A 57,671-nucleotide genomic window follows, 5' to 3' on the forward strand; every position below is an offset into this window, starting at 1 on the left:
GACGGGTTGTTCAGAATGGCCTGCATGGGCACGGTGACCGTACGGCCACCGCGCAGCAAGGTGATGAACGTTTCGTGCACGGGCGCGCGAATGCCGCCGGCCGAGGAGAGCACGTCGAGCAGCCGGTCGCCGCGGACCGTGAGCGGGATGCGGGCGCCTTGGGTGACCTCGCCGGTGACGGTGGCGGTGTTGCTGATGTTGCGCGAAATGGTGACCAGCGCTTGAGGCTCGATGGCCTTTCCGGTGAGCTGGGCGACGATCTGCTCCTCGATCTGCGGCGGCGTAAGCCCCAGCACGCGCACGCGGCCGGCATAGGGGACGGTGATGGAGCCGTCCTGTGCCACCGTCTGGTCAGGGATGTTGACCGAACGCGAGCCGGTGCTGGCGCGGTCCACGATGGGCGAGGAGAAGAGGCCGCCGGCGGCGGCTTCCCAGATGGTGACGGCAATACCGTCGCCGACGCCGACGCGCTGCAGGGGGGCCGGGCGACCATCGCCGAAGCGGCCGCGGAAGCTGTCGCCGCGGCGCTGTTGCACCAGCTGGGCGATGCGTTCATCGACGTCGACGATCAGGAAGCGGGACAGCTCGTCGCGTGAGACCTGCGAGACGACATCGGATGCCAGGGGACCTTGGGTCGGCAGGGTGCCGCAGGCCGCCAGGCTGAGAGAAAGGCCGGCCGCGGCCAGAACCGTCGCTACGCGCTGCATCTTGAACTCGTTTTTGTTCCCCAAGGGCGGCGCAATGTACTGAGGCGACAGGGGGATTGACAAGGAAGGGGGCTGCACCGCCGGCAGTAAAAAGCTGGGACAAATCCTCAGGGGCATGCGGTCGGTCGCCTCTTGACACTGACGGGGCCGGGTGGTGCATCTCTCGCTGCGTCGAGCGCCGAGGGCAGTATGGCAAGAGGCATTGATCCATGAATTTTGCAGTAGAGCGACTGAAAATCGAAGATCTTCTGCTGATCCGCACGAAGCGCTTCGAGGATCCGCGCGGTTACTTCATGGAGACATGGTCGCAGGACGCTTTCGAGCAGCTGGGTATCAAGGCGACCTTCGTGCAGGATAACCAGTCGCTCTCGGCAAAGCCGGGCACCGTGCGCGGGCTCCATTTCCAGACGCCGCCTTATGCTCAAGCCAAGCTCGTCAGGGTGTTGCAGGGATCAATATTCGACGTGGCGGTGGATGTGCGGCTGGGCTCACCGACGTTCGGCGAGTGGTGCGGCCTGACACTGACGGCCGACAGGCCGGAGCAGTTCTATATCCCGGCAGGGTTCGCGCACGGCTTTGTCACCCTGGCGCCAGATACAATCGTGTCCTACCGGGTGGATGCGCCTTATGCGCCCGCATGCGATGGCGGCATCCAGTGGAACGATCCGGCGCTCAAGATCGAATGGCCATTCAACGTGGCGGACGCGGTGTTGTCGGCCAAAGACGCCGCCCTGCCGCGACTGGCCATATTTAAGAGCCCATTTCGGTGGCAGAAGGTCGCTGACGCGAAGGCAGCGGCACTGGCCTGACGGCCGGTAGGGGTTCGGGAGCAATGACTCTTCTAGTGTTTGGCGCCAGCGGCCAGCTAGGCCATGAAATCGGTGGCGCTGTCGCCAGCCGCAATCTGGCGGCCGTGCTGTTGTCCCGGGCGGATGCCGACATTGCCGATCGGGCGGCCGTCGTGTCGGCTGTGGAAGAGGCTCGGCCCAGCGTGGTGATCAACGCGGCGGCGTACACCAAGGTCGACAAGGCGGAGGATGAGTCCGAGCAGGCTTACCGGGAGAACCGCGACGGGCCAGCGTTGCTGGCCGAGGTCTGCGCCACCCGTGGCTTGCCGTTGATTCATGTCTCGACCGACTACGTCTTCGACGGCAGCAAGCCGACGCCTTACATCGAGACGGACCCCGTCGCGCCGCTGGGCGTTTACGGGACGTCGAAAGAAGCGGGCGAGCGCGCGATCCGGGAGCGGCTGGAGCGCCATGTCATCCTGCGCACAGCCTGGGTCTACGGCGTTCACGGCAACAATTTCCTGAAGACCATGCTCAATCTGGCGCGCACCAAGGAGAGCTGGGGCGTGGTGGCAGACCAGCGCGGCAACCCGACCGCGACCGCGGATCTGGCTGACGCGATCCTGATAGCGGCGGTGCGCGCTGATGGGCGATCCAACGGTGTTTGGGGTACGTACCATTTCGCCGGCTCGGGTGCTGCGACGTGGCATGATTTCGCCAGCGAGATCGTATCCGCCCAGGCGGCCGTCACAGGCCGGCAGCCAGAGGTGCGTGCGATCACCACGGCCGACTATCCGACCAGGGCACGGCGGCCGGCGAATTCTTGTCTCGACAGCACGCGCTTCGAGACGGTTTTTGGTATGAAAGCCAGGCCATGGGCCGAGCGAACCCGCGAGGTGGTGGCGGCGCTGTTGTCGACATCGACCAGGTGAGATGGGGCGGCGAAGGACACACTGTATGAAAGGCATCATTCTGGCCGGCGGTTCGGGAACAAGATTGGCCCCGATCACGACGGTGCTCTCCAAGCAGCTGTTGCCCGTCTATGACAAGCCGATGATCTACTATCCGCTGTCGACCTTGATGCTGGCAGGGATCACGGAGATCCTGATCATTACTACGCCACGCGATCAGGCGCTGTTCCGGGAGTTGCTGGGGGACGGCTCCCGGATTGGGCTGTCGCTCTCTTACGCGGTGCAGGCCGAACCACGGGGATTGGCGGACGCCTTTATTGTTGGGCGCACGTTCGTCGGCAACGAAAGCGTCGCGCTGATTCTCGGTGACAACCTCTTCTACGGTGAAGGTCTGACCGACCTGATGCGAGGAGCCGCAATCAGACCCGCGGGCGCGACGGTGTTCGCCTATCGGGTAGCCGACCCCGAGCGCTATGGCGTGGTCGAACTGGGCCAGGACGGGCGCGCGCTTTCCATCGAGGAGAAGCCGACGCGGCCGAAGTCGAACTATGCCGTGACGGGTCTGTATTTCTATGACAACCGCGTGCTCGAGATCGCAGCGTCGCTGAAACCCTCGCCACGCGGCGAGATCGAAATCACCGATGTGAATCGGGCGTACATCGAGGCAGGGGCTCTCTACGTTGAGATGATGGGCCGCGGCTTCGCCTGGCTGGACACCGGGACTTGTGATTCGTTGCTCGATGCAGCGCAATTCGTGCAACTGTTCGAGCGCCGACAAGGCATGCGTATCGGCTGCATCGAGGAGGTGGCGTTCCGATGTGGGCTGATCGGCGCTGAGCAGCTGCGCGTGCTGGCGCACGGTTGCGGGAAGTCCGGCTATGGACAGTATCTCCTCGGCGTTGCCGACGGCATGGCGTGAGCGCGGCGGGCAACGACGATGTTGTTCAACATGGAGGCGGATCACGGGCATGTGGTGACGGGCTATTTTGTCTCGGACAGGTTCACCGGCACGTCCGTGATCAGGATCGTGGGCAGCGGCATCGAACCGATTACGTTCGAATGTAATGAAACGCGGCCCCAGTTGGTCACTGCCGGTCGCCACGAGACCGGTTGGTGCGGATTCAGCTTCGACCAGAACCTGATCCCGGGCCTGGCCGACATGCAGGACCTTGAGCTCCACGACCCCGAGACCGGGCTCGTTCTTTACCGCCGGCGGCCGGCCGAATCTGTCATCAAGCAGAAGCTTCTTCGGCTGGAGACACACCTCGTACCGCTATCGCAGCTGGACGATGCGCTCGATGGTTCCTTCAGGTTCTTCTACAAGGGGATGGAGCAGTTCGGCCGCGAGACGACGGCCCAGATCATTCTGTTGGACTACGCCGACTCGATCTACGCCAGTGGACGGATACTCTACAAGCAGTACGAGTATTTCCTCGAAGATCGTGGATTCCGCGCCATCTGCCTGCTGCACGACCCGTATGACGAACTCGCAGAGCGCCTTCTCATGTTGACTGACGCTGCGCACGGCGACATGGGGGCGCTCGATGAGCGGGACAGCATGTCTTTCGAGGCAGCGATCGAGTTCGCTGCCTCGCTTGATCTTTCCGACGAAAGACAGCTGCGACGCGCTTTCCGCAACATATCCGCCGAGGACGCCTTCACCTTCGCCGACCCTGCCGTGCGCAGCCTGGGTGCGCGCACGCCCGACGAAACGCCGCAGGATTCGACCATGGCCGCGGCGCTGGAGGTGCTGTCCAACTGCGCCGTGGTCGGTCTGCGCGAGTACCCTGACTTGTTCCTGGAGGGATTGGGCGCGCAGCTCGGCATCGATCCGGCGGCTCTACCGCCCATTCCCCGGTCGAGCGCCGTGACTGCTTTGGGGCGGGTTCTCCGCGAGATCAAGGCCGTCAAGAATCTGATCGAGCGCGACCTGGAATTGTATGGTCACGTCAAAGCTGCAGTGGAAAAAACGTTGTGATTCCAATAGGTTTCACGCTAGTTAGCTGGAAGCGGTAACCCGGGAACGGATGGCGATGGACGGTGACATCGGACAACAGCCGCGCGCCCGGCGACGGCAGGAGCGCCTCGTCACCGACGTGACTCCGGCGTCGGGAATCGTGGCGCGAGCCTACCGGAGCATGCGCAGCCTGATGCCGCTGCGCCAGCGTCAGCTCGAGATCGACGCGGAATCGGGCCTGGCGCCGTTTCCCACGACACGGGGGCGTTTTCCGCTGGTGCTGGTCAGCTTCATCGCCTGCGTTGTCCTGCCGGCCTTGGCCGCTCAGATCTATTTCATCTTCATCGCGTCGGATCAGTACGTCGCCGAGGCGCACGCCGTGGTGCGGTCGGCCGAGCAGGAATCGGCCGTCCAATCCGCCATGGCAAAGTCGGGATCGTCGGGAGCAGGGGCCAATTCCACGTCGGCGCTCTCGATGTCGACGCTCGGTCCCAACGCCTATGTCGTCACCAACTACATTCGCAGTCGCGCCGTAGTGGACGATCTTGCCAAGACGATGGATCTCCGCGCGATCTTCCGACGGCCGGAGGCCGATTTCTGGGCGCGATTGAAGAGCGACGCCAAGGTCGAGGATCTGGTCGATTATTGGAAGGACATGGTCACGACATATGTCGATGGTCCCTCCGGCATCGTCACGGTGAAGATCCGCGCCTTTCGGCCTGATGATGCGCTGGCGCTGACGCGGGCCGTCCTCCAACTCAGCGAGCAGCTCGTCAACGAAATGTCGGATCGGGCGCGGCAAGACGCCATGCGCTTTGCCGAGCGCGAGGTGGAACGTGCGGATGGCCGGGTTCGTACGGCGCTGACGGACCTGCGCCGCTATCGGGATGACGAAGGCCTGATTGACCCGATCAAGACCGCCGATGAGACCGGGAAGCTGTTGTTGCAGCTTCTGGCGGAAAAGATACGGCTGGAAAGCGATCTCTTCGTCGCCTCACGATCATTGACCAGGAACGCTCCGTCGATCCAGAACATGACAGCTCGCCTCGAGATCACCGACGTGCAGATCGCGCAGCTGAAAGAGAAGATGACGGGGCAGAGCTCCGAGATCCGAAACATCGCGGCCAAACTGTCGAAGTTCGAGGAACTCGAGGTCCAGCGGCAGTTCTCGGAGCGGCTGTTCACCATGGCGCAGGATGGACTCGAACGGGCGCGCATGTCAGCCGAGCGACAAGCCGTCTATCTCACCGTTTTCGTGCCACCGTCACTGCCGGAAGATTCGCTCTATCCCCGCCGTGTCGCTTTCTCGATCCTGGCGCCGCTGGCGCTATTCGTTGTGTGGAGCATCGTCGCGCTGATCTGGGCCTCGGTGGAGGATCATCGGGTGTGAGAAATTGGCGAGTGGAATGTCCACGCAAGTTAAAGCCATGAAACTCCCGTCCACCCTATCTTCGCTGCGACGGATCGGGCAGCGCATCAAGCTGTCGCAAGAGCAACGGCTGATTGACGGGAGTGGCCTGTTCGACCGGACGTTCTACCGCGCGTCATATCCTGATGTAGCGCAGTCCGATCTCGATCCGGTACTTCACTACGCACTGCACGGTCATGAGGAGGGACGCAACCCATCCGCCGCATTCAATACGAAACAGTACAGACGACGGCACCGGTTGGCGGAGACCCAAAATCCGTTGATCCACTACATCAAGACCCGCCGTCGACGGAGAATCTCCAAGGCGCCATCCAGTCTGGAAGACATTGCGGCGTGGCAACTCGAGTCGGACGAGATCGAGCTCGCGACGCTTCCGCCGCCGGGTGAAATCGGCGTTTTCATTCACTTGTTCTACGATGATCTCGCCAAGGAAATACTCGCGCTTCTCGACAACATTCCGTATCCATATCGAGTCTATATTTCGACGGACACGACAGCGAAACAGCGCAGCATAGAAGTGGTCCTGGCTGAGCTTTCGTTAACCGAGAAAGCAGTCATCAAGGTTTTGCCCAATCGAGGATGGGACATTGGTCCTTTCCTTGTCGGTTTCGCCAGCGAGATCGCAAGCCATGACATTTGCCTCAGGCTGCAGGGCAAGAAGTCGACTTCCGAAGATCCGAAGTATGGCATCGAGTGGAGACGGCATATTTTCTCCGAACTCGTGGGGCATCCCATCCTCGTTCGCCGGATCGTATCGCTGTTGATGAGCTACGCCGACCTCGGCATCGTCATGCCGAGCCACTGGGACGGCATTTCGAGATGGCTGAGCGTCGGGAGCAATGTTGATGCCATGCAATCCGTGCTCAGGCGACTGTCGGTGGACGTTCGGCTGCGCCGGGACCAGAAGGTCGAGTTTGCGAGCGGCTCGATGTACTGGTTCCGATCACGGGCGCTTGGCCCGTTGCTCGACCTCAAGCTTGGCTGGGATGATTTTTCGCCGCCCGATGAAGGCGTGCGTGATGCAACGTTTGCGCACGGGATAGAGCGATCGCTGCTGTTCTGTGTCGCGAAAGGTGGCCTCCGCTGGTCGTTTTCGCCTGTGAAGCGGCTGTTGTCCGAGATGACAGAGCAGGTGTGCCAACAGATTATCGAGCAGAGTGGCGCCTTCGACAAAGGCTACTACCTGGAGAAATACCGTGACGTCGCTCGCAATCAGTGGGATCCCGTCAAGCATTACGTCCACGAAGGTTGGAAAGATAACAGAAATCCTGCGCCTGATTTCAATGGGAGATACTACAAAGACCTGATCGAAAAGGCCGGCTATGTTGATGTCAATCCTTTGGTCCACTTTTTGATGGTGGGTCGCGCGCGCGGCCTTAGTGCACAGCGCAGGCTCGTGGGCCAGGCGACGATCGTCGTCGACGATCTGTACGGCGCCTACAGGCGTGCGGAGGATGCACCGACATACGTGCAGGAAACGACTCCCTCGATTCACCCCAGTGCTGTCAAGGCGATCGCCTTTTACCTGCCTCAGTTTCATCCCTTCGAGGAGAACAACCGCTTCTGGGGACGCGGATTTACCGAGTGGACCAATACGACCAAGGCGCAACCGATGTTCGAAGGGCATTACCAGCCGAGGTTGCCCGGTGAGCTTGGGTTCTATGATACGCGCATCAAGGACGTCATCAAACGGCAGATGGAATTGGCGCGACAGTACGGTATCCACGGCTTCTGCCTTCACCACTATTTCCTGGAGGGCAGGCCCGTCATGCGCGTGCCCTACAATCACATCCTCGCGGACAAAAGCCTTGATCTGCCGTTTTGTTTACATTGGGCCAACGAGCCGTGGACGGCGCAATGGGACGGTGAAGCGCGGCAGCAGGGGACGCTTCTGACACAGCGTCATACGCCGGAAGACGATCTGGCCTTCTTCAAAGACATTGAGCCGGCGATCACCGATTCGAGATACATCACCGTGGACGGCAGACCGTTGCTGCTGATCTACCGGCCCAGCCTGTTTCCGAACATTAGGGCGACGGTCGAGCGATGGCAGGCATGTTGTCGGGCCATCGGTCTGCCGCCTCTATTCCTTGCCGCCATGCAGACGATATTCGACGGCGATGTGGATCCGCGGGCGTTCGGCTTCGATGCGGCTGTGGAGTTTCCACCGCACAACCTGCCAATCCCGAATGTTTCCGGATCAGTCAGTCTCTACGATCCAGGTTTCGAGGGAGCGATCTTCGATTATCGGGCGGCCGTCGAAAAGGCTTTGGCCCGGCAGGCACCTTCGTACCCCTGTTTCCGGGGCATCGTGCCGGACTGGGATTGCACGCCGCGGCGTTCGACCCCCGCCATGTTCATCAACAGTCACCCCGCGGTGTACAGGGAATGGTTGGAAAAGATCTGCGTGCAGACACATGACCGGCTTCCGGTTGACCGACAGTTCGTTTTCATCAACGCGTGGAACGAGTGGGCAGAGGGCGCATATCTTGAGCCCGACCGGAAGTACGGATATGCCTATCTACAAGCGACTGCTGATGCGTTGAACGGAGCGTCAAGGGCACCGCCGCGCATCGGCGCCGGGCGTGATCGGCCCGGCGTCGTACTGTCTGCTCAAGCTGGGGAGTAGTCCGCGATGCTGACTGCGCCCTCGCATCGGAGCAAGCGATGACGGCAGTACTGAGTCACCTGCTTGCGCCGTTCCGCAGACCCGACGTCGTAGACAATCCGCTCCTCGACAATGCCATTGGCCGGCCACTCGCCAGCGCCCTGCATCGGCTCGCCAGCAGATACTGGTTGCGGCAGCAACGCCATTTGCTGTCACGTACGACTGCGCCGCTTCGTTTTGATGCCGAATGGTACTTGGCGCGCTATCGCGACGTACAGATGGCACGCGTTGATCCGCTCGTTCACTATCTTGAGCACGGCGTATCGGAAGGCCGCGATCCTCATCCGCTGTTTCATGCTCCTTGGTATCTCTTTCAGACGGAGGCATCCGAGGAAATCAAGGCTAATCCGCTGGGACACTATTTGAAGGAAGGTGCAGCTCAGGGGCTTTCTCCCCATCCGCTCTTCGATCGCGAATACTATCGAAAGTCAAATCCGGACGTGGCCGCGAGCGGCATGGATCCGTTGACTCACTTTCTGCTTCATGGCGACAAGGAGAGGCGCTCGCCTCATCCGCTGTTCAATGCTGAATTCTACTTGAGAACCAATCCGGATATACGCGCGGAATCCGGTGCATTGCGTCACTACCTGACCAGTGGCGGTGCAGAAGGACGCTGGCCTCATCCAGTATTTGATGCACAGTACTATTTTCGGCTGTATCCGGAACTCGAGCGGGCGGCGAATCCGCTTGTTCACTATCTGATGCAATCGCTGGAGTTGCGGCGCCTACCGCATCCGCTCTTCGATGGGGGATATTTTCGGATGCTGTCTGCTCTCTCTCCGAGAGCGGCAATAGATCCGTTGGTGGACTACGTCGAGTGGCTTTCAAATGTTGATCCTGCTCTTGCCCGGGGCGGAATGACCTACAGCCTGCCCCCGATGCGAGAGTCGGTTCGTGACGATTCGCGATCCCCGCTCCAGAAGCAGCCACTCGTCTCCATCCTGATACCAACCTACAACTCAGACCGAGAGCTGCTGACGGTGGCAGTGGACAGCGTGCGCGCGCAGACCTATCGGAACTGGGAGTTGGTCATCGTGGACGATGGTTCCCCGGCGGCGCACATGGGGCCGTTGCTGGAGATGCTCGCGGCCCGCGATCCGCGCATCAGGACAGCCAGGTTGTCACGCAACAGCGGCATCTCGGAGGCGACGAATGAGGCCCTCCGCCTGGCGAAGGGGGACTACATAGCCCTGGTTGATCACGATGACTTGCTGGTGCCGGAGGCGATCGAGGAGGTGCTGTACGCAATGGATGGCCAAGGTGCCGATGTGGCGTACAGCGATCAGGCGTATAGCTCAGCCGAAGGAACCTTCGAGTCACCGTTCTATAAGCCAGACTGGTCTCCAACGCTGTTTGCCGGCGTCATGTATGTCGGGCATCTCCTTGTTGTGCGTCGCGCGTTGGCCGTGGCAGTCGGCGGCTTCGACAAGGCTTATGATCGCGTGCAGGACTTCGAGTTCATGTTACGGGTCAGCGAGCGCGCCGACGAGATCGTCCATGTGCCAAGAATGCTGTATCACTGGCGACGCGCGCCGGGCAGCGTCGCCGCCGACGCCAACGCCAAGGGCAAGGTTGAGCCGGTACAGTGCAAGGCGGTCAATGCCCATTTCATGCGGACTGGCTTTCCCGCAGAGGCGACACCGCATCCGGACCTGCCACATCGCCTCACGATCAAGCCGAACAGTCGCCTGTCGTACCCGGACATAGAGGCCCTCGTTTGTGGCTGGAAGCGCCCATCAAACGCTGTTGCCGCGTGCGTCGCTCGACTCGAAGACAAGAGATCGCGGCTGGCAAATGTCCGCGTGATTTCCCCTCGGTCCGCTAGGGGGGCGCTGGAAAGTGGCGGCAGCCTGAACGCGCCGCTGGCCGATGCGCTGGCTGAAGCTCTCGACACTATGTCGTCTCGCTACCTCCTTTGGATCGATCCGCTCGTTCAGATCGATAATCCGCGTTGGCTGGACTATCTACTGCTGTATGCGGAACAGCCGGACGTCGCGTTCGTCGGTCCTCATTTGTATCACCGCGATGGTCGGGTCGGTGCCGCCGGGCTTGTGCTCGACAAAGCCGGGCTCTTGCCTGCCATGCCGGGTTTTCGGCTAGGTGACGACGGCTACGCGGGTGCGCTCGCCTGTGATCGGGAAGTATTCGCGTTGTATCCGGCCCTGATGATGATCGATACCGCCGTTCTGCGGACGCTTGGTGGGTTCGATCGGGCTTTCGTCTCGCCATACTATCTTTTCGGCGAGGCGGCTGCCCGCGCCGTATGGGCGGGCTATCGTAACATCGGAATCGCTACGGCGCTCACGACCGTGGATGGCGACTACCTGGCCATGCCGGCGGAGGCGGCCATCGATGCCATGCTTTTCCTGGAGAAGCACGGAAGCAACAAGAACCTCGTTGATCCACGCTACAGTCCGAACTTTGCGTCCGGGAGAGCCGATTACACCTAGCTGCCAACAGACAATGTCTCGCCGGCAGTCGGAGAACCAGGGCCCATGAATCTTTGTTTCGTCGCGCATTGCAACTTCCGCGGTAACAGCGCGATGCATGTTTTCAGTCTGGCGACCGAGCTTACCAAGCTGGGACATGAGTGCGTGATTGTGGTGCCTGACAGCCCCGAAACCGTTCATGAGCACGGCGAGCCAAGCTTTGGTGTGCTGGACTATGAAACTGCGTGGAAGAAGGGCATCGCCTTCTCCAACACGCAGGGACCAGATCTGGTGCATGCCTGGACGCCACGCGAGCACGTCCGTCAGATCACGACGAAGATGACGCGACGATACCGCTGTCGGCATGTCGTCCACATGGAGGACAACGAGGAGCAGGTCGTCCGGGACGAACTGCGGGGATTTAGCGATACCGATATCCTGTCCCTGCCGCACGATGTGATAGACGGACTGATCGGCCCGCACCGATCCCATCCGTATCGTTACCGCCGTTTCATGGAAGCGGCCGCGGGTTACTCTTGCTTGATCGACAATCTACTGGAATTCAAGCCGGCGGATGTTCCCGGCATGGTTTTCTGGCCGGGCTTTGATACGCCGTTCGAGAATGTCTCTGCGGAGGATCGCCGCGCGCGCGCCAAGTACGGTATCGACGAACGCGACATCGTGATTCTCTACTCGGGAAACGTCCATCCCTCCATCGCGACCGATATCCAGAAACTCTATGCCACAGTCGGCTTGCTCAGACATTACGGCCTGCCGGTCAAACTGGTGAGAACCGGCTGGACCTATGCTTCTCTGGGTTTTGCCGATGCGGCGGATCTTTCGGACTACGTGATCGATCTTGGGTTTGCGCCAAGAGCGGACATCCCGGTTCTGGTCGGGATGTCCGATATCCTGATTCAGCCGGGACGCAGCGATCCATTCAATGATTACCGTTTCCCGTCGAAACTTCCTGAATATCTGGTTTCCGGCCGGCCCGTGATTCTGCCTGATACCAATATTGGCAAGGCTCTTGAGGACGGCAAGCACGTCCTCAAGCTCTACGACGGTTCAATCGCTGAACTGCTGCGTGCCGTTCGAGCGTTAATCGAGTCCCCATCGTTGGGGCAGGAACTGGGCCGCAACGCACGGGCCTTTGCGCAGCGTTTTCTGACGTGGCCGCGCGCGGCGGCGGCGCTCGACGAGCTGTACCGGCGCATCCCGGCATCGCCGCCCGCAACGGCGGTGCCGGGAGACGAGCTTTCTCGGAAAGCATCGGATAGGAGCGTGTACGGCGAAGAAGCGACGACAGACCATGGTAATACGACCGCCAAGGCGCTGCCGCTCGTACGGTTTCCTGTCAAATTGATAGCATTCCGGCATCCACATTCCCGCCAAGGCGATAGAGTTGGCCAACAGACGACAACCAACCCGCTTGTCATGCATGAAGAGACTTCTCTCGCGAGGGAGCACGGGATACACGGCTTCTGCTTCCATGAATGGGCTCACGCTGACCGCGGATCAGAAGACGATTCCCTGCTCGGCGAATGGATCTCGGCGCAAGGCCTCGATTTTCCGTTCTGCGTCTGCTGGAACCTGGAGCCAGATCCTGCAATCGACCGGTCCGGAACGATCACCACGGCTCCATGGTTCGAAAGGCAATTCGTCGAGCGGCTTCTGCCCATACTCGATGATCGGCGGTACATTCGGGTAGACGGCGCTCCGCTGCTGCTCGTGCGTGACAGCGCCCCTGCCCGCGACCGTGTCGGGGCAACGCAGGCATGGCGGCAGCTTGCCAGGGACCATGGCATCGATCGACTCCATCTGTGCGCGATTGAGTCCATCGGTACCCGCTGTCAGAGGCCGCTTGGGTTCGATGCCGCAGTTGAAGCGCCGTCGGCAGGAGGCAGCAAGCTGCCATCGGCGACGTGGTCGAATGACTATATTGCCGTTGCCCTGAGAAGCATGAACCAGCCACCGATCGATCACGTCAGGTACAGGTGCGTGCTCCCTCCTGGAGATGGCGTCCGGGACAATATGGTCGATCCGCGTCTCATCAACGATAGCCCGAAAGCCTACGGCCAATGGCTCCGCTACGGGGTGCGCGAAGCGATGCGGCGGCGCCAGCAACAGGAACCGCTTGTGTTCATCGACGGATGGAACCAAGGAGCGATCGGGACATGTCTGCAGCCCAACGGACGGCACGATCGATCATTGCTCAAGGTAACGTACGACGCCTTGTCTGAAGGCATCATCGACTGTGGAAGGGGGCCGACGCCCGAGAGGGAACGGGAGTTTGCAGCACGGATCGCACGTCTGGCCTGAGTGGATTCAGTCGACTGTGCGCCGTGAATTCGCGTTAACGGGATGACGACCACGACGGAGAAGCAAGGCAACGATGACCAACAAAACCGCACTGATTACAGGCGTGACGGGCCAGGACGGCGCTTTTCTTTCCGAGTTTCTCCTCGGGAAGGGGTATACGGTGCACGGCGTGAAGAGGCGTTCGTCGTCGTTCAACACCCAGCGGGTTGATCACCTCTACAAGGATCCGCACGAGGGGGATGCGCGGTTCCTCATGCACTATGGCGACATGACCGATACGTCCAACCTTGTGCGCATTATCGCGGAAGTTCGGCCGGATGAAATCTACAACCTGGCAGCCCAGAGTCATGTGAAGGTTTCGTTCGAAACGCCGGAGTACACCGCCAACGCGGATGGCCTCGGAACGCTGCGCCTGCTGGAGGCGATCCGGCTCCTGGGATTGACCCGCCACACGCGGTTCTACCAAGCATCCACCTCAGAGCTTTACGGTCTGGTCCGGGAGGTTCCGCAGCGGGAGACAACACCATTCTATCCTCGGTCTCCCTACGGCGCCGCGAAGCTCTATGCCTACTGGATCACGGTGAACTACCGCGAAGCCTATGGAATCCATGCGTCGAACGGCATCCTGTTCAACCACGAAAGCCACCTTCGTGGCGAAACGTTCGTGACCCGCAAGATCACCCGTGCCGTGGCAGCCATAGAACTCGGGCGTCAGGAGTGCCTGTACATGGGCAATCTGGATGCGAAACGGGACTGGGGACACGCCCGGGATTACGTCGACGGAATCTGGCGCATCCTGCAGCAGGACCAGCCGGATGATTATGTACTGGCGACTGGTGAAGCGCATTCGGTGCGGGAGTTTATCGAGCTTGCCTTTGCACAGATCGGACGCCGCATCGAATGGCAAGGCAAAGGTGTGGATGAGCGCGGCGTCGAGACCGGTACGGGGCGGGTGCTGGTGCGCATCGATCCGACCTACTTCCGACCGACGGAAGTTGACCTCCTGATTGGCGATGCGTCCAAAGCGCATGCCAAGCTGGGGTGGACCCACAAAACCAGCTTCCTGGATCTGGTTCGGGAGATGGTCGCCGCAGACCTGGATCTCATGAAGCGCAGCGATTCCGCCAGCAGCTCCGTTCGAGCAAAGGAAGCGCCGTGATAGGGACGCCGCCCTTCGCGCTGTCAGGGCGCCGCGTCTTCGTCGCCGGCCATCGTGGCATGGCCGGTTCGGCGCTGGTGCGCAGGCTGACACGCGAGGGATGCGAGATCATCACCGCCGACCGCAAGACCCTGGACTTGAGACGGCAGGCCGACACTGAACACTTCTTCAATCGCGAAAAGCCTGACATCGTCATTGTGGCCGCCGCCCGCGTTGGCGGGATAAAGGCTAATAATGATCTTCCGGTGGACTTCCTCGCCGACAATCTCGCGATCGAACTCAATACCATCAGGTCCAGCTTTGATGCCGGCGTCAGGCAGCTGCTTTTCCTTGGCTCGACGTGCATCTATCCACGCTTGGCTCAGCAGCCGATGGGCGAGGATCAGCTTCTGACAGGACCTCTGGAGCCGACCAACGAATGGTATGCGGTCGCCAAGATTGCCGGAATCAAGTTGTGCCAAGCCTACAGGCGCCAATATGGAGTGCGGTACGTTTCGGTGATGCCAACCAACCTCTATGGGCCGGGAGACAACTATCATCCGGAGCACAGCCACGTCGTCGCTGCTCTCATCCGGCGGTTTCACGAGGCCAAAGTGTCCGGAGCCGACTCGGTGACGGTTTGGGGAACCGGCACGCCGCGACGAGAGTTCCTTTACGTTGACGATTTCGCCGATGCGTGCGTTCACGTGTTGAAGAATTATGACGATGAACAGATTCTCAACATCGGCGTTGGCAAGGACATCTCGATTGCCGAGTTTGCAAGGACTGTCGCCACGGTCGTAGGATTCGGAGGCACGCTGGCTTTCGATTTGTCGAAGCCGGACGGAACGCCGCGAAAGCTGGTCGATGTCACGCGGTTATCAGAGTTGGGCTGGCGTGCCTCGACGAGGCTCAAGGAAGGCGTGGCCCTCGCCTATGCCGACTTTCTGAGAGGCAGGGCGACGACTGCAGCTTGACCAACAACGCAAGGTGCGGTGCCTCGTGCCTGTACACACGCGGAGATCCGAACGCATGGCCAGGTTTCCTTCGAAGAGCAGCATGTTCCGCTTCATGCGTGAGGCAGGCGTCGAGATCGGGACGGTGCTGGACGTCGGTGCTCAGGAGGATACAGCGGAACTCCGCCTGGCCTTTCCCGACAAGCGCCATATCCTGTTCGAGCCGGCTGTGGAGTTCCATGCGGCGCTGAAAAGGAACTATGGCGCCCTGGATCACGTGCTTGTTCCGGCGGCGCTGTCCGACAGCGACGGGCAGGGGATGCTTCGCAAGGCGTCGATCGACGGAGGCGCTGTCAGCCATTCGAGTCTGGTTGACTCGGCCGACGGCGGGCCGATCGAACCCGTCGCCCAGATGCGGCTCGATACCTTCATGAAAGGCCAGGATTGCCCCAAGCCGTATCTGCTCAAGGTCGATGTCGACGGCTATGAACTCCCCATCCTGCGCGGTGCCGAGGGCATTTGGAACGACATTGCCTGCATCATTGTCGAAGCGCCTGTCGACACGTTCTTCGAGAGAACAAGCTTCATCATGGCGCGGGCGTTTCGGGTGTTCGATATTGTCGACCACTGCTACTACCATGACATGCTGTCGCAGGTTGACATGGTATTTGTCGCCGAGAGGGTGATGCAAAATCCCAATTTGCGACCTTGGCAGACAAAACCGTTTGCATGGAGCCATTGGGAGCCAGTCGCGGGCCTGGAGAGCAGGATCAAGGAACGACCGGCGGCTTCAGCAAAACCGGCGCGGGGCATAGCGCATCTCATTGCCAAGGCAAGATCATTTGCCGGCCGGTAGCGTCCATCTATTGCAGTAACGTCAAATGCTTCAAGAGAATGCTGATTAAATCCGGATTCGAAGGATTCGGGTGTCCATCAGCGGGACGATTTGGTACGCACGTGGATGGGTATTGGTCTATGTTGTTCCGTCGTTTAAGTGCATGGGCATGCGACGTTTTTGCGAGCGCCGACAAGGGCCGCGACGGGTGCTGAGCGGTGGAACGTCCTGGTGGGAGGGCCACAGGTGAAGGTGACAGTCGAAAAAACGGAGATCGCGGATCTCGTCGTTGTCAGTCCTGAAGTATTCGAAGATGCACGCGGCTTCTTTATGGAAGTCTACAAGGATAGCGAGTATGCCCCTTTAGGGCTGCCCTCGCAGTTCGTGCAGTTCAATCACTCCGGGTCAGTCAAGAATACCGTGCGGGGCCTGCACTTCCAGTGGGACCCTCCGATGGGCAAGTTGATGCGCGTCGCGCGCGGAACGGCATTTCTGGTGGCCGTCGATATCCGCAAGGGATCGCCAACGCTGGGGAAGCACAAAGCGTTCACTTTTTCGGAGCGTGACCGCAAGCTGGTCTGGGCACCGGCAGGCTTCGCTCGGGGTTTCGCCGTGCTCAGCGATTTCGCCGAGATCGAGTACCTGACCACGGGCGCATACAACTCAAAGGGTGAGTCGGGAATCCTGTGGGACGATCCAGCCCTGGGAATTGCCTGGCCCGTAAACGAACCAATCCTGTCGGGCAAGGATCAGAAGGCCCAGACCCTGGCGCAGTGGCTGGATCGGTCCGAGTCATCGTTTTTCAAGGTGTAGACGGAGCTTGTCATGAAGGTCGTTGTTGCGGGGGGCGCCGGGTACATCGGTTCGTTGCTCGTGCCTCGTCTGCTGTCGCGGGGTTACGAAGTCCGCGTGGTCGATTTGCTCTGGTTCGGCAACGAGCTTCCGGCGCAGACCGAAGTCATCAAGAAGGGCGTTCTGGACATCACGGAGGCGGATCTCAAGGGGGTTGATGCTGTCATCTTCATCGCCGGACTCTCGAACGACCCAATGGCGGAGTATTCGCCATCGCAGAACTTCATCGAGAACGCTTCCAGTCCGGCATATCTGGCCTACACAGCCAAGCGAGCCGGTGTGCGGCGCTTCATTCATGGCGGATCGTGTTCGGTCTACGGGTACACGGTCAACGAGCTCTATGATGAGACGTCACCAGCAGTCTGCGGCTATCCCTACGGCATTTCCAAGTTGCAGGGCGAGTTCGGGTGCACGCAGCTTGCCGATGACAAGTTCTCCGTCATCGCTATGCGCAAGGGTACAGTCTGCGGCTACAGTCCGCGCATGCGCTTGGATCTCGTGATCAACACGATGTTCAAGAGTGCGATGAAGGACAAGGTTATCATCGTCAACAACCCCTCGATCTGGCGACCCATCCTCGCCATCCGTGACGCCGTGGACGGCTACATCCGGGCGCTCGAGGCAAGCCCGGAGATTTCCGGGATCTTCAATATTGCGTCCGGCAACTACACCATCGGCGAGGTCGCGGACTATGTCGCCGAGGGCGTCAAAGATTACGCCGGTGTCGAGGCGAACATTCTGGTTCGGAATGTGCAGGATTTTCGAAATTACAAAGTGACCTGGGAAAAAGCGACCAAGGTCTTGGGCTTCAAGCCACGGTTTGACGCCAAGGACATCGTCAAGGAATTGGCTGAGAACGTCAGTAAGTTTTCTGACTTCGACAATCCGCGCTACTACAATATCCGGACCTTCCAATCACTCGGTCGGAAGCCGGAGGAGGGTATGTGATGAAGGCGGCAGTCATAGGGGCTAACGGCCAACTGGGTACGGATCTGGCCGCCGCCCTCGAGCAGGAAAGCTATGATGTTGCCCGGATCACGCATGCCGATCTGGAGATCGGCGATCCTGCGGCTGTTCGCACGGTGCTGGGTCAGGTTCGTCCAAACATCGTGATCAACACGGCCGCCATGCACAATGTGGAAGCCTGTGAACAGGAGCCGGAAAGAGCTTACCAGGTCAACAGTATCGGCGCTCGCGCGCTGGCTCAGTATTGCGCCGAGAACGGCGTATACCTGCTTCACGTCAGCACCGACTACGTGTTCGACGGCAAGAAGAAGAAGCCCTACGTGGAGACAGATGCGCCATTGCCCCTGAATGTTTATGGCAACAGCAAGGTGGCGGGTGAGTCTTTTGTCCTTTCGACTGGCGATACTGGCGCGGTGCTGCGTGTGTCAGGCATCTATGGCACCAACAAATGTCGCGCCAAGGGCGGGCTCAATTTTGTGCAGTTGATGTTGAAGCTAGCGGACGAGCGTGAAGAAGTCAGGGTCGTCGACGATGAGATCCTAACTCCAACCAATACGATCGACATCGCTCGGCAGGTTGTACGCCTGTGTGATGCGCGGGCGCCGGGACTTTTCCACGGCACCGCTCATGGTCAGTGTTCATGGTACAGGTTCGCGCAGGAGATATTCTCATTGGCGGGAAAGGGAGTGCGGTTGCTGCCGGCCCGTCCCGGGGAGTTTCCGGCCAAAGTTCCCCGGCCAAGCTATTCCGTTCTGGAGAACCAGGCGCTCAAGTCGCTCGGGCTGGATGTCATGTCGGACTGGGAGAGTGGGCTGAAGCGCTACCTATCCACCAGGTAAGGAGTCATGGGTTTTAGCGCACGCCTGTTGGTGTGGCGCTACGGCGAGCTAACGGGCTGTCTTCGGGATCTGAGGAATGAAAGAGTTCTTCGACATCGATTTGGGATACGTCGGGCTTCATGGAGCAATACCGTCTTCCCGTGTCCGCCACATTCATGATCCCGTTCTCAGTGTGCCCTTTCCCTTCTCTCGAGAGGTCAAGCTTCGCTCCTGTACGATAGGGGTGTTTGCTCACATATTTGATGTCGAGGCCGCCGAAGAAATTGCCCGGTATCTCGGCAATATTCCGGTGTCATTCGATGTCTGGGCCACGACGTCTTCCGATAGTAAGGCTGATGTGATCCGTAACCTCTTTCGGTCGGTCCCGCATGGCAAACTCGAAGTCCGCGTGGTGGAGAATCGCGGGCGGGACCTCGCTGGGTTTCTTGTGGGTTGTGCCGACAAGATCACGCTGTACGACCACGTCCTGCATGTGCATTCCAAGCACTCGAAACATGACTCGGATCTAGCCGGGTGGCGTACCTATCTTTTTGATCATCTTCTTGGATCTCCTGAAATAGTCACGTCAAACCTGCTTGTCCTGCAAAACAGTGATGTTGGTCTTCTTTTTCCAGATCATTTCAAGCCGGTGCGGAGGGTCCTGAATTTTGGCGGGAACTATTCTCACATGCGCCATCTCCTGAAGCGCATGGGAGTCCAATACTCAAAGGACATCCTACTGGAATTTCCTTCCGGATCGATGTTCTGGGCGAACTCGGCCGCACTCAAGCCAATCATGGATCTCAAGCTCACGTTGGCCGATTTCCCCCCCGAGGCAGGGCAGATCGACGGAGAGATTCAGCACGCTATCGAGCGGAGCCTGGTTTATGCGGCGGAAATATCCGGGAAGACATGGACCCGGGTCGTCCGGCCGGGAGACTGTGAAATCAAACGACGCCTGATCACGGTCAACCAGCCAAAGGATATCCAACCAGCCGCGCAAAGAAGCACACGTCGGCTTCTGGGCAACCGGATGGCCCTGGGATCGAAAGTGGAATACTTTCCGGAAATCAACAGGACAGGCTTCCGCCCCGATTTCTCTGAGAAGCCTCGCTTGACCCTGCTGACGCCAACCCTCAGGCCTGACAAGCTGTTTGGAGGCGTTGCGACGTCGTTGAAGGTGTTTCGCGATATCCAGGAAGAAATGCCTGATGTGCAGGTGCGCATTGTCTCGTTGACCGACACCATCGACCAGGAATGCATGCGTCTCATTCCCGACCATGTTTTGACCTGGATGGATGCATACAATTCTGAGGCAAAGTTCGATGCAGTTGATTTGGGCGACAACAGGCAGTTGAACCAACTGTCTATTCGGCGGAATGAAGTCTTCATGGCGACGGCCTGGTGGACAGCCCGATTCGCCATTCGTGCTCAGTTGCAGCAGCGGAACTTTTTTGGCTCAGAGAGGCCGTTCATTTATCTTATTCAAGATCATGAACCGGATTTCTACGGGTGGTCATCGCGCTACGCGCTAGCGAAATCTACATACCACGCTCCGAACATGATCGGCATTGTAAACTCGGAAGAGCTTTCCAATTATTTTGATGCTAATTACTCGATCGAAGAGAAGTACTGCCTGCCATATTCCATCAGTACATCTGTCAGGGCACATTTCAAAACTACAGCTCTCAAAGAGAGAATCATTCTGATCTATGGGCGCCCTGATACACCCCGGAATGCGTTCGAGTTGCTGATGGACGGAATTTGTTTATGGCAGCAGGAAGATGTCGAGATCGCAAAGAAGTGGCGGATCGTCTCCGCTGGCACGAAGTTTGAGCATTCGGCAGCGCCGCACGTTCAGAACCTGACGATCCACGGCAAGCTGAGCCTCCAAGATTATGGCGAGATTCTTTCCCGGTCGGCCGTAGGAATATCGTTGATGCTGTCGCCGCATCCGAGCTATCCCCCGTTGGAGATGGCTGAGGCCGGAGCCATAACCATCACGAATTCGTATCAGTTCAAGGATTTGCGTCAACGCAGTCCCAATATCGTATCCATGGATGCCGTGACCCCGGAATCGTTGGCGCAATGCCTTGGAGAGGCCGTTCGCAGGGGAGAGGAGAGAATCGGCAAGACAACCGAGTTTCTGCCCGTCCGATCCATCGCGACAGGCGTGCCGGAATTCGACGCGGCAAAGATCGCCCAGAGGTTGGGGCGTTTTCCTAGTTGAAATGCGCAAAGGACGACTATTCACAGGCTTCCCTGGGCGCCTATGGGCAGAGGCATATCCATGATTGCCGTTGATCGCTCGAAACCTTCGAAGCATGGAGGCTGGTTGGGACGGCATCTGCGGGAAATTCGTGCTCGGCGCCGACAGCGCGCTCTGTTCGATGCGGGCTGGTACCTTGAACAGAATGAGGATGTTGCCGCGGCTGGCGTGGACCCGTTTGCTCACTATCTGGAACACGGCTGGCGGGAGCAACGAGCCCCTCATCCCCTGTTTAGTACGAGTTGGTACCTCAGTAGAAATGAGGATGTTCTCTCTGCACGCTTGGAGCCATTACGCCACTATCTGATGCATGGCTGGCGGGAAGGGCGGTCCCCCCATCCGCTCTTCGACGTGGGATGGTATTTGTCCCAGAACCCAGATGTTGCCGCATCCGGCGCTGAACCCTTGTTGCACTATCTGAAGCGCGGGTGGCGAGAGGCCCGTGCGCCACACCCATTGTTCGACGTTGCTCGGTACCTCGAGCGGTATCCAGACGTTGCTGCAGCGGGCCGCGAGCCCTTGTCCCACTATCTCCAGATGGGGTGGCGGGAAGGACGCGATCCTTGTGCCTTCTTTTTTCCGGCTTGGTACAGGAGTCAAAATCCGGACGTGATGTCGGCGGACACCGAGCCCTTTTCTCACTACCTCGCGACAGGCTGGAGGAAGGGGAGGGCACCACACCCCCTGTTCGATGTTGAGTGGTACCTTGACCGGAACAAGGACGTTGCTATGGCGGGCAAGGAACCGCTGGCACATTATGTGACAAGTGGCTGGCTGGAGAAACGGCAGCCGAGCGCAGTGTATTCCCGTGTAGCGCCACGGGCGCTTGAAGTTGCCGGAAGCGCCGGGGTACGGCACCCAGTGGAGGATGTTTTCGAATACTTCCGAAGCCACCGCGAGCTTCTCGAAGCTGAAACGTGGGCGATGCACGAAAATCATCCGGTGACGCGCTTGCGCTACGAGTTGATCGGATGTCGCAATGATTTCCGCGGCAAGAACGTTTGCCTGTTTGCCTGTCACTGTCCGGACGGGCGCATGGATCCGACGACGAATTTGATGCTGCGGTGGATCAGGAATTCAGGGTTCTCGGTGGTTTGCATTGTGGCGAACGGAAGCACGGTGAGCTTCGAGTACCCGGGTGACGATCCGGATCTTTGCTTTATCGTACGAGACAATGTCGGATACGACTTTGCTGGTTGGGCACTTGCGCTGTCTGTCTTGCCGACATTGTGGCTGGCAAACGCCGTCCTGTTTGCCAACGACAGTGTCTTCGGCCCGGTTGATTCACCGACGAATGGGCTGATCCGTGATTCGCTTGCCTCGCCAGCAGATTGCGTAGCACTGACGGCGTCCCAACAGGAATCTCTTCATTTTCAGAGTTACTTCTTCCTGGTTAAGAGAAAGGTTCTGGAATCCTCCCACTTTCGGGCGTTTTGGGCCGCGGTTCGCGTCGTCAACGACCAGAGAAGAATTATCATGCAATACGAGATCAAATTACTCTCGGTTGTGATCATGTCCGGTGCGTCGTGCCATGTCGTTTTTCAGTCGCTTTGTGACAACTACGCGGACCCCATAAACCCTACACTGTATCACTGGCGTGAGCTCATTGATGCAGGTTTCCCTTTCCTGAAGAAGCGTGTCGTAACGGACGACTTAGAGGTAGTTGATCGAAAAGGATGGCTCGACGTTATTCAGAATCCCGAATTGAGAAAACATCTGATGACCCATCTCACGCGGGGAGAGCAAGACGCACCATCAGCGAGTCTGCTTCGTACGCGGTCAGTGCACTCACGACGCCAGAATGCTTCAGCGGCGACGGGGTACTGACAGAAGCTGGCGCAGAAATTGCGTGGGCTTACGATGAGCCTCACTCGGCGCGCCGCTGGGCTGTGGATTTAATTGATCAGTTTCGATCGGCGTGTTCCTGTTACCTACTGTGTATCGTCTATTCGGTATTTGTACTCCTGGTGCGCGGGGGAGGTCTTTTCTGACCCGTAGATATACGCCCCATTCGAGGCCGATGTTCATCATGTGATCAAGCGCTAACTCGATCGGCGTCTTCATGATGCTGAGCCGTTCGACAACATTAGGATGGAGAACATAGTGCGTTTCATACCACTCGAAGAACCCGTGCCTGTCTTCAAGGTATGCACGATCATACTCGTAGCAGATATGCTTGAATGATGTTTCCGTGAAAAAGGTCAGGTGCCCGAACAGGAGTCCGTCATTTGACTTTCCATATGGTGTCCAGATCTCAGCCAGCGCGCCCGGTTTGCACACTCGGAAGACCTCGCGCCAAGCGTGCTGTTGGTAGGTAAGATGTTCGAACATGTGACTGCTGTACAGATGCTCTACCGAATTGTCGGGGAACGGCAGTCGATCGCGTTCGACGTTTACGACAAGGTCGACCTGTGGTCCCGGTGCGAAGTCGATGCCGAAAAAACCGGTTCGCTTGTTGTTGCCGCAGCCGAGTTCGACATGGGTTCTTACAATGTCTTCCATTGAAATCCTCTCGTGCTAGGCCCGATTTTCATTGCTGCGGGTGGAATATGCCCCGAAATCCGAGACCTCAGCGTTGGCTTTAAACCAGGGAAGCGGTCCGCCTCCAAACGTAATCGACATGCAACGAGTATGACGCCCTGGCGTGTTCGATGCCAAGTCATTAAAAGAAGCGACAGTAACGCCTGTCGCTTCATGGCTTCGTGATTGACGGATATCAGTACGACACTTGCTGAGGCATGGATTCGGCAGTTTCAAATGCGATCATCCCCGAAGTGAGCCTATTGACCGCTACATGCGGAAGCCGATACAAACGGCCACATGGAGTATTTTTCGTACGCAGGCTATGAGATTCCGATCCACCTGATCAATATGACAGGCGGTGGTCCAGAGACTTTCGGACCTGTGGCCGAGCATCACATGAGTGACTTGCGTACGACCGTTGGGGTTGAGCCGTCTTACTCGATGGTCGAAATTGGTTGCGGCATCGGGAAAGACGCCATCACGTTGACGCAGATACTGTCGGATGAAGGCCGCTATGTCGGCATCGACATCATCAAGCCGTCGATCGACTGGTGTCAGGCAAATATCGCGAAGCGTCATCCGAATTTTTCATTTCTGCATTTCGACGTACGCGACCAGCTCCATAATCCGAATGGAACAACATCTACGCTCGACATTCGGGTGCCGGTGCCAGCGGGCTCGGTTGACAGAATTTTCCTTTGGTCAGTCTTCACCCACATGCTCCGGCCTGAAATTATTCATTACATGCGAGAGTTCGCGCGCATTCTGAAGCCCGAAGGGCTCGTATTTGCCACCTGCTTTGTTTACAATGATGAAGTACTTGCGACTGCTCGAAAGACGGACCGCACTCCTTGGAGACTTTTCTTTGAGCACGAGCATGAGCCGGGATGCAGGATTAACGATCCGGCCTCTCCATTAAGTGCAGTGGCCTTCACGCAAGACGCTTTACAATCGATGGTGAAGGCAAGCGGATTGGTTTTTGATCGTCCAGTAGGGCAAGGCGTATGGTCTGGTCTGCCAGGAAAACATTCTCAAGATGTCATGGTGCTGCGCCGTCGGCGGCGGACGTGGCTCGGGCGCCTCATGGGACTTAAGTAGTCAGTCCTGCGAGATATCGGCACGCGGCGAAGGAGGCGGTCTGCCATTCGAATCCTTTCCGTGCTGCGACGACTTTCAAGCGCTACCCGCCGAGAGCGGAAGAATGGGTGCGCGCTAGCATTGGCCGCATGGGGAACCACTCTTGCTGCTTGTCGGCCCAGCTTGGATGATTTTCTACGCCATGTGATTGCGTACAAGGCTAATCGCCCCGCAGAAGGCGGCCCACACGACGAACCCCCCGCCAAGCGCCAGCGCAGTGAACAGGATCGGCCTGGGATAACGCGAGTCTTGCGGCACTGACGGGCGCACAAAGGTGGCGAGGTAGACGAGCTGCCGCTCACTCGTGATGCGCGCCACTTCGAGGGCGGCGGCGGCGGTCGCGTAGTGACGCTCTGCGATCCGGCGTTCCAGGTCCTGCTGGGCGAACTTGGTCAGGGATTCGGAGAGGACCTTGTCGTTGGGTGCCGTCGTGCTTGCCCGCTGGGTCGTCAGCCGGGCTTCCAGTTCCGCGATCTGGTCCGCCATCGCGTTGAGACGAGCGGTGAGGGTACGCATCTGTGGTGCGGATGCCGAGACGTACTTGCGCTGCGTCTCGTACTCTTGCTGCAGACGCAGGCGCTCGCCTTGCAGGGCCGTGATGAGGTCTGCCAAGGCCTTGCCCTGCTGGCCGGCATCGAGGGTTCCTTCGGTGTTGCGCACCTTCTGGAATTCGATGCGCGCCCGGCTGAGGCGTTCGGCGCTGCGCTCGAACTCGCGCTCGGCGTCAGCCACGGTCGCCCGCATCATGCGGCCGTTCATATCGTTGACCAGCGCCTCGCTGAGCTCGATCACGGCATCGGCAATGCGCTTGGCGTCCTCGGGACTGAAAGCGCGCACGGTGAAATCCACGATGCCCGACTGGAGCTGGATGTTGAAATGCGTCTTGGACACCCAGTAGTCCACGACCTTCTCGATCGGCTTCTCGCGATTGAGGCGGGAGAACCAGTCGATATCGTCAGCACCGTAGAGGTTGCGCAAACCCAGTCGCTCTTCCAGGGCCTCCACGAGCGCGCGGCTCTCCATGTAGCTCGTCACCACCTGGGTGTCCTGGGCGATCTTGGCCAGGGGTATGCCCGTCAACGCGCCGACGCCATCGATCTTGGGGAGTTCGCCCGTGCGCACAGCAAACTTTGCTTCGGCGACATACTGCGGCGTGGCGATGAAGCCGAAATAGACTCCCGCTACCACGGTAGGCGCGACAACCAGCAATCCAAAGCTGACCAGGAAGACCATCCGGAACAGGCGCGCATGGCGTCGCATCCGAATGGAGCCGGTTCCGAACGCCCGCCGGCTGCGCTTGGACATTTTGAGGCGGCGGGCGGTCTCGGCCAAGGAGCGCGACATCAGCTCCGCCCGGCGCACGGCAGGCGCCCTTTCGTCAGGGGGCGAAACCTCGTTGTCGCTCATACGCTATAACCCTTCCGCTCTGATGCTGAGATCGCTAGTGCCGCCGTGCCGGTGCGGAGGGTTATCCGTGCCTATGGGCCCTGGTCACACCACCGCAAGATCCTTCGCGACGCTCAGGATGACCGTGGAACAATCCACACCAAACATCCGCACTCTTTTCCGGACAATGCACTAGCGATTCAGCCGATTGTACACTTCAATGGCCTTGTCCACGGTATCAAACTGCATCAGGTGCCCGTCAACCAGGACAGCACCACGGCTACAGTAAGCCTTAATCGTGGCCATGGTATGTGAGACGACAATGACATCGGCTTTGGCGCGCCGCGCGGCGAAGGCCTCCTCGCAGCGTCGCTGGAAACGCATATCGCCGACGCCGGTGATCTCGTCGACCAGGTAGCATTCGAACTCGATGGCCATTGAGACGCCAAACGCCAAACGCGCCGCCATGCCTGAGGAATACGTGAGGACGGGGGCGTCGAGATAGTCGCCGAGCTCCGAGAAGTCCTCGACGAAACGCACCACCCGGCGGACATCTTCGCCATAAATGCGTGCGATGAATTTTATATTGTCCCGGCCGCTGACGTGGCCATGGAAACTGCCGCCGAAGCCCAGCGGCCAGGACACCCGGACATTGCTCCTAATGCGGCCGGCATTGGGCAGTTCGGTCCCCGCGATCAGCCGCAGCGTTGTCGATTTCCCGGCGCCATTCACGCCCAGCAGGCCATACGACCACCCGCTTTCGAAGACGGCCGAAACATGGTCGAGCACCACCTTCATGTGCTGCGGCGTCTTGTAGAACTTGTATACGTTCTGGAGCTGGATCATTTTCCCAGGAAATCTCGGTCGGCTTTCTGGCACGGCAGAACGCTGACCTAATACGGTAGGTCGATGCACATCTCAACCGGTACCCATCAGTCGACACTCGCACTGCTGCGACTCCAGTTCCGTGTGATCGTCGCCATCATGCTGCGGGACATCCGGACCCGCTTCTTCGGGCATGGTTTGGGCTACCTGGTCATGATCGGATGGCCCCTGGTTCACATCCTGATCCTGCTGGGCATCTACACACTGCTCGGCCGCGCCACGCCGTATGGCGAAAGCATGGCGCTGTTCTTTGCCACCGGATTGGTGCCTTTCATGGCGTACAATTACATGTCCCGGTGGACGATGATCGCGTTGCTCTTCAACAAGTCGCTGCTGGCATTTCCGGTGATCAAGACCCTGGATGTGCTACTGGCGCGTACAGTGCTCGAAGCGCTGGGCAATTTCTGCTCCGTGATCCTGCTGATATTCATTCTCTGGATGGTCGACATCGATTGCATGCCCATGGACATGGTCCAGGCGTGTTATGCGCTCGGCGCTGCGATGTTGCTGGGTGCCGGGTTCGGCATCGTGCACGGCATCATTGCCATGGCCATTCCCACGTGGGCGACCGGCTATGCGTTGGTCATTGTCTTCATGTACATGATCTCGGGCGTCTTCTTCGTGCCCAGCGCAATGCCAGAGACCCTGCGGTACCTCCTGTCGTTCAATCCCGTGCTCCAGACCGTCGAATGGATGCGCTCGGCGTATTATGAGGGCTATTCGACGATCCTCGACAGAAGCTACGCTGTCTGGTTCGGGCTGGTGCACGTTTCGCTGGGCCTGATCATCGAGCGCCTTGTTCGGGGTCACCTGCTGATGGCCCGATAGTCCCGCCAGCCGCTGATGTTCCGCTTTTTCAGCCTGTCGGCCGTTGGCGCCCGGCGGATCGGGCTGTCGACGTGGCGGACGACCGCGGAGACGGCGGCCTTCACGGTCCGCCCGCGCCTCGGGCGTCCGCGCTATGCCGTGCTGTTTCTTGCTGCCGCGGACAGTCCGCTGAAGCCACGGCTGGAAGTGGACTACGGGCCTGGTCGAGCGCCCGAGGTGCACGTGGTGGGCCACGACGGCCTCGGCATTTATGCAATCGACCTGATTGGCAACCCCGACGTCCGGGAGGTCAGGCTGGTTGTGCCGGGTCCAGCGCGCCGGCTCGGAGTCTGGGCTCGCGGGGCGAGCAGCCGGCGCGTCCTGCAGCGGATGATCGCCCGGTCGATCGAGCGCACGATGGCCGGGAAGGGGCCCCCTCCGGTCTTCGAGATCGTCGGTGCCGGCGCGGAGCGACACACCATCGCTGTGCCCGCGAAGCGGCGCTTCAAGGGCAATGGTCAGCATTTTGTCAGGATGCTGACGATGGCAGCCATGACGCCCGTCGAGCGAGGGACGCTGGCCGCCGGGGATGGCGCGCCGCCATTGTCGTTTGTCGTGCCCGTCTACAACACCGCCACGCGGTACCTGGACGATCTCTATGCATCGTTCCGGGCTCAGCCGACGGGGACAGCCGAACTGGTTCTGACCGACGACGGCTCGACGTCCCAGGAGACCCGCGCCTGGCTCGCGGCTCATGCGGCGGCGCCGTTTGTCACGGTGGTCACCGGCCGCCAGAACGGCGGGATCGCGGCGGCGACAAACGCCGGCATCGCGGCTTCGCGCGGCGCCTGGGTCGGCTTGGTCGATCACGACGATGCGCTGTCGCCATACGCAGTGCCGCGCATTCTCGAGGCCCTGCGACAGCACCCCGACGCGGCCTTCCTGTACACCGACGAGCTGATTACCAACGAAGCCCTGAAACCTGTCCACTACCACCTCAAGCCGGCCTACGATCCGGTGCTGTTGTCCGGCGTCAACTACATCAACCATCTCTCGCTCTACCGCCGGGACCGGCTGCTGGCGCTGGGCGGGCTGCGCCAGGGCTACGAAGGCTCGCAGGACTACGACCTCCTGCTGCGCTACCTGAGCGGCCTGCAGCGGCACGAGATCCTGCACCTGCCGTACCCGGCCTATCTCTGGCGTCGGCACGCCCAGAGCTTCTCGACGACGGCGCTGGATCAGGCGCTGGCGAACGCGCGCCGCGCGCTGGGCGAGCAATACGGATCGGCCGAGGCGCCGGTGCCGGTCGAGGGCGCGCTGGCGCCGACCCAGCACCGCGTGCGCTTCGACACGGCGGTGAAGACGTGGCCGAAGGTGTCCATCATCGTTCCCAGCCGCGATTCGTATGACCTGATATCGCGCCTGCTCGAGGATCTCACGACCCGCACCGACTATCCCGACCGCGAGATCATCGTGGTCGACAACGGTACGACGGATGCGCGGGTATTGGCGCTCTACGAGCGGGCGCGGGCGCAGCTCCCAGGCTTCCGGGTCGAGATCACCCCGGAGGCCTTCAACTTCTCGCGTCAGGTCAATCGCGGCATCCGTCTGAGCACGGGCGAGCATGTCCTGCTCTTGAACAATGACGTCGAGGTGATGGATTCGCAGTGGCTGCGCGAAATGGTGTCGTGCCTGGCCTATCCCGGTGCCGGCATTGTCGGCGTGCGCCTGCTTTATCCCGACCGGACGCTGCAGCATGCGGGCGTCATTGTGGGGTTGGCGGACCTGGCCGGGCACTGGTATCACGCCAAGCCGGAAGCATTTGCCGGGATGATGGGCCGGCTCAACGTGCGGCAGTCGCTGTCGGCGGTGACGGCGGCCTGCATGCTGATCTCGCGATCATGCCTGGACGCGGTCGGCGCGTTCGACGAGGAAGCCTTCGCGGTCGCCTACAATGATGTCGATTATTGCCTGCGTGCCGTGAAGCAGGGCTACCGGATCGTGTGGACGCCGTTCGCCACGCTGATCCACCACGAGTCGGCCTCGCGCGGCAGCGACGAGCTTCCCGCCAACCGGGCTCGCTTCGCGCGCGAGAAGGTCGCCCTGCGCGAACGCCACGGAACGGACAAATTCAGCGATCCCGCGTTCAGTCCGTGGTTCGACCGCGGTCATTCGGAGCCGCGTCTCATCCTGTTGGACCGGCTCCCCGAAGCGCGCTAGGAAGCGCGCATCAACGTCGCCGCCATCCTTCGGGAGATGCCTCTTGTTCGCCAAGCTGTTTCGCACCGCGTCGAGTCTGGTGGGGCTTCCAGTCCAGCCTGACAGCGGTTCAGACAGGAAGCAGCATTCCTCCCGCGTTTCGCGATCCGGCACCGACGTGGTGTTGGACTCATATGTCGATGCCGTGCCCAGCGCGCAGAACGCCATCGATATCGTGCCGGGTTGGAATCACGCGATGCCGCCCCATGTCGGCGCGACGGCCGGCGACACACCGCTCTACGAGGACATCAGGATTCCATGGTGCCTGGAGCAGTTCGGATCCGTCAGTGGCCGCAAGATCCTGGAGCTCGGACCGCTTGAAGGCATCCACACCTACCTGCTGGATCAGCAGGGGCCGGCGTTCATCCATGCCATCGAGGCCAACAGGCTGGCGTTCCTGCGCTGCCTGATCACCAAGGAGCTGCTGGAGATCAAGCACGCCAAGTTCATGCTCGGCAACTTCCTGCCCTGGCTCGAACGGACCGACGTCAAATACGATCTGATCATTGCATCGGGTGTGCTCTACCACATGAGCGATCCGGTGCACCTGCTGGAGCTGATCGGCCGGCGCTCCGATGCTGTCTATCTATGGACGCACTATTTCAGCGAACAGGCGATGCCCCCTGGCGATGAACGACGCGAGGCTCTGTCCGGCGATGTCGAAACCATAGCGTTTCGCGGCCTGACCGTGCCCCTGTATCGCCGCGGCTACCACAATGCGTGGAAGGCCAAGGCGTTCTGCGGCGGAATGCATGACCGCCACTACTGGATGGAAAGGGAGGATATCATGAGAGTCCTGGGTTTGCTCGGGTTCGACGACATCCGCATTGCGCACGATCAGCCCGACCACTCCAATGGTCCGGCATTCTCGGTCTTCGCCAGGCGATCCGCAGCCGGGGCTTGACCGGCACCGTGAACTCGGCATGACTCGGTCTGGTATCTCGATGGAACGGAAATGCTGACGATCGGCAGTCTGCGACGAAAGGTTGTTCGCCTGAACGGCGATTTCCGCCGCCATTATTTTGCCGACGTGCCGGTCGACCTGGACGCGATCGGCGAATTGCGCGGCGACGCCTTTCCCGCCAGCGGTCCGGCGCCCTGGCTGGACAGGCCCGATGCGCTGCTGGCCGTGGATCGTCGCCTTGCCGAGGGAACGATCACGGCAGGCGATGCGGAGCTTTGCCGCCAATGGATCGTCGACGGCTACCTCATCGTCGAGAACCTGATCGAGCACGACCTGTTGGACCGGACGTGGGAAGCCTATGAGCAGGCCATCCGGGACGGGCGCGTGACGCTCGATCCGGAGAGCCATGGCGAGGGGGATCCGTATCCGGGTCGGAACCTTGATCCGCACGTGCAGCTACCGGCGATCGCCGCGTTGCAGAGCCATCCGACGATCCTGCGCATCACCAACCTGCTGTTCGGCCGGGAGACAATTCCGTTTCAGACCATCATGGGGCACAAGAGCAGCGCGCAGCGCCCGCATTCCGATGCCATCCACATGACGACGTATCCGCTGGGATACCTGATCGCCAACTGGATCGCCTTCGAGGACATCCATCCCGACAGCGGACCGCTCGAGTATTATCCCCGGAGCCATCGGTTGCTGCCCTATCTGCTGAGCGGGGACATCGGCATCGCGCCGCGGGCGTTCAAAGAGAAGGGCTACGCCCTCTACAATGAACGGTACGAGCCGACGATCGAGCGGTACCTGAATGCCCATCGGCTGGAGCCGCAGTTCTTTTGCCCGCGCAAAGGCGACGTACTGTTCTGGCACGCCAACCTGGTGCACGGTGGATCGCTTCGGAAAGATCTGCGTCATTCGAGGCGGGCACTGGTGTGCCACTACTTCGCCCGGGGTGCGGTGACCTATCACGACCTTTCCGGCAATCCATCGCGGCTGCACCGCGATGGGCTATATACCGCACCGCATCCCGACTGACGGCATACTCAGCCGAGGCAAGCAACCTCGACGTGAGGGCCCGGCCTCCGACCCTCGCGGGCACCGTGACAGAGATAGTGCTCCAACGGATTGAGGCCGGCCTGCAGGACGTCAGGGTACGTCTCAAGATACCAGTGGCAGTCGAATAGCGGGTGAGGGTTGCGCAATTCGCGGGCGCCGAACTCCACGAAGTGGACGAGGGGGTTGCAGCCATTACCCGCGACGTCGGGATTTGTGGCGAGATACCACGACGTGTCGAACAATGGATGCGGATCACAGCCGGCCTGTGCCCCGTCGTGCAGGTAGTGCAGTAGCGGATTGTCGTCGGATTCGATCATGCTCTGCTCTGCGTACCATTCGCAGTCGAATAGGGGATGCGGCGAGCGCCGCTCCCTGGCCCCGAAACGCAGAAAGTGCACCAGAGGATTGACGCCGCTTGCCGCAACGTCGGGATTGCACTGGAGGTACCACGACGTGTCGAACAACGGGTGCGAGTCATATCCTTGGGCGGCGCCCATAAGGACATAGTGACGAAACGGATCGGCGCTCGACCGAGCGACGTCAGGGTACTTCTTCAGATACCAATCCCGGTCAAACAATGGCGCGACAGGGCCATGGCGCAGGCGCCGGTACATTGAGTTGCACTGGCGCCGCGCGACGAGAAGGGTATTGCCTGCCTTGTAGGACCAAGACCCTTTCAGAAAGCTCACCTCAGCGTCCAGCACGCCCTGCCGGCTGGACGTTTCCTTGAGATCGCGGGTCAGGATGGCGATGTTTACATCTCTTTGCCCAATGACGCTGCGCTGCTGCTCGATTTCCTTCGACCGCGCCTCGATCTCCGCCGATTGACGCTCGATCTCCTTCAGCTGCCGATTGATCTCATGTGATTGTTGATGACTTTGTTCTTGGGCCGCATGCAGTGATGCCTCGAGTTGCCCGATGCGCGAATCGCGATCGGTAACCTCCGCAACCCTCCGAGCTTCCAGGTGCCCGATGCTTGCGGTGCAATCGGTGAGAAGGCGCATGTCTTCCGTAAACTCTTCCGCCTTGATCCGTTGATGGTTGATTCCATCGTATATGTTCCGGCAAGGAGTGCTGTCGTATACACGCCCTGGGGGCACCGGATGGGGGTGGTCGCCGTCCCGGCGGAACACGGCCGCGAAGTCATTCCAGGTATCGCTTGCACGTTCTGCGATAAACGACTCGATTAACGTGGCTGGCCAGCGCTCACTCTTCGTGAGCGCCTCCAATGCCGTGCCCGCATCAGGATAGAATCGCCAGCAGTCGACCGGGAAGCCGTGAACCTTCCCGTTTGATGGCGCATTGATGTAGATGTAGCCGCCCGGCTTCGTGATACGGCACAGATTGTTGAATGTCCGCCAGAACTGCGGGTCGTGTTCAAAGACCGAGCTTGCCATCGCGACGTCAGCGACGCCGTCCCTCAGTGGCATGTCTGCGCCCGGGGCCGTCACAAGATCAACACCGCGGCCGGGTTCGATATCGATGCCAATGTAGTGGGACCCTGGTGGCGCAACGGCTCGCAATGACCCGTTGACGTCCATCGATCCGATTTCGACGATCGTGCAGCGCTGCGGCGCATATACCTCGAAGAACAGTTTCCCGATTGCGAGGGCGGTATCATGCATCGTTCTGCTCGCCAGTTGCACGTCTCAAGGTGATGAAAAGCTAATGTGTTCGACGGCTTGCGACCAGTAGCACCGAAACGCTACTCGAGGGCCGTTCGAATCGACATCAGCGACAGCGCGGTATGGAACGCGAAATCGCCCCGCGGGCAGGATCCCCAGCGGCGTCGGAAAAACGCCCACTCTCGCGTATACCGCTCATCATCGGGCGTCGAGCGACCACGGCTCGCCGATTCGTGGTGAACGAGCACGCTTTGCGGCGTGAAGATCGTCCGCCAGCGGCGCTCGGCGAGGCGCAAGCAGAGGTCGATGTCGTTCAATTCGACGGGTAGGTTTTCGGCGTCGAAGCCGTCCACCGCATCGAACTTCCGCTTCTCGACGGCGAGGCACGCAGCGGTCACGGCCGCGACTTCGTGTGGCACCAGGCGACGTTGCAAATAGCCGGGATCATCTGCTGGTGTGCCGCTGTCGATATGACCCGCTACGCCGCCCAGACCGATCACGACACCGCCATGCTGCAGGCGGCCCGAGGGATAGAGCAGATTGGCACCGACGGCGCCGATGTCAGAGTGCGATGCCCATGACCGCAATGGTTCGAGCCAGGCGCCGTCGCGCGCCGTGACATCGTTGTTGAGGAACACCAGGATTGTCCCGCGCGCCTCGCGTGCGGCCTCGTTGCACAAGAACGAGAAATTGAACGGGCCCGGGCGGTGGATCAAGCGATAGCGGTCGTCTGTTGTCAGCGCTTCGTAGAGGCGTTGCGTCTTGGCTTCGACGCTGCCGTTGTCGACGATGACCACCTCGTCGTCGGGGGTGAGCGCCATGTTCAAACTGCGCACACAGGCCGACAACAGGTCGGCTCGATCCTTAGAGGGAATAATGATCGTGGCGCGCGGCCGCTTGGTGCTGAGATCGTTGCTGCGCCTGTTGTCGCTGCGGCCTGCGCTTCGCTCAGTACGGTGAATAGTATCCCGCTTGGGATGAATTGCCCGAGTCAGAATCACGCGTCGAATGTGCTCGACATCATCGACACTGACATCAGCAAGCAGTTCACCCAGGCCGCTGTCATCATCGGTGAGCATTCCGAGCCGTGGCACATCGCGCTGGGCGAGCCATCGACGGCGGACGAACAGTGCAGAGCCCACGTAGCGAGCAGCAGCTTGGAAGGTTGGGCTCCAGTCGGGCTTCAGCCGTGGATCGATGTACCGGCCGCGGGCATCGATCGCTTCGTCATCGCCGTAGAAGACGGATGCTGCCGCATGCCGCATTGCGTGCTCGGCCAGAACGGCGAGGGCGTAAGCCGGCAGGCGATCGCTGCCATCGATGACGCCGATGAGATCCTCGCCCGACAGATCGCTGCACAGCGCCGCGACATTGGCGTTCGCATCAAACAACCGCAGGCGTCCGGATGATATCGCTGTGTCGAAGTCAGCCATGTGGCGCGCCGGCATGGGCAGGGTGGGGGCCACAGCCGCCACCGACCACTGTGGATACGGTTGCTGCGCCAGCTGATCGAGGAGGGCATGAAGATGAGCGATGTGCTGATCGTCGACGCTGACGACGATCCGGACGTGCGGGCCTTGCGACCAGTCCGTGCGTGGCGCATCGAGCCCAGCAGGATCGAAGTCGCGCCAACGCTCGGCACGCCAGGCATGGTAATTCTCGAAGGCAGTGCTGCCAAACGTGATGGTCAGCTGGCGATGGGCTTCTCGGCGCCGGCCGATGCACCGCAAGGCAATCGCTTCCAGCGTGCGGCCGGGGTGTCGCGACAATGCTTTGGTGACAAGCGTTGCTCGCGTGATCGGCCGGCAATCGTCCACTTCGAAGCCGAACGGACCGGCTGTGTTGACGGGCGAAATCAGGATCTCTTGTGTGTCGTGTGGCACGGGCCCGATCCACGTCGCGCGGCCGAACAGTGGCGCTGGCGCCAGCCGGTCATCGTGGCCACCGGGCGTGACGAACCGAATGATCGGCCGCGCTAACGGATCGAAGAAGCTCGCCCGATAGGCCAAACTGATCCACCGGCCCGCCGGCAGACAATCGGCAAACCGCAGCCTCAGCCAGGGCGTTGCGGTCTTCGCCACGTAGCGACCGTCCGCGCAGTACACGTTTTCTCCCGCTTCCAATTGGACGGTGTTCGACGCCTTTCTTGTCGTGCAGGTCATCTCGGGTCAGGCAATTGTGGACGCGCGCCGGGCTCGGTGAGTGATGTTGCGAGCACGATACATACATGCGCGCCGTCCGCCGCGCATCCCACCCCTTGCAATTCCGCTCCCGGCGCCGTAACCGCGAGCCGGCATGACCGTGCCCAATCGCCCCACGAGCCCGCGTACAGGGCGCCTGCTCGACATATCGCGCCTGCTGACCCGGCTGCACCGGCGGACGCCGACGGGGATCGACCGGGCGGAGCTTGCCTATGTGCGGCACTACCTCGAGAACGGCGCCGGCGGGGATGTGCGTTTCGTGCTGACCACGCCGCTCAATACCGGGCTGCTGGCGCCGCGGCTGGGGGCGCATGTGGTGCGCAGCGCCATCGAACGCTGGTGCGCGCCGGCGGTCGACCCCACGGCGGAGCCGGCCTATCGCCGGCTGTGCGATATCCTGGCCGCACCGCTGGGCGCCGACCAGGTACACCAGGCCATTCGCAGCCCGCGGGCCGCGCCCGACATCCAGGACAAGCGCACCGAAGCCCTGATCGCCACCGTCTATGCGCTGGGCGCGGCGGCCGGCATCGCCGACCCGCGCCAGTCGGCCCTGCGCCGATCCACCCTGCGCACTGTCGGTGGCGGGGCAGGGGGGTGGTACCTGCAGGCCTCGCATATGAACCTCGATCAGCCGCGGCGCCTGGCATGGCTGAAAGCGTCCGGCCTGCGCAGCGCCTTCCTGCTGCACGACCTGATCCCGATCAGCCACCCCGAGCACTTCCTGCCCGGCGAGGATGCCCACCACCATCGCCGTATGCAGACCCTGGCCCATGCCGCCGACCTCGTGATCTTCAATTCCCGGATGACGGGCGATGCCTGGCACACCCATCTCGCGGCCACAGATTGGCCACAGCCCCGCAGCGCCGTGGTGCCGCTGGGCATCGAGGACGTCTTCCTGGCCGGCCGGGACGGCCCGTCGCCGGAGGCGGTGGCGGTGCCCTACTTCGTGGCCGTGGGGACCATCGAGGCGCGCAAGAACATCGCCTTCCTGCTGCAGGTGTGGCGGCAATGGACACAGGACGGCCATGCGCCGCCCGCACGGCTGGTGATCGTGGGCCGGCGCGGCTGGGAGAGCGAAAACGCCTTCGATCTGCTGGACCGCTGCAGCGCGATCGCTCCCTCGGTGGTCGAGGTCGCCGAACTGGGGGATGCGTCCCTGGCGGCCCTATTGCGCGGTGCGCGCGCCTTGCTGGCGCCGTCCCTGGTCGAAGGGTTCGGGCTGCCGGTGGTCGAGGCCCTGGCTCTGGGTGTGCCCGTCATCGCCTCGGATATCGGCGCGCACCGTGAAGTGGGGGCTGCTGCCGCAGATTATGTCGATCCTCTCGACGGGCCCGGTTGGATCGCCGCGCTGGATGATTACGCACATGACTCGCCGCGACGCGACGCCGCACGACAACGCGCCCGCGTGTACCGGGCGATGCCGTGGTCAGATCACATCCGCGCCGTGGAGGAACTCCTCACGGGCGAATATTGTCCATAATGCTACAACCAGTATGCTGCCAAAAAAATATAAAAAAGCCTGTCAACAGCCTGAATTGTTTGTTCAGCGCTTCGCCAAAAGGCCCAAGGATTACACAAGATTACAAATGACTTGCACCACGAAAGTGGTCTATGACGAATCCGGCTTGCACATTTTTTGCACCCCGCAACTGCATTCTTAAAACTGCATCCATCGCGGGGGCGCCTGATAGCGGACTTCGAATGGCGCCGACAGATTTGGAGCGATCGTGAGAAAAAAAACAGATCGCACGTCGAAGCAACGCCAGGTTGCTGTCATTGGTTACGCGCTACGGGTTCCCGGAGCGTCCGATCGTCAAGCCTTCTGGCGGCTGTTGTCGGAAGGGCGGTGTGCTGTCACGCGCGTACCGGCCGATCGCTTTCCGCTCGACACGTTCTACCATCCCAAGGCCAGCGCCGACATTCCGGGGCGCACCTACACTTTTGCCGCCGGCGTGCTTGACGACGTCTGGTCGTTCGACCCGGCGGTATTCGGCATCAGCCCGCGCGAGGCGGCGCAGATGGACCCGCAGCAGCGGCATCTGCTGCAGGTCGTCTACGAGGCGGTCGAGCATGCCGGGCTGCGGCCCTCACAGCTGGCCGGCAGCCGCACCGGCGTTTATGTCGGGGCGTCGTCATCCGACTACGCGACCCGCTTCATGTTCGACCCCAGCGCGGTCGACGTGCACATGATGACCGGCAACACGCTGAGCATCATCTCCAACCGCCTGTCCTACGTTTTCGACCTGCGCGGCCCCAGCTTCACGGTCGACACCGCGTGCTCCTCGTCGCTGGTCGCCATGCACGTGGCGCTCGATGCGATCCGCGATGGCAAGATCGACACGGCCATCGTGGGTGGCGTCAACTTGCTGCTGTCGCCGTTCTCGTTCGTCGGTTTCGCGCGCGCCTCGATGCTGTCGCCATCGGGCCTGTGCAAGGCATTCGATGCGTCGGGCGACGGCTACGTGCGGGCCGAAGGTGCATTGGCGCTGGTGCTGCGCGCGGCCGATGCGGCCGAGCGCAACGGCGATCGCGTCCACGCCATGGTCGTTGGCTCGGGCATCAACCAGGATGGCCGCACGACGGGCCTGTCCCTGCCGTCGTCCGACGCCCAGGCGGCGCTGCTCGACCAGGTCTACAGCGAGAGCAATATCGCCGCCGACGACATCGCCTTCATCGAGGCGCATGGCACCGGCACGCGGGTGGGCGATCCGGCCGAAGCGGAAGCGCTGGGCACGATCCTCGGGCAGAAGCGATCGGCGCCCCTGCCGATCGGCTCGGTGAAGACCAATATCGGCCACCTCGAGCCAGGCTCCGGTCTGGCCGGCGTGATCAAGTCGATCATGGCGCTGAACGAAGGCGTGCTGCCGCCGTCGTTGCATTTCAACGAACCCAATCCGGATATCCGTTTCGCGGAGCTGAATCTTCAGGTCGCGGCCCAGCCTACACCGTTGGCGAAGGGCAAGGGACTGCGCCACGCCGGCATCAACTCCTTCGGCTTCGGCGGTGCCAACGCGCACGTCGTGCTGCGCGAGGCCGACCGCAAGGCGGCGGAGAAGGCCAAGGCGAACGGCGCGGCGCCGACGCCGTTGATCCTGTCGGCCTACGGCGCCGATGCGCTCAAGGCGCTGGCCGATCGTTACGCAACGCGCCTGCCCAAGGGCAACCGTGCCGAAGCCCATGCCGTCGCCAATGCGGCAGCGCATACGCGCGACCTGTTGCCCGAGCGCATGGTTGTTGCCGGCGGCGATCCGCGCGCCGCGTTGAGCGCGCACGTCAACGGCGAAGCCGTACCGGCCGTTTGGCGCGGCAAGGCATTGGGCAGCGACCTGGATGTCGGCTTCGTCTTTGCCGGCAACGGTACGCAATGGGCCGGCATGGGGCTGGCCGCCTACCAGAGCAATGCCGCCTTTCGCGATGCGCTGAGGGCCTTCGATGCACGGTTCAAGGACATGGCCGGCTGGTCGGCGGTCGAGGCCCTGCAGTCGTCGGAGCTTGCGGTCGACATCCGCCGCGCCAGCCGCGCGCAGCCGCTGATCCTGGCGCTGCAGGTCGCGACCGTCGAGGCGCTGGCGGCGCACGGATTGAAGCCGTCGGTGGCCATCGGACACAGCGTCGGCGAGATCGGTGCCGCCTGGTGCGCCGGCAGCCTCGATCTCGAGGGTGCCATCCGCGTCGTGCTGGCGCGCAGCCAGTTGCAGGAGATCACGCGGTACCAGGGCGGCATGGCCGCCGTCCTGGTCTCGGCGACCGAGATGCAGGCGCTGCTGGAGCGCCAGACATTCGACGGACTGGAGACCGCCGCCATCAACAGCGCCCGCAGCGTGACGGTGGCTGGTCCGAATGCGGCGCTCGAGGCGTTCATCAAGTACGCCGAGCAGGAGCGCTGGGGCGTCAAGCGGTTGGACCTCGACTATCCGTTCCACTGTGCCCTGGTCGATCCGATTCGCGATCGCCTGCTGGAGGAACTGGCCACCATCAAGCCGTCGGCCACACGCATTCCGCTGATCTCGACAGTGACCGGCGAGGAGATCGACGGTACAACCCTCAACGCCGACTACTGGTGGCGCAATGTACGGCGGCCGGTGGCGTTCGAAGCCGGCCTGCGCAGTGTCGGCCAGCGCGGCGTGCGCATCCTGGTCGAGGTCAGCGCGCGGCAGGTGTTGGGCGGCTATCTGAACGACTCGTTGCGCCGCCAGAGCATCGACGGCGCGGTGATCGATACGCTGGGCCGCGACGGCAAGGAACAGGCCGACGAGATCCAGGCCACGGTAGCGCGCACATTGGTGGTCGGTGGCCGTGTCGATCTTGATTGCTTCGTGGGCCCGCGCGTGCAACCGACGGCCGAACTGCCGAACTACGCCTGGCAGCGCCGCCAGATCGGATTCCCCGACACCGGCGAGGCCTTCCGCACCTATGCCGCGCTGCCGCATCCACTGCTGGGATCCAGCGTGCGCGCGCAGTCACATGAATGGTACACGGCGATCGATCCTGGGCTCTTCCCATGGCTCGACGATCACCGCGTCGAAGACGCGGCTGTGTTCCCGGCTGCCGGGTTCATCGAAATGGCGCTGGCCGCCGCGCGCGAGACGTTCGACCAGGAAGCGCTGGAGGTTCGTGACCTCGAGATCCTGCAGCCGCTGGTGTTCGATTCCGAGCGCTCCTTCGAGGTGATGACCCGCGTGTCACACGACACCGGCGTGCTGGAAATCCGCTCGCGGCCGCGGCCGGGCGAGGACGACTGGTCGCTGCACGTGAAGGCCACCATCGCCCAGGCGCCGGTGAGCGACGTGGTTGCCGATCCGCTGTCGGATCCGGCGTGCGACGTGTTCGACGCCGACCGTCTCTATGCGTTGGCACGACGCCGGGGCCTCATGTACGGGCCGGCTTTCCGCAAGGTCGATTCGATCGACGTCGTCGACGATCGCCGGGCGCGTGGGACATTCGTCGCGGCCCGGCCGATTGCCGAAAATCTGCTCGTGGATCCTACGATCCTCGATTCGGCCTTCCACGTTTCGTTCGCGTTGGCAGAGATGGACGCCGACCTGGCGCCCGACGCACGCTTCCTGCCGGTGCGCGTGGGGTCGCTGCGCGTCTTCCGGCCCGGCGCACCGATTGCGACCGGTCGCTGCCGCATTACGCTGGCGACAGCCCGCTCGCGGGTCGCTGACTTCATGCTGTTCGATGCCGCCGGCAATGTCGTCGTGCAGGCATCGCAGGTGCGTTTTCGTACGGCGCCACGCGCCGTGCGTGAGATGCCCGATAGCCTCGCCTATCGGACCGGTTTCGTGCGCCTGCACGAGCGGGCGCAACCCTCAGCGGCAGCGCATGTCCATGCCGGCGGTCCGGCGGCGGCCCTGGCCGACACCGCGCGCAGCGTGAACGACGTTGAAGCGGCGCGCGACGTGTCGCTCGTGCTGGAGGTCGGCGCCCGCGCCGCCGCCTATCTGGCACTCAAGGAGGTGATCGGGACCAACGCCGCGGTGGTTCCGGAGCTGGTGGCCAGCGGCCAGGTCTCGATGGCGTCGTGGCCGCTGATGGCGCGGATGCTGACGGAACTCTCCGACGCCGGACTCGCATCGGAGAGTGACGGCGGCTGGACGCTGAGCGATGCGCCGGACTTTCCGGCGATATCCGAACTCGTCAACATCCTGATGAGCCGATATCCGGCATGGATCGCCGAAGCGACGTGCCTCGCCCGGTTGCCGGAAATCCTGCCCCGGCTGCTGCGCGACGGTATTGACGGTGCCGGCGGCTACGGACAGGCGGTCCTTGAGCATCTCGAGAGCGGTTCGCCCGCGATCGTGAGGCTGGCTCACGTCGTGCAGCGCACGGCGAGTGATCTGCTCGCCCGCTGGCCAGCGGCCAGTCCGCTGCGCGTGCTGGTCGTGGGAGCCACCAACCTGCCGCTGGCGGTCAGGCTGGCGCCCGCCGTTGCGGCGCTGCATGGGCGGATCGTGGCCACCGACATGGACGCTGATCGCCTGAAGACGGCGCAGCTCGGCTTGTCCGATGCGGCGGCGGCGCAGATCCATGTCATGGAGTGGGACGAGGCGCTGGACGCTGCTGGCGGTGGGTACGATCTCATGCTGTGCGCCGGCGCGCTGCACCACATCGCCGTGGCGCCCGGCAAGCTCGATTTCCTGGCGCAGGCGATCCGTCGCGGCGGTGCCCTGATCGCGGCCGAACCATCACCCAGCTTCTTTGCCGACGTCGTTCATGGACAGCGGTCGGCCTGGTGGGTGGGATCGGTCAATCCCGATTTCCCGGTCGGCGCGATCCTGGCCGAGCGTGATTGGCAGCAGGCGCTCGAATCGGCAGGCCTCAAGGCGGTGACCGTCCAGGCGCTGGGTGGCGAGGCGGCGGCGGGCCTGCTGGTGAGTGGCGTTGCCACGGGCCGCAGCGGCGCCCTGGACGCGCCGCGCGATGTCGGTGCCCGCTCGATGATCGTGGTCGCCGATGCCACGGCCGACAGCCATGTGCTGGCCGACCTGCTGCAGTCGCGACTGGCTGGTACCGGCCGTGTCGTGCCGCTGCGTTCCAGCGAAGGCACGCATCTTGCGCGCGGCACGCGCCGCGTGCGTGTGATCGATCTGCGCGAGTCGGAGGCGGCCGCCGGTGCGATCGCCGACCTTGGCGCCGACAGCGCGATCACCGATATCATTTTCGTCGCCGCGGATCGAACGCCGGCGGCGGAGCCGGTGGTGGCGCTGTCACGCCGTTCGATCGCGATGATCAACCTGGCGCAGGCAGTGGAGAGTGCCGGCAGCGTGCGCCTGTGGATCGTGTGCACCGGCGCCGTGAGCGGCATCGTCGACGGCACAGCGCCCAATCCCACCCAGACCGGATTGTGGGCTGCTGCGCGCGTGCTGCAGAACGAGTTCCCGGGCGTCGAGGTGCGCTGCCTCGACGTGGATCCGTCGCTCGCCACGGACATCGCCGCGACACGAGTCTCGGATGCGATCTCCCACATCACGGTCGAACGCGAAGTGCGGCTGAATGCGCAAGGGCGTATGGCGCTGCGCGTGCTGCGCGGCGGCGTGCTGCCCGAGCAGGATGCCGTTCCGGCCGGGACGGAATCTGCGCTGCGCCTCGTGATTGATCGTTCCGGGCAGTCCGATGGCTTCGTCTGGCGAACGGTATCGCGTCGTGCGCCGGCGGCGGGCGAGGTCGAGATCGCGGTGTCGGCGACCGGCCTCAATTTCCGCGACGTGATGTGGAGCCTCGGCCTGTTGCCGGACGAGGCGCTGGAGAACGGTTTCACCGGACCGACCATCGGCATGGAGTGCGCCGGTGTCGTCACCGCCGTGGGGTCGGCGGTAACCCATCTCAAGGCCGGTGATCGCGTCGTGGCGTTTGCCGCCGACGCGTTCGCCAGTCACGTCACGGTCGCCACCCACACTGTGGCCCGAATCCCGGATGGGATTTCGGCGGAGGCGGCGGCGACCCTGCCAGTTGCCTTCCTGACGGCGTACTATGCCATGGTGCATCTGGCGCGCCTGGAAACAGGAGAGACCGTGCTCGTGCATGGCGGCGCCGGCGGTGTCGGTCTGGCGGCACTGCAGATCGCCAAGCTGCGTGGCGCCAAAGTCATCGCCACGGCCGGATCGCCCGACCGCCGCACGCTGCTGCGCGAGCTGGGGGCCGATCATGTCCTGGACTCGCGCAGCCTGGCCTTTGTCGACGATGTTCGCCGGATCACTGGCGGCGTCGGCGTCGATGTGGTCCTCAACTCGCTGGCCGCCGAGGCGATGGAGCGGTCGGTCGACTGCCTCAAGCCGTTCGGCCGCTTCCTCGAGTTGGGCAAGCGCGACTACTACACCAATCGCCATCTCGGGCTGCGGCCGTTTCGCAACAACCTCTCGTATTTCGGCATCGACGCCGATCAGCTGCTCAGCCACAACCGTGCTGTCGTCGAACGGCTGTTCGGCGAGCTGATGGCGTTGTTCGCCAGCGGCGAGCTGGTGCCGTTGCCATATCGCATCTTCGAGGCGGATGACGCGGCCAAGGCGTTCCGCCTGATGCAGCGGTCGGGTCACATTGGCAAGGTCCTCGTCCAGCCGCCGAAAATCGTGCCGCAGCGGGAGGCCATCGCCCGTCCGTTCAGGGTCGAGCCGAAGGGACGCTACCTGATCGTCGGTGGACTGGGTGGCTTCGGTCTCGCGACCGCGCAGTGGCTCGCCGCCAAAGGCGCCCGACATCTCGCGTTGATGGGGCGTTCGGCCAAGCCGAGTGCCGATGCAACGGCCGTGATCGCGGATCTCAAGGAGAAGGGCGTTCGCGTCGATCTTGTTGCCGTTGACGTTACCGATCGGACTGCACTGGAGCGCTATCTGGTCAGCCTTGAGGGTGACAAGACCCCACTCAAGGGCGTCTTCCATACGGCGATGGTCATCGACGATGCGCTGGGCAAGGACCTCGATCGGTCGCGCATGGACGCCGTGCTGCGGCCTAAGGTCGCCGGGGCACACAACCTGGACCAGCTCACACGCCGTTTCGATCTCGACTGCTTCGTGTTGTTCTCATCGGCGACGATCCTGATCGGTAATCCTGGCCAGACCAACTATGTCGCCGCCAACGCCTTCCTCGAGGGACTGGCGCAACGGCGTCGCGCCGAAGGTCTGCCGGCGCTGGCCGTATCATGGGGTGCCATCGGCGATGTCGGCTATCTGGCGCGCAATGCCAACGTCAACCGCGCACTGGCTCAGCGGCTGGGCGGCAGTGCGCTCGCGGCGATGGAGGCACTGGCCGGCCTCGACCTGCTGCTGGCACGCGATGGTCGCGACGTCGCTGGCGCCGCACTGGGTTATGCGCGCATCGACTGGTCTTTAGCGCGCAAGGAACTGGTGCTTGCGCGTACGCCACTCTTCGAGGATCTGCATCTGAAGGATGCCGCCGCCGACGGCACGTCCATGGCCGCCGAAGAACTATTGCGCATGCTGCGCGAGCTGCCTGAATCCGAGGTGCAGGACAAACTGGCTGACATCGTCGTCTCCAACATCACGCGCACACTGCGGTTGCCGACGGCGGATGTCGACCGCAACCGGGCCTTGTCGGAGTTCGGCATGGACTCGCTGATGATGCTGGAGCTGCGGACCGCGGTCGAGGAGACGATGGGAATCGAGATTCCCCTCATGTCGCTAACCAGCAGCTTGACCGTAATCGACATCAGCAAGCGGCTGGCTTCGATGTTGCGCAATCAGGAGAAAGCGCTAATGTCGGGCCAGATGTCGGCATTGACGCAGGGCCACGTCAGCGTCCCTGACATGGCCTCGGATGCCGAGATCGCCGCAGCAGCAGCTGCTGTTGCGCAGCGTGCCAAGAGCGTGGATGGTGTTTTGTGAACGACGGCGCCGCACCGACCTCACTATCGAAACGGGCTGTCGCAGATAAGCTGCTCGACAGACTGCGGACGACATCAGCCGCACCGGCGGCAGAGAAAGCCGCGCCGCGGCGTACGTCGCCGCTGGCGGCGGGGCGGCGCGCTGCGGATTTCGCCGCATTGCCGGAATACCAGGCGTTGCGCGTGCAGCGCGCGGCTGCCGATATGCTGAAGATCGAGGTGCCGCTCTTTCGCATGCATGAAGGGCGGGCGGCCGACACAACGGTCGTCGACGGTCGTCACGCAGTCAACTTCTCGACTTACGACTACCTGGCACTCAATGGCGATCGCCGGGTTGTTGCGGCGGCCAAGGAGGCCATTGACCGCTATGGCACGTCGGTGGGCGCCAGTCGCCCGACAGCCGGCGAACGTCCGATCTACCGCGAACTGGAAGCGGCGCTGGCCAAGCTGCATGGCACCGAGGATGCGCTGTGCTTCGTTAGCGGGCATGCCACCAACGTCACGGTGATCGGGTGCCTGCTGAACAAGAAAGATCTCATCATCGCCGACGCCTTGTCGCATAACAGCATCCTGGAGGGCGCCAAGCTCTCAGGGGCGACGGTTGTCGTGTTCCCGCACAACGATCTGGATGCCCTCGAGATTCTGTTGCGTGAGCACAGGCCGCGGCATCGTCGGGCGATGATCGTGGTCGAAGGTCTCTACAGCATGGACGGCGATATCCCCGACATGCGCCGCCTGTTGCCGATCAAGCGCCGCCATGATGCATGGTTGATGGTTGACGAGGCGCACTCGGACGGCGTCCTGGGCGAGCATGGCAGAGGCATCGCCGAGGAACAGGACATCGATCCGACGGAAGTCGAGATCTGGATGGGCACGCTCAGCAAGGCGTTTGCGTCGACGGGCGGTTACATCGCGGGCAGCCGGCCGCTGATCGAGTATCTCAAGCTGCAGGCCCCGGGCTTCCTGTATAGCGTCGGCATGCCGCCTGCCATGGCGGCGGCGGCACTGGCGGCTTTGCAGATCCTCGAACAGGAGCCGGGACGGGTGGCCGCGCTGCGCGCCAACGGCGCGCTGTTCCTGCAGCGGGCGCGCGCCGCCGGCCTTGATGTTGGAATGAGCATCGGCGCGTCGGTGGTCTCGGTCATGACCGGCGACACACTGACCACCGTGCTGCTGGCCAACCGGCTGCTGCAACTAGGGCTCTATGTGGTGCCGATCATTTTCCCGGCCGTCGGCGAGAAGCAGGGACGCTTGCGGTTTTTCATCACGGCGCGCCACACCGCACAGCAGATCGAAACGGCGGTTGACCTGACAGCGCGTGAACTGTCGCGCCTGCGCAAGGAAGCGCCGCTGGCCATGGGGTTGGCCCAGGTCGGCAGTTAGGACGAACTGTCCGAGTCCTGACGCTGGGCGCTTTCGCTGGGCGCCACGTCGGCACGAAAGCCACTCAGGATCCAATCCTGCAGGGTCACGGGCAGCAGCGCCAGCAGGCGGATGCCGAACACCAGTTGCCACGGGAAAGCAATCAGGCGACTGCGTCTATCCAGACGGCGACGAATGTAATCGGCTGCCTTGTCGGCGGGCCAGGAGAAGGGCTTGGCGCTGCGCTGCTGGTCCGCCATCGGCGTTTCGACATAGCCCGGGCACACCACGCTGATGGCGATCCCGCGCGATCGCAGGCGAATCCGCAGGGCTGTCCCATAGGAGACCAGCGCGGCCTTGCTGGCGCTGTAGGAGGGCAGGTCTGGTTGCGGCGCCAGGCCAGCCAGTGAGCTGATCAATGCCAGATGGCCGCGACGACGCGCCTGCATGCGATCGATCAGGGCCGCAACGGCGATCATCGTGCCCTTGAGGTTCACATCGACGACCCGCAGTGCCGCGGCCACTGGCTCCGTGCGGCTTTGCGGCTCGATGCCGGACAGGATGCCGGCATTGGCGATCAGGAGGTCGACGGGATGGCGGCTGTCGAAGGCCTGCAGCCACGCCGTTGTCGCGTCGGCATCACGTCCGTCGATCGCTGCGGTTTCCACCGTTGCACCGCGCTCGCGGCACGCTTGCGCAATGGCGTCGAGCCGGGCGACATCGCGGCCCAGAAGACCCAGTGTCGTATCCTTGCCGGCGTAGTTCAGGGCCAGCGCGCGGCCGATACCGCTGGATGCACCGGTGATCACGACGGTGCGGCTCATCAGCGCGCCGCGGAATCGGTGTTGCGGGGCGGCAACCAGGGCAGGCCTTCCTCCAGCCGCTGCACGGTCGCCGGGACGGCCAAGGCAAGCGCTTCTTTGGTGTAGTAGCCACCGCGTATGTGGAGCGCGCCGGCCAGCAGGCGCACGAAGTCGCGGACCAGATCCATATCGGGCGGTGTCGATTTCGACCAGAAGGTATCCAGGGGGCCCTGGAAGGTCATGCCCGGCACATCGAAGATCGCGTTGCCCATGACCTTGAGGGGGCAACCCTGTTGCAATGCGAACAGACCCACGGTGCTGTTCACCAGGACGCATCCCTCGGCGCCGTGCAACATCTGCCCGATGTCACCACCGTCCACGTAGAATACCCGATCGCCAACGCCATGACGTTCGGCCATCGTCGTGATGACCTCGCGCCATGCGGTGAGTCCGCTGTCCAGGGGATGGACCTTGACCACCAGGCGCGCGGCAGCCGGTGCGTGGGCTGCGAAGGAGGTGATGATTTCGTCCGCCGCCGACGGCATGTCCGGATAGGGCGAGTGATCGCGGATCTGAAAATCGGTCGACAGTTGCAGTGGGAAGACGAATGTGGGGGCTGGCGTCGCGCTGAGCGTCGCCAGGGCTTGCGCCGTACGCCGCTTCTCGAACGACGACAGAAACCATCGTCGGATCCAGCCGGCATATTCGGCAAACGGATGATAGATGGCGTGACGCTTGTAGTGGGGATGGTGCAGCCGGAAGAAGACCTCGCCGATGGTGTAGACGATGTCCGTTACGGCCAGTCGCCAGAAGGGCGTCGTACAGCGGATCGTGGGATCCGGCGGATCGAAGCGTTGCGCCAGGGTGCGGATCGTGTCGGGCTCGCGCGGCATGCGCGAATAGGTGCTCATGCCATCGCGCTCGAGCACCAGCCAGTCGGGGCGCAGGTAGCCGAGTTCCGAGCAGATGATTTCGGCGCCGCGCCGGCGGGCTTCCTCGATGGCGATGCGATGGTAGGGGCGGCGATCGCCCAGCAGGAAGAGATGCGTGATGGGATTGGCATCGAGAAAACGGGCAATAAAGGCCCGCCAATCCTCGAGCGACCCGCGGTAGTTCGTCGCCGGCAGGCGCCAGAAAAACCGGTCCCCGAAATGGAGGTTGATGCGCGATGCGCGATGCCCGCGGGCGATCAGCTGCCGCGCAACCTGCTCCATGTAGAACGATGTTGGCCCCTGCAGGAAGAGTACGTGCAACGGTGTCTTGCGCTCTTGCTGACCGGCGCTTTGCTGAACCATGACCTCTCTCTGGACTTCCCCGAGTATCCCCGCAGATGGCGTCCGCTCTTAGCGGCTCCGAGGCGATTTGTCACTGTATGCCCGCACCTCGGGGTTGCGTCGGCCGTCATCCTGTGACTCTATGCGTCCCGCTGGCGGTACGCGGGTGCCGTACCGGGTCACCGCGGCCGCCGGAGGCAGCCACCCTTGCTGTTTGCCGCATATTTCGTCCTCTACCTGCTTGTAGCTCTGTTCGTGGACGCGTTGGCTGTGCCGCGCGGCCGCTTCTTCGGCCGTCCGGTCTGGGCCATCCTGACGGCAGCGCTCACCCTGACGCTGCTCTATGCGGTGTGGTTCGCGGCGTCCTGGCGCCCGATCTTCTCAGCCCACGCGGCGCTCATCACGTTCGGGATCGTGGTGCTGATCTCGAACTACAAGTTCCGCAACGTCCAGGAGCCGCTCAACTTCGTGGATTTTGCGCTGATCCCCCAGATCCTGCGCCATCCCCGGCTATATCAGGCCGACTTCCTGACACATCCGCTCTTCTACGTCGGCATCGCCGTGCTGTTGGGAATTATTGCCCTCTGGTGCGGCCTCGTGGAGCCGTCAATTCTGCCGGAAGGCCGCTTCTGGAATTGGGCTGTTCCGGGAGCCGTCGTTCTGGCCGCCATCATCGGCTGGATCGCCCGCGGACCGCTGCCGTCCTGGTTCACCATGGCCGTCCATCGCCGCATGATCCCGGCAGATTCGACGCGCCATGTGAGAGAACTCGGGCTTGTGGCATCGCTTGCGGCCGGTTTGATCGGATGGCGACAGTCGTTGAACAGCGCACGCTCATGGCCTTCCGTTGTCTCCGCAGCGAATGCGCGGCCACCGCAGCCGTCGCCGATCGTGATCGCGGTGCAGTCGGAGTCCTTCGTGGATCTGCGGGCAGCGGGCCTGCATGACGTGGACCTGCCAGGGCTTCAGAATGCCCGGGACCACGCCGTGGTTCATGGGCGGGTCAAAGTGCCGGTCCAGGGTGCGTGGACGCTGCGGTCGGAGTTCGCTTTTCTGGCCGGTCATCCGCTCGGCTCTTTCGGGCTGGATGCGTTGCACCCGTACCTGCGTTTGCGACACCCGCCGCGGACGCTGGCGCACCATCTGCGCGAGGCCGGTTTCTCGACCGTGTTCGTTCACCCGTTCGACCTGGACTTTTTCAACCGCCGCCGCGCGTTGCCGCAGCTGGGGTTCGACCAGCTGCTGGGGGAGACGGACTTCGACGGTGTGCCGCGCGATGGCTACTATGTGCCTGACATCGCGCTGGCCGAGCGGGTGCTGGCGATGGCGGCGGCCGAGCCGCGGCCTTTCTTCAGCATGATCGCCACCATGGAGAACCACAATCCATGGAACAAGGGCCGATTGCCGGGCATCGACTCGCCCGTCGACCAGTACGTTCACCACCTGCGTAATGCCGATCGGATGATCGCTCGCATCGTTGCCGGGCTCGAGCAGCTGGGACGGCCGGCGGTCTTCGCTTTCTATGGTGATCACGTGCCGACCATGCCGGCGCTGGCGGATCCCTTTCCCGACCCGCGGACCGATTTTTTCGTCATGGGCCTGCGCCATGGCGCCTGGCTCCGGGGTGACCAGCAGGACTGCGCCCTGCACGAGATGGCTGACATGGTCCTGGCGGCACTGGACAGAGTGGTTCGCACGCGTGAGGAAAATTCAGCCTGAGCGGCTTGTTTCACCACACCGCAACGCATGCCGCAGGTGTTCAGCGTCCACGAAAGCCCGTACAATGATCGTACAAGCCGGGTCGGCTGAGGGCAGGCCGACGAGAGGAAGTTCGCTCACCACGCGCCATGCGTCGGCGCCACAGGGACTGGAATGATGGCACCGAACGTCCTCATGGTGTTTCCGCGCTTCAACCCCAACTCGTTCTGGAGCCTCCAGGCCGCCTGCGACCTCTGGGGCGCGCGCTGTCCGGCGCCACCGCTGGGACTGATTACGCTCGCCGCATTGCTGCCGACGACGTGGAATATCCGGCTGGTGAATCGCAATGCCGAAGAACTGACGCCGGCCGATTTCGAATGGGCCGACATGGTGATGACCGGCGGGATGCTGCCGCAGCGACCGGATACGTTGGTGCTCATCGATATGTGCCGCCAGCGTGGCAAGCCCGTGGCGGTCGGCGGTCCGGATGCGACGTCGGTGCCGGAGATCTACGAGCGGGCCAACTTTCTCGTTCTGGGAGAAGCCGAGGGTATCATCGACAAATTCATCGAGGCGTGGAGTGGCGGTGCCAGGGAAGGTCGGTTCCAGGCCGAGAAGTTCAAGGTCGATGTCACCAAGAGCCCGATCCCCCGTTTCGATTTGCTCAAGCCTGAGCACTATCTTTATATCGGCGTGCAATTCTCGCGCGGCTGTCCGTTCAACTGCGAGTTCTGCGACATCATCGAGCTCTACGGCCGGGTACCGCGGTCAAAGACCAACGCGCAAATGCTCGCCGAGCTCGATGCACTCTACCAGACCGGTTACCGCGGCCATGTCGACTTCGTCGACGACAACCTCATCGGCAACAAGAAGGCGCTGAAGATTTTCCTGCCAGCCCTGCGCGACTGGCAGCGCGAACGCGGCTATCCTTTCAAGTTCTCGACCGAGGCATCGATCAACTTGGCCGACGATGCGCAGCTTCTGCAGATGATGCGCGACGCAAACTTCTTTCTGGTCTTCGTCGGCATCGAGAGTCCCGACACCGATACGCTGGTGTCGGCCCAAAAGAAGCAGAACACCCGGCGCAGCCTCGCGGAGAGCGTGCACAGGATCTACCACGCCGGCATGTTCGTGACGGCAGGTTTCATCGTGGGCTTCGATACCGAGAAGGCCAACGTCGCCGAAGGCATGATTGATTGCATCGAGGCCACCAGCATACCCTGGTGCATGGTCGGCCTGCTGACGGCCTTGCCCAATACCCAGCTCACCCGTCGGCTGGAGAAGGAAGGGCGACTATTGACGGATGTCTGGACCGACGAGGCCGATCAATGCACCGCCGGACTGAACTTCATGACGCGCCGGCCGCGGCATGAAGTGCTGGCCGACTACAAGGCCGTCCTGCAGCGCGTCTATGATCCCGCCGTCTTCTTCGCGCGCGTCCGCTTCGTCGGCCGGGAATTGCGGCGCCCAAACCACGGCACGGGGCCGGGGTCATTGAAAGGACGATTGAAGGACCTGAAGGTCCTGGGGCGCGTCATGTGGCGCATGACAGTGCGTCGCCCCGATCTGCGGCGGCATTTCTGGAGCACGTTCATCGAGTGCGCGCGGCAAAATCCTGCGGCGCTGGAATACGTGGTCATGATGATGGTGGTCTATCTGCATCTCGGTACGTTCGCGCAGTTCGTGATCTCCGAGCTGGATCAGCGGATCGAGCGGGAGCGGCAGCCGGATTGGCTGGCGGCGCTTCGGCGTGAACGCCTGCAGGTGGCGTAGAGAGCAGCCACAACGGCGATCGGACAGCGACAATGGTAGAGCGCCTATTGCGTGCGATGTCTCCAGGGGCAGGGCTGCTGGATTTCCTGGTGCTGTTCGGCGTCGTCATCGCGGTGATCGTCGCGATCCTGCTGGGCACCGGCCTCTTTTTCGAGGTCATGAATGCGCGGCACCCCGAACGTAAGGTGCAGAAGCATCGCGTCAATTCGCGCAAGTGGCAGGAGCTTGCCTACGCTCCCGGCTCGATCCTGACCTTGTCGCTGTGCTTCGCTGGCGGCCTCTTCGCCCAGTGGCAGGGCTGGGGACTGACGCCGTGGCCGTTGTCGTGGTGGTCGAGCCCGCTGCTGCTGGGGATTTCGATCGTTCTCTACGATGCCTGGTTCTACTGGGTGCATCGCCTGCTGCACTGGCGTCCGATGTATCGGTTTCACGCGCTGCACCATAAGAGTGTGGCGCCCACGTGCTGGACGAACCACCACGAGACCGTTGTCGAGGCGCTGCTGAACCAGCTCTACTATTTCGTCATCGTGTTCGTGCTGCCGATTCCATGGCAGATGCTGGTGGCACAGAAGGTCTATGACCAGATCAGCGGCATGCTGGGCCACGCCGGCTACGAGCATTTCGCCTCGCCGCTGGGGCGGTCGCCATGGCCGCTGGCCAGTACCGTGTTCCACGACCAGCATCACGGCTATTTCCGCTACAATTTCGCCCACACATTCTCGTTCTGGGACCGCTGGATGGGCTCATTGCACCCGAGCTACGATGCCACGGTGGCAAGCTTCGAGCCGGGTAGCGCTGACCGTCAGGTCAGGCAGGGATAGCGATCAGGCCGCGTCGCCGACGCCTTGCCGTTCGAGGATGCCGGACTCGATCAGGGTGTGCGTCGTGCTTTCATAGTGCTCGGTCAGCAGCGCGACGGCGCGGTCGCTGTCGCGCGCCAAGGCGGCGTCCATCAGCAGGCGATGCTCGGCCGCCTTGTTGCGCCGCCGCGGCGTGATCAGATAGGAGAGCCGCCGGTAAAGCTCGGAGTTGTCGTACAGCGAGCGCTGCAGGTCGCAAAGCCAGGGACTGCCACAGGCAGCCGTCAGCGCCTCGTGGAAGAGCGCGTGTGCCTCGGTATAGGCTTCACTCAATCGTTTGGGTTCTTCGGTCGTATGCACCGGTGTGTTGGCAAGCCGATGGTGCGCGGCCAGCAAACGGGCTTCCCACTCGACGCCACCTAGGTCGATCGACCGCCGCAGTGCCACGCTCTCGATCGAGATGCGTACGAAGGTAAGGTCGCGCAGCTCGGCGGCCGATAGGGCAGCCACGGCGAAACCCTGCTGCGGTTGGGCACGGACAAGCCTTTCCGCCGCCAGCCGGGTCAGCGCCTCGCGCACGATGCTGAGGCTGACCCCGTGCTCCTCGCACAGCAATGCCAGCTTGAGCCGCTGACCGGGCAGCAGCCGTCCGGCCAGGATATCGGCGCGGATACGGTGATGAACCTGTTCCGCAAGGGTCTTGGCGTGCTGCGTGTGGGCCACTGGCTGATTCCAATCCATGCAACGCCATGTTCGATTTTATTTTAGAATATCGATTTTCGATTTACAAATCGAAAACAACGCTGCACCATGCGACAGAACGAGCAAGACAAGCCTTAGGGGGAAACGATGACCAGGATCACGCGGCCGTGGCGGCGTCGCCATGTGTTGGCCGGCATGGCCGGCGCGCTATCGGCAGGTCTCGCCAGTGCCGGGCGTGCCGCGCCCTCGGGGCAGCCGGTCCGGGTCGGCAGCACGCTGTCGCTGACCGGACCGCTGGCGCAGACCGGGATCGTCCACAAGATCGCGGGCGAAATCGCCGTCGAGCTGATCAACAGCCGCAACGGCCTGCTGGGGCGGCCGGTGGAATGGGTGTTGCTCGACGATCAATCGAAGCCCGAGGTCACCCGCAGCCTGTATGAAAAGCTGATCACGGTCGACAAGGTCGAGCTGATCACCGGCCCCTATGCCACGGCGCCGATCCTGTCGGCCATGGGGGTGGCGCAGCGCTACCAGAAGCTCTTCCTGCAGAGCAGCATGGGCATTCCCAAGCACCTGACCTACGAGATGGCATTTCCGGCCACGCCGTTCGGTCCCGAGCCGAACAAGAGCTATCCCAAGGTCGTTCTGGACGCGATGGCCGGCACGCCGACGCCGCCCAAGAGCATCGCCATCCTGACCAGCAAGTTCCCATCGGCGCAGTTCATGGCTGAGGGCACGCGCGATGTTGCGAAGGAGCGCGGCCTGAATGTGGCGCTCTACCTCGAATACGAATTCGGCACCCGCGACTTCGGTGCCATCGCGGCCCGGGTCAAGGATGCCAACGCCGACTTCCTGTGGCTGGGCGCGCTGGGCCTGGATAGCAACCTGCTGCTGGAGGCAATGAAGAAGCTCGACTACACGCCCAAGCGCCACTTCCACCTTTATCCCGCGCCAGGGCCGCTGGCCTTGTCGCCAGACGGCGATCTGGCGCTGAGCTCGACGTTCCTGGAGCCGGCGCCGCCGTTCACCGACCGCGCCGACGTCCCGCAGCTCGCCGCGATGTACAAGGAGCGCGCGACCAAGGCGAACGTGCCCTATGCCGAGCTGGATGCGCAGGGCGCCGGCATGTATTCGCAGTGGCAGCTGTTGGAGCAGGCCGTCAACGGTGCCAAGAGCCTCGACGACAAGGTCCTGGCGCAATGGCTGAAGAAGAACGGCGCCGATACGGTTTTTGGCAAGCAGCGTTTCGACGGCGCCTTCAACCACGGCGAGCCGGGGCAGATGGTACGGCAGGTGCAGAACAAGAAATGGGTCGTGGTCTGGCCGACCCAGTTCGCACCGCCCGGGGTCAAGCTGATCGCGCCGTAGCAGCGATGCGGTCTCAAACGGTAGTGCGACGGCTCAGGCGGTGCCTGCGCGCCGTCGGTGTCGCGGCTCGTGAGACAAAGTGGGGGACTGCATGCCGAGTATGACGCTGCTCGGTCAGTCGCTGGTCTCCGGCGTGCTGCTGGGTGGCCTGTATGGCCTCGTCGCATTGGGTCTCAGTCTGAGCTGGGGCCTGTTGCGCCTGGTCAACCTGGCACACTTCGCGCTGGCGTTCCTGGGGGCGTATCTCGTCTATCACCTGGGCACGGTATGGCACGTGCCGCCGTGGTGGGCGGTGCTGCTGATCGCGCCACTGTTCTTCGTGTTCGGTGTGCTGCAGCACGCGGTCTTCTTGTATTTCAGGGTCACCGAGCTGACCTCGCTGCTGGCGACCTTCGGTATCAGCGTGATCATCGAATCGGCCCTGCAGTGGATCTGGACGGCCGATTTCCGCCGCTTTGAAACGCACTACGCCAGCACCTCCCTGAAGGTGGGGCCGATCTACGTGCCGGTCATCGAGCTCCTGGCCTGCATCGCGGCCGCTGCGCTGGCCTGGGTCACCTGGGCGTGGTTGCGCTGGACGTATGTCGGCAAGGCCTTGCGGGCGGCAGCGGAGGATCCAGAGATCGCCGTGGCCTTCGGGATCAATAGGCGTGGCCTGGCCTTTGTCCTGTCGGGAGTCTGTGCCGCCTATGCCGGCGTCGCCGGGGCCTTCATTGCCCTGATCTCGACCCTGGCGCCGTCGCAGATCTGGACCTGGCTGGGCGTCGTCTTCGCGGTGGTCATCATCGGACGCCTCGGCAACCCGCTGGGCGCGCTCGCCGCGGGCGTCCTGATCGGGGCGGCCGAATCGGTGGCGATGGCGACGTTCAGCCCGGCCTGGGCGCCGGTCGTGTCGTTCTCGGTGCTGATCGTGCTGCTGCTCTGGCAGCCGGACTGGCTATGACCGCGCAACGGACGATCTCGGGTGCGGGCGTCGCGGCCGGCGTGGGGCTGTTGGCGCTGTTGCCGCTGGCCGGGCTGCCGGCCTTCTACGACTCGTTCCTGTACATGATCTTCTACTGGATCTCGCTGGCCACGAGCTGGGCCATCCTGAGCGGGTTTGCCGGTTATTTCAGCTTCGGCCACGCCGCGTTCTTCGGCGCCGGCATGTACACGACAGCGACGCTGAGCACCAAGTTCGGTGTGCCATTCCTGGTCACCTTGCCGGCCGCCGCCGCGGTGGCGGCGGCGCTTGCGTTCGGCATTGGTGCCGTCGTGTTCCGTCTCAAGCGGTTGCGCGGCGAGTTGTTCGCGCTGCTGACGCTGGCGGTGTCGTTCGTCGTCGCCACGATCATCCTTAACACCGCCATCGACGGCGGTGCCGGCGTGCTGACCAGCAGCGTCTCGGTGCCGCGCCTGATGCCGACGCCTTCCGGCACGATCTACCTGCTGGGCCTCATCATGTGTGTCGGCACGCTGGCGATCACATATGCCATCGCCCATTCGCGCCTGGGCCTGGGGCTGTTCGCGATCCATGACGACGAGGATGTGGCGGAGGTCAAAGGCATTCCGACGTTCCGCTACAAGCTGATCGCGTTTGCCGTGTCGGCGGCGATCGCCGGTGCGGTCGGCGGCGTTCATGCGATCTATGTCGGGTTCCTGACCGTCAGCGAGACGTTCGGGATCTCGGTGCCGCTCTACGTCGTGCTGATGAGCGTGTTGGGTGGGGCGCGGCATTGGCTGGGGCCGGCCGTCGGTGCAGCGATCATCGCGGCGTCGCTCTATGCCTTCACCAGCGGTGAGCAGGCGATGATCGGCCGCGGCATCGTCGCCTTCATCCTGGTCGTGGCGATCTTGATCCTGCCCGAGGGGATCGTGCCATCGCTGCGGCGGTGGTGGCAGCGGCGCCAGTCTCGCCGCGCCGCGCCGCCTGCGATGGCTGACGCACCGGGCATCGCGACGGTCACGGCGCCGCGCGAAGCCGGCGCGACGGTTGCGAACCTGCATCCGCCAACGCGGGTGGTGCTTGAAGTCGGCGATGTGCACAAGGCGTTCGGCGGCCTGCACGCCCTGCGCGGCGTCACCCTTGATATACGCGAGGGCGAAATCCTGGGCCTGGTCGGCCCCAACGGCTCGGGCAAGACCACGCTGATCAATGTCATCACCGGTCATTTCCCCCTGACGAGCGGTTCGATCCGCCTCGATGGCATGGAGATCGGTAATCTGGCGGCCCATGAGATCGCCGCCCGAGGCGTCGCGCGCACCTACCAGATCCCGCGACCCTTCACCCACCTGACGGTGCTCGACAATGTGGCCCTGGCCGCGGCGTTTGGTGCCGCCGACCTCGGCCGTGCCGCAAGCCTTGTCGAAGCCCGACGCTGGCTTGATTTCACAGGCCTGCGGGCCAAGGAAAATGTGCTGCCGGCCGACCTCAACCTGCATGAACGCAAATTCCTGGAACTGGCGCGGGCACTGGCCGCGCGCCCGCGGTTGCTGCTGCTGGATGAGGTCCTGTCCGGGCTCAATCCGGCGGAGATCGATCGCGCCATCGGGATGATCCGCGAGATCCGGGCCCAGGGCACGACCATCGTGTTCGTCGAGCACCTGATGCGGGCCGTGGTCGAACTCTGCGACCGCATCGCCGTGTTGAACGAAGGCGCCCTGTTCGCCCTGGGCGAGGCTGGCGCCGTGATGCGTGATCCGCGGGTCGTCAGCATCTATCTCGGAAAAGCCCATGCTGC

At 62.3% G+C, this 57,671-nt stretch carries 40 protein-coding genes (3 of these 40 cut by a window edge); 31 read left to right on the plus strand and 9 right to left on the minus strand.

All coding sequences use genetic code 11. From position 1 onward, the window contains the following. Window positions 1–707, minus strand: the 5' portion of a protein-coding gene (locus tag FQU96_RS11585; protein WP_146541283.1) for a polysaccharide biosynthesis/export family protein. The gene continues 460 nt to the left of window position 1, outside the view; only the first 707 of its 1,167 coding nucleotides appear in the window; it begins with the start codon at window positions 705–707; its stop codon lies beyond the left edge, outside the window. Window positions 708–916: 209 nt separating this feature from the next. Between FQU96_RS11585 and rfbC (FQU96_RS11590) the strand changes: the two genes are divergently transcribed. The 16 genes from rfbC (FQU96_RS11590) to FQU96_RS11665 all read left to right on the plus strand — a co-directional run bounded on the left by rfbC (FQU96_RS11590) (window position 917) and on the right by FQU96_RS11665 (window position 22,872). Continuing rightward, entirely contained in the window at window positions 917–1,516 is a 600-nt protein-coding gene (gene rfbC, locus FQU96_RS11590; protein WP_146541285.1) for a dTDP-4-dehydrorhamnose 3,5-epimerase, read from the plus strand. 23 nt (window positions 1,517–1,539) lie between these two features. Beyond that, on the plus strand, window positions 1,540–2,427 hold the full coding sequence (gene rfbD, locus FQU96_RS11595) for a dTDP-4-dehydrorhamnose reductase (protein ID WP_146541286.1): 888 nt from the start codon (window positions 1,540–1,542) through the stop codon (window positions 2,425–2,427). A 25-nt stretch (window positions 2,428–2,452) separates the two neighbouring features. Then, the gene (rfbA, locus tag FQU96_RS11600; protein ID WP_146541288.1) at window positions 2,453–3,325 is read left to right on the plus strand and encodes a glucose-1-phosphate thymidylyltransferase RfbA; all 873 of its coding nucleotides are present in this window, start codon (window positions 2,453–2,455) and stop codon (window positions 3,323–3,325) included. 18 nt (window positions 3,326–3,343) lie between these two features. Continuing rightward, a complete protein-coding gene (locus tag FQU96_RS11605) occupies window positions 3,344–4,384 on the plus strand; it encodes a hypothetical protein (protein ID WP_146541290.1) in 1,041 nt (346 codons plus the stop codon). A 55-nt stretch (window positions 4,385–4,439) separates the two neighbouring features. After that, window positions 4,440–5,753: a capsule biosynthesis protein gene (locus FQU96_RS11610; protein WP_146541292.1), complete on the plus strand. Its 1,314-nt coding sequence runs from the start codon at window positions 4,440–4,442 to the stop codon at window positions 5,751–5,753. A 16-nt stretch (window positions 5,754–5,769) separates the two neighbouring features. Beyond that, the gene (locus tag FQU96_RS11615; protein WP_146541294.1) at window positions 5,770–8,421 is read left to right on the plus strand and encodes a glycoside hydrolase family 99-like domain-containing protein; all 2,652 of its coding nucleotides are present in this window, start codon (window positions 5,770–5,772) and stop codon (window positions 8,419–8,421) included. 38 nt (window positions 8,422–8,459) lie between these two features. Next, window positions 8,460–10,910, plus strand: a complete 2,451-nt coding sequence (locus FQU96_RS11620) for a glycosyltransferase (protein WP_146541296.1) — start codon at window positions 8,460–8,462, stop codon at window positions 10,908–10,910. Between the two features lie 45 nt (window positions 10,911–10,955). Continuing rightward, on the plus strand, window positions 10,956–13,211 hold the full coding sequence (locus FQU96_RS11625) for a glycoside hydrolase family 99-like domain-containing protein (protein ID WP_146541298.1): 2,256 nt from the start codon (window positions 10,956–10,958) through the stop codon (window positions 13,209–13,211). Between the two features lie 73 nt (window positions 13,212–13,284). After that, window positions 13,285–14,370 (plus strand): GDP-mannose 4,6-dehydratase, encoded by a 1,086-nt coding sequence (gene gmd, locus FQU96_RS11630; RefSeq protein WP_146541300.1) that lies wholly within the window; start codon window positions 13,285–13,287, stop codon window positions 14,368–14,370. Continuing rightward, on the plus strand, window positions 14,370–15,326 hold the full coding sequence (locus FQU96_RS11635) for a GDP-L-fucose synthase (RefSeq protein WP_146541640.1): 957 nt from the start codon (window positions 14,370–14,372) through the stop codon (window positions 15,324–15,326). The genes gmd and FQU96_RS11635 overlap by 1 nt, the downstream gene beginning before the upstream one ends. Window positions 15,327–15,381: 55 nt before the next feature. Continuing rightward, window positions 15,382–16,161, plus strand: a complete 780-nt coding sequence (locus tag FQU96_RS11640) for an FkbM family methyltransferase (protein WP_146541302.1) — start codon at window positions 15,382–15,384, stop codon at window positions 16,159–16,161. A gap of 225 nt (window positions 16,162–16,386) precedes the next feature. Then, window positions 16,387–16,953: a dTDP-4-dehydrorhamnose 3,5-epimerase gene (rfbC, locus tag FQU96_RS11645; protein WP_255467972.1), complete on the plus strand. Its 567-nt coding sequence runs from the start codon at window positions 16,387–16,389 to the stop codon at window positions 16,951–16,953. Window positions 16,954–16,965: 12 nt separating this feature from the next. Continuing rightward, the gene (locus tag FQU96_RS11650; protein ID WP_146541304.1) at window positions 16,966–17,940 is read left to right on the plus strand and encodes an NAD(P)-dependent oxidoreductase; all 975 of its coding nucleotides are present in this window, start codon (window positions 16,966–16,968) and stop codon (window positions 17,938–17,940) included. Next, window positions 17,940–18,797, plus strand: coding sequence for a dTDP-4-dehydrorhamnose reductase (gene rfbD / locus FQU96_RS11655; RefSeq protein WP_146541307.1), 858 nt, complete (start codon window positions 17,940–17,942; stop codon window positions 18,795–18,797). Before FQU96_RS11650 ends, rfbD (FQU96_RS11655) begins: the two co-directional genes overlap by 1 nt. 76 nt (window positions 18,798–18,873) lie before the next feature. Beyond that, the gene (locus tag FQU96_RS11660) at window positions 18,874–21,006 is read left to right on the plus strand and encodes a rhamnan synthesis F family protein (RefSeq protein WP_146541308.1); all 2,133 of its coding nucleotides are present in this window, start codon (window positions 18,874–18,876) and stop codon (window positions 21,004–21,006) included. Window positions 21,007–21,066: 60 nt separating this feature from the next. Next, window positions 21,067–22,872 carry a rhamnan synthesis F family protein gene (locus tag FQU96_RS11665; RefSeq protein ID WP_178130456.1) on the plus strand — a complete coding sequence of 602 codons (1,806 nt, stop codon included), beginning with the start codon at window positions 21,067–21,069 and terminating at the stop codon, window positions 22,870–22,872. Here FQU96_RS11665 and FQU96_RS11670 read toward each other — a convergent pair. Further along, window positions 22,852–23,547, minus strand: coding sequence for a methyltransferase domain-containing protein (locus FQU96_RS11670; RefSeq protein WP_146541313.1), 696 nt, complete (start codon window positions 23,545–23,547; stop codon window positions 22,852–22,854). The two genes, FQU96_RS11665 and FQU96_RS11670, sit on opposite strands and share 21 nt — an antisense overlap. 318 nt (window positions 23,548–23,865) lie before the next feature. Here FQU96_RS11670 and FQU96_RS11675 point away from each other — a divergent pair, with 318 nt between their 5' ends. Next, entirely contained in the window at window positions 23,866–24,666 is an 801-nt protein-coding gene (locus FQU96_RS11675; RefSeq protein WP_146541315.1) for a class I SAM-dependent methyltransferase, read from the plus strand. Window positions 24,667–24,840: 174 nt separating this feature from the next. Here the strand turns inward: FQU96_RS11675 and FQU96_RS11680 are convergent, their stop codons facing one another. Further along, entirely contained in the window at window positions 24,841–26,112 is a 1,272-nt protein-coding gene (locus FQU96_RS11680) for a lipopolysaccharide biosynthesis protein (RefSeq protein WP_146541317.1), read from the minus strand. A 171-nt stretch (window positions 26,113–26,283) separates the two neighbouring features. Then, entirely contained in the window at window positions 26,284–26,937 is a 654-nt protein-coding gene (locus FQU96_RS11685) for an ABC transporter ATP-binding protein (RefSeq protein WP_146541319.1), read from the minus strand. Between the two features lie 63 nt (window positions 26,938–27,000). Here FQU96_RS11685 and FQU96_RS11690 point away from each other — a divergent pair, with 63 nt between their 5' ends. From FQU96_RS11690 to FQU96_RS11705, 4 genes are all read left to right on the plus strand, one after another. Then, the gene (locus FQU96_RS11690) at window positions 27,001–27,804 is read left to right on the plus strand and encodes an ABC transporter permease (protein WP_146541321.1); all 804 of its coding nucleotides are present in this window, start codon (window positions 27,001–27,003) and stop codon (window positions 27,802–27,804) included. 15 nt (window positions 27,805–27,819) lie between these two features. Next, entirely contained in the window at window positions 27,820–30,003 is a 2,184-nt protein-coding gene (locus FQU96_RS11695; protein ID WP_146541323.1) for a glycosyltransferase, read from the plus strand. 157 nt (window positions 30,004–30,160) lie between these two features. Beyond that, a complete protein-coding gene (locus tag FQU96_RS11700; RefSeq protein ID WP_255467982.1) occupies window positions 30,161–30,946 on the plus strand; it encodes a class I SAM-dependent methyltransferase in 786 nt (261 codons plus the stop codon). A 51-nt stretch (window positions 30,947–30,997) separates the two neighbouring features. Beyond that, window positions 30,998–31,984, plus strand: coding sequence for a phytanoyl-CoA dioxygenase family protein (locus tag FQU96_RS11705; RefSeq protein ID WP_146541325.1), 987 nt, complete (start codon window positions 30,998–31,000; stop codon window positions 31,982–31,984). An 8-nt stretch (window positions 31,985–31,992) separates the two neighbouring features. Here the strand turns inward: FQU96_RS11705 and FQU96_RS11710 are convergent, their stop codons facing one another. Further along, window positions 31,993–33,630, minus strand: a complete 1,638-nt coding sequence (locus tag FQU96_RS11710) for a class I SAM-dependent methyltransferase (protein ID WP_146541327.1) — start codon at window positions 33,628–33,630, stop codon at window positions 31,993–31,995. Between the two features lie 80 nt (window positions 33,631–33,710). Next, window positions 33,711–35,711, minus strand: a complete 2,001-nt coding sequence (locus tag FQU96_RS11715) for a glycosyltransferase (protein WP_178130457.1) — start codon at window positions 35,709–35,711, stop codon at window positions 33,711–33,713. Window positions 35,712–35,925: 214 nt separating this feature from the next. Here FQU96_RS11715 and FQU96_RS11720 point away from each other — a divergent pair, with 214 nt between their 5' ends. The 3 genes from FQU96_RS11720 to FQU96_RS11730 all read left to right on the plus strand — a co-directional run bounded on the left by FQU96_RS11720 (window position 35,926) and on the right by FQU96_RS11730 (window position 46,554). Next, window positions 35,926–37,311, plus strand: a complete 1,386-nt coding sequence (locus FQU96_RS11720; protein WP_146541330.1) for a glycosyltransferase family 1 protein — start codon at window positions 35,926–35,928, stop codon at window positions 37,309–37,311. Window positions 37,312–37,558: 247 nt separating this feature from the next. Next, complete coding sequence (locus FQU96_RS11725; RefSeq protein WP_146541332.1) at window positions 37,559–45,172, plus strand: type I polyketide synthase; 7,614 nt, start codon at window positions 37,559–37,561, stop codon at window positions 45,170–45,172. After that, a complete protein-coding gene (locus FQU96_RS11730) occupies window positions 45,169–46,554 on the plus strand; it encodes an aminotransferase class I/II-fold pyridoxal phosphate-dependent enzyme (RefSeq protein ID WP_218574687.1) in 1,386 nt (461 codons plus the stop codon). The genes FQU96_RS11725 and FQU96_RS11730 overlap by 4 nt, the downstream gene beginning before the upstream one ends. Here the strand turns inward: FQU96_RS11730 and FQU96_RS11735 are convergent. Together FQU96_RS11735 and FQU96_RS11740 are read right to left on the minus strand one after the other, a co-directional pair. Next, on the minus strand, window positions 46,551–47,357 hold the full coding sequence (locus FQU96_RS11735; protein WP_146541334.1) for an SDR family oxidoreductase: 807 nt from the start codon (window positions 47,355–47,357) through the stop codon (window positions 46,551–46,553). The genes FQU96_RS11730 and FQU96_RS11735 overlap by 4 nt on opposite strands. Further along, the gene (locus FQU96_RS11740; protein ID WP_146541337.1) at window positions 47,357–48,631 is read right to left on the minus strand and encodes a capsule biosynthesis protein; all 1,275 of its coding nucleotides are present in this window, start codon (window positions 48,629–48,631) and stop codon (window positions 47,357–47,359) included. Before FQU96_RS11740 ends, FQU96_RS11735 begins: the two co-directional genes overlap by 1 nt. 186 nt (window positions 48,632–48,817) lie before the next feature. On the opposite strand from FQU96_RS11740, the gene FQU96_RS11745 reads away from it, so the two are divergent. From FQU96_RS11745 to FQU96_RS11755, 3 genes are all read left to right on the plus strand, one after another. Beyond that, on the plus strand, window positions 48,818–50,329 hold the full coding sequence (locus FQU96_RS11745) for an LTA synthase family protein (RefSeq protein WP_146541339.1): 1,512 nt from the start codon (window positions 48,818–48,820) through the stop codon (window positions 50,327–50,329). A gap of 156 nt (window positions 50,330–50,485) precedes the next feature. Beyond that, window positions 50,486–52,081 carry a B12-binding domain-containing radical SAM protein gene (locus tag FQU96_RS11750; RefSeq protein ID WP_370461364.1) on the plus strand — a complete coding sequence of 532 codons (1,596 nt, stop codon included), beginning with the start codon at window positions 50,486–50,488 and terminating at the stop codon, window positions 52,079–52,081. Between the two features lie 32 nt (window positions 52,082–52,113). After that, window positions 52,114–52,902 (plus strand): sterol desaturase family protein, encoded by a 789-nt coding sequence (locus FQU96_RS11755; RefSeq protein WP_146541343.1) that lies wholly within the window; start codon window positions 52,114–52,116, stop codon window positions 52,900–52,902. Window positions 52,903–52,905: 3 nt separating this feature from the next. Here FQU96_RS11755 and FQU96_RS11760 read toward each other — a convergent pair whose 3' ends face one another. Then, complete coding sequence (locus FQU96_RS11760; RefSeq protein ID WP_178130458.1) at window positions 52,906–53,604, minus strand: GntR family transcriptional regulator; 699 nt, start codon at window positions 53,602–53,604, stop codon at window positions 52,906–52,908. Window positions 53,605–53,730: 126 nt separating this feature from the next. On the opposite strand from FQU96_RS11760, the gene FQU96_RS11765 reads away from it, so the two are divergent. Next, the gene (locus FQU96_RS11765) at window positions 53,731–54,951 is read left to right on the plus strand and encodes an amino acid ABC transporter substrate-binding protein (protein ID WP_146541347.1); all 1,221 of its coding nucleotides are present in this window, start codon (window positions 53,731–53,733) and stop codon (window positions 54,949–54,951) included. A 91-nt stretch (window positions 54,952–55,042) separates the two neighbouring features. Beyond that, window positions 55,043–55,894, plus strand: coding sequence for a branched-chain amino acid ABC transporter permease (locus FQU96_RS11770; protein WP_146541348.1), 852 nt, complete (start codon window positions 55,043–55,045; stop codon window positions 55,892–55,894). Next, a protein-coding gene (locus tag FQU96_RS11775) for a branched-chain amino acid ABC transporter ATP-binding protein/permease (RefSeq protein WP_146541350.1) crosses the window boundary here: on the plus strand, window positions 55,891–57,671 show its 5' portion. The gene runs 4 nt beyond the window's last position; the window shows 1,781 of its 1,785 coding nt (coding positions 1–1,781); its start codon is at window positions 55,891–55,893; the stop codon falls past the right edge of the window. Before FQU96_RS11770 ends, FQU96_RS11775 begins: the two co-directional genes overlap by 4 nt. Further along, window positions 57,665–57,671, plus strand: the 5' portion of a protein-coding gene (locus FQU96_RS11780; protein ID WP_146541352.1) for an ABC transporter ATP-binding protein. It continues 701 nt past the right edge of the window; the window shows 7 of its 708 coding nt (coding positions 1–7); it begins with the start codon at window positions 57,665–57,667; its stop codon lies off the right edge, out of view. Before FQU96_RS11775 ends, FQU96_RS11780 begins: the two co-directional genes overlap by 11 nt.

It is taken from the genome of Reyranella sp. CPCC 100927, from assembly GCF_007859315.1.
Taxonomy (GTDB): domain Bacteria; phylum Pseudomonadota; class Alphaproteobacteria; order Reyranellales; family Reyranellaceae; genus Vineibacter.

Bases quoted from the DNA above. Each gene is read 5' to 3' on its own strand.
- rfbD (WP_146541286.1), top strand. From the start codon at position 1,540: ATGACTCTTCTAGTGTTTGGCGCCAGCGGCCAGCTAGGCCATGAAATC.
- FQU96_RS11660 (WP_146541308.1), top strand. From the start codon at position 18,874: ATGAAAGAGTTCTTCGACATCGATTTGGGATACGTCGGGCTTCATGGA.
- rfbA (WP_146541288.1), top strand. From the start codon at position 2,453: ATGAAAGGCATCATTCTGGCCGGCGGTTCGGGAACAAGATTGGCCCCG.
- FQU96_RS11710 (WP_146541327.1), bottom strand. From the start codon at position 33,630: ATGCATGATACCGCCCTCGCAATCGGGAAACTGTTCTTCGAGGTATAT.
- FQU96_RS11690 (WP_146541321.1), top strand. From the start codon at position 27,001: ATGCACATCTCAACCGGTACCCATCAGTCGACACTCGCACTGCTGCGA.
- FQU96_RS11670 (WP_146541313.1), bottom strand. From the start codon at position 23,547: ATGGAAGACATTGTAAGAACCCATGTCGAACTCGGCTGCGGCAACAAC.
- FQU96_RS11615 (WP_146541294.1), top strand. From the start codon at position 5,770: ATGTCCACGCAAGTTAAAGCCATGAAACTCCCGTCCACCCTATCTTCG.
- FQU96_RS11605 (WP_146541290.1), top strand. From the start codon at position 3,344: ATGTTGTTCAACATGGAGGCGGATCACGGGCATGTGGTGACGGGCTAT.
- FQU96_RS11735 (WP_146541334.1), bottom strand. From the start codon at position 47,357: ATGAGCCGCACCGTCGTGATCACCGGTGCATCCAGCGGTATCGGCCGC.
- FQU96_RS11685 (WP_146541319.1), bottom strand. From the start codon at position 26,937: ATGATCCAGCTCCAGAACGTATACAAGTTCTACAAGACGCCGCAGCAC.
- FQU96_RS11650 (WP_146541304.1), top strand. From the start codon at position 16,966: ATGAAGGTCGTTGTTGCGGGGGGCGCCGGGTACATCGGTTCGTTGCTC.
- FQU96_RS11625 (WP_146541298.1), top strand. From the start codon at position 10,956: ATGAATCTTTGTTTCGTCGCGCATTGCAACTTCCGCGGTAACAGCGCG.
- FQU96_RS11610 (WP_146541292.1), top strand. From the start codon at position 4,440: ATGGACGGTGACATCGGACAACAGCCGCGCGCCCGGCGACGGCAGGAG.
- rfbD (WP_146541307.1), top strand. From the start codon at position 17,940: ATGAAGGCGGCAGTCATAGGGGCTAACGGCCAACTGGGTACGGATCTG.
- FQU96_RS11750 (WP_370461364.1), top strand. From the start codon at position 50,486: ATGGCACCGAACGTCCTCATGGTGTTTCCGCGCTTCAACCCCAACTCG.
- FQU96_RS11705 (WP_146541325.1), top strand. From the start codon at position 30,998: ATGCTGACGATCGGCAGTCTGCGACGAAAGGTTGTTCGCCTGAACGGC.
- FQU96_RS11765 (WP_146541347.1), top strand. From the start codon at position 53,731: ATGACCAGGATCACGCGGCCGTGGCGGCGTCGCCATGTGTTGGCCGGC.
- FQU96_RS11640 (WP_146541302.1), top strand. From the start codon at position 15,382: ATGGCCAGGTTTCCTTCGAAGAGCAGCATGTTCCGCTTCATGCGTGAG.
- gmd (WP_146541300.1), top strand. From the start codon at position 13,285: ATGACCAACAAAACCGCACTGATTACAGGCGTGACGGGCCAGGACGGC.
- FQU96_RS11720 (WP_146541330.1), top strand. From the start codon at position 35,926: ATGACCGTGCCCAATCGCCCCACGAGCCCGCGTACAGGGCGCCTGCTC.
- FQU96_RS11770 (WP_146541348.1), top strand. From the start codon at position 55,043: ATGCCGAGTATGACGCTGCTCGGTCAGTCGCTGGTCTCCGGCGTGCTG.
- FQU96_RS11755 (WP_146541343.1), top strand. From the start codon at position 52,114: ATGGTAGAGCGCCTATTGCGTGCGATGTCTCCAGGGGCAGGGCTGCTG.
- FQU96_RS11675 (WP_146541315.1), top strand. From the start codon at position 23,866: ATGGAGTATTTTTCGTACGCAGGCTATGAGATTCCGATCCACCTGATC.
- FQU96_RS11665 (WP_178130456.1), top strand. From the start codon at position 21,067: ATGATTGCCGTTGATCGCTCGAAACCTTCGAAGCATGGAGGCTGGTTG.
- FQU96_RS11740 (WP_146541337.1), bottom strand. From the start codon at position 48,631: ATGGTTCAGCAAAGCGCCGGTCAGCAAGAGCGCAAGACACCGTTGCAC.
- FQU96_RS11620 (WP_146541296.1), top strand. From the start codon at position 8,460: ATGACGGCAGTACTGAGTCACCTGCTTGCGCCGTTCCGCAGACCCGAC.
- rfbC (WP_146541285.1), top strand. From the start codon at position 917: ATGAATTTTGCAGTAGAGCGACTGAAAATCGAAGATCTTCTGCTGATC.
- FQU96_RS11680 (WP_146541317.1), bottom strand. From the start codon at position 26,112: ATGAGCGACAACGAGGTTTCGCCCCCTGACGAAAGGGCGCCTGCCGTG.
- FQU96_RS11695 (WP_146541323.1), top strand. From the start codon at position 27,820: ATGTTCCGCTTTTTCAGCCTGTCGGCCGTTGGCGCCCGGCGGATCGGG.